Here is a 57,671-nt window from a genome sequence, read left to right as displayed (position 1 = left end):
AGAAAAATGATGACCAACTCCATTTTGTTGCTCTCGCGTGTCTGAATGATCTGCGCCAGTGTGCGCAGGCTATTGTCGCTGTTGGCCAGGGTGTATTCGACCTCCCGAAATCGGGGCCTCAGCTTGAAGGTCAAGGCAAGGCCGTCGTTGATTTTGGCCAAATATTCATTGTCCCAAACCGTGTCGGGCGCATCTAGAAAATAAAGATTGTCGATGATCCGGCTTTGGGTATTGAGCGTGCGACCGATGAATTTCATCAGCGTCTTTTTGGTGATATGCAATTTGCCGCTCAATTCCAGTTCCTTGGTGTATTTGCCCGTTTCCAGCAACAGGTTTTGTGACAACTCGGAAAAATAATCCAATACAGCGGATTGGCTCACGTTGAGCATCACAATCTTGATGACATCGGCATTGATTTCGGGTACCTGAATCGAATTGTAATCGAATTTCAACTTTTCTCCCGGATTGATTTCGATCAGGAAATCTTCTTTGTATTCAATCCCTTTTGGATTCGGGCTTTCGACGAATGGCGCCAACAAATGCATAAATTCCTTGATCGTCACCTCCTCACAATCCGAAAATGCAACTTCGCCGTAATTCTGGACAGAAATAAACGAATTGAGCCCCCGCTGAATCAAAACCTCCGTCGACGAGCTGGAATAAATGACACCATTGTAGCTGGCTGCGAAATTCTTGAGGCGAATATTTTCTCCCAATTTGTAGGCGACGACATTGACTTTTTCCAGAGGCATATTATCAGAACTTAATTGACCGGAAAGGCCTGCGCAATCTTGGCTCCCATTTTATAGTGAATCCCCTTTTGCGCCGAAAAGCATACATTGCTGGCAGATTCAAATAAAACAATAATATCCGATCCGCCAAACTGAAAATAGGACAATTCCTCACCCTTGCGCACGGAAACGCCGACTTCAGCCGTCAAAATGACCGACGAAACTTGACACATGCCAATCGGCAACACCGCAACAAGGCCAATCGCGGTTTCCAATACGATCAATGCACGCGACTGCGCAAATTGATAGCCTGCGGTATCCAGGGAATCATAATTTCTCTTCAGGTGAAGGTCATGTTTTCCATCAACGGCCTCCGCCGGAACAGCCTCCACTTCGAGGTAGACCTGCCCATGAATCACCCTGGCTTCCAACACCCTACCACCGAGAGGCGCATGTTGGCGGTGGTAATCCGTTGGGCTGAGAAAGGAGTGCATGAACAATCCGTTTTCAAACCGATTTTTGTAGGGGCTGCCTTCGAGTAATTCGCTGACTTGCCAATGGAGATTCTTGACGGTCACATGCGAATCCTGCCTGATTTCCCATTGTCCGCCAAATGTGGAGTCGGCAGGCATCACGACAATCGAAGGATCTGCAATGGCAGCCACAGGACGAAAACCGGGCTTGAAATGACGCGCAAAAATCTGATTGAAGGTTTTCCATCCTCCATGCGGCCGCGAATATTCCTGCATATTGTAGGCTGGCGAATCATAAAACGTTTTTTCGGAGGCTGCGGTGAGTGATCCCTCTGTATCGAGAAAGGCCCCCATTGCGTCGGCATAGTCGACCAACCACTGCGAAAACGGGGTCAATGGTCGCGCCTTTTCCGAAGGCAACACTTTGTTTTGCAACGACAACAAGGGTTCCTGATCGGCAATAAAATAAAACGCACTCAAATGGTCATTGACATTTTCGCCACGCGAGGTTTCCATGGGAACCCAATAGAGAAAGGCATTGATCCATTCCAAGTAGGTTTTGAGGGAAGTTACCGATTCGATGAGCGGCACATTTTTGCTTTTCGCCTTGTGGATGGCCTTTTCAAACTTCTCTTCCCAAGCATTCTCGCGGATCAACCGCAGCAAATCCACGACAACGGGATGGTAGTTGGCATCATGAATGGTTTCTTGGACGGTTTCGACATTTGATGAGGGCATAATCATGGGGTGATTTTTAATTTTCTTGATTGCAAAGGTTCTCGAAGCTGCTACCAACTACGTTACAGATGTACTTGCGAAGGTTACACATTTGCTGTGCAACCGCTTCATCAGGGCCAACTTTGGCAAGCCATTTGCCTCCATTCACCGACAAATCGGGTACACTGATCGAAATCACCCCTTTTAGGGCTATTTGTCATGCCTTTCACCTCAACTCTACGAAGGCGACTCCCGTAAAGCCCACCCGAGAGAATACATTAAGTAGGAGAATTATGAAAAGAGGAACCGTGGAATCAGGAAATCGAGGCGTTACTTTTCAAAAACGTGCCTTTACATGGATCGCTGCCGGATTGATTGCGGGAACAGCTGCCTTGACGGGTTGCACTTGGGATCACGTACCCGATCCCAACAACGTGGAACCGGGTCTTTGCTTTGAAACGGATGTCATGCCGGTTTTTGTGGCCTATTGCGGCACGACTGGATTGGGCGGAGACGGCTGCCACAATCCAACAGAACGAGCTGAGGACTATGACTTTACAAACTACAACGGCATTATGCGCGGGGTGACTGCGGGCAGGCCGGGTAGCAGCAAGGTGATTGAAGCCATGCGCGCAGGCGGTGAGGATCAAATGCCGCCTGCCAACCGTCCGCAACCGACTTCCGAGCAGATTGCGACCATCGAGGCTTGGATCGAAGCAGGTGCAGCCAACTCGACGGGTTGTGCCACGGTGTCTTGTGATTCGGGCGTGGCTGTCACTTACAGCGGAGACATCCAACCGATGTTGGACACCTATTGCAACGGCTGCCACGGCAGCGGAAGTCCGAGCGCAGGCATTGACCTCACGAATTTCAATGTCGTCAAGCAGAATGCAATTTCCGGCAGACTCGCAGGTGTGATCACAGGAAACCCGAGTTACGTCGTGATGCCGCCCAACAGTGCCTTGCTCCCGAGTTGCTATGCGACCAAGATCGAGCGCTGGGTTGCAGCCGGAGCTCCCAACAATTGATTTGCGTAGATTTGGATAGATTTGGTCAGACTGCCCTCCAATTAGGTGGGCAGTTTGTTTTTTGCATCCTACTCAGAAGCATTTGACAAACTCCACCAAACCGCCAAACTTCTTGAAGGTCTTCGCGATTGGCTTTTGGAGCGCTTCCGAGACCTCGTAAACGAGTCGGTCCTTGGCGACTCCTAACAGCATGTCTCCCTGAAATTCGGCTTCGATGCATTCCAGAAAAAGCAGGCCCTCTTCGTGTTCCTTTTGGGAAGGCATGGGCTCAAACATTGCCTCCTGAGTCGATTCAAGCCCTTGCAGACAAGGATGCTGGTGGCCGACGCTCACCCAAAAGAGGCTGGGCCCGGGGTTCACCTTTCCGCTCGGAGCAACCCTGAAAACTTGCTTCCTTACTCCGCAAACGCCAGCCATCGCGTTTTCCGAATACATCCACGCCGAATAAAACACGATGCTGGAATCTGTCACCGCGTAGGTTCCCAATTCGACTTCAAGGCTGTTGCAATCTGGCGACTCCGAATGCAGGGTGTGCTTGAGCAGCCATTTGGCGCCATTTTGTCCAAGCCGCACCAAATTGATGACGCGGGTTTCGACGCCTTCGACCTCGTCTTTGGTCTCCGCAAACATGAATTTTACTCCCTGAATCTCCACCGTGTCCCGGATTTGTGAACAGACAATCCGTAGGCCATCCGCATCCCAATGTCATCACCACAAGCAGCTTCCGCAGAAAACAGGACCGAATCAGGATTCCCATGAAAGCAAATCTAGGCAATCCCAGGAAGCAATAAGCCAGTCAAGCAGTGCAAAAAACAATCCCTACGGTGGTTGCGGCATGCACAAACACATTAACTTGACGGGGACAATTGTTTGGATCAATGCTTCGCAGATTTTGAACCTCCATTTCCTCTTCGAAACACTCGGCTACTTCCTGGGATTCAGGCTGTTTGTGTATTTGCGCAAGCGCAAAGCCGATCCGATTCCCGAGGGAAACCGGATTTGGATCCTGATCGGCGCCGCTGCCGGCGGCTTGCTCTTTTCCAGGTTGATCGGCGCCCTGGAGGATCCGTTCGTGTTTTTTGACCGGGCCACGCCGTGGCTCTATTATTATACCAGCAAGACCGTGGTCGGCGGGCTTCTGGGCGGCTTGATCGGCGTCGAATTGATCAAATTGGTCATCGGCGAAAAATCCTCCTCGGGGGATTTGTTTGCCTACCCGCTCATGTTTGCGATGGCCATCGGCCGCATTGGTTGTTTCAGCATGGGTCTCAAGGAGCCGACTTACGGGGAGCCTTCCAATCTCCCTTGGGCGATCGACCTCGGCGACGGCATTCCCCGTCATCCGTTGGCGCTGTATGAAATCGGCGTTTTGATCTTGATGGCAACGCTATTCCTGCTGTTGGAACGCCGATTCGCCTTCAAAAACGGCATCCGGTTCCAGTTTTTTATGATCGGTTACCTGATTTGGCGCTTCTCGGCCGAATTCATCAAGCCGGGCATTGACTATTTTGGCCCATTTGGAACCATCCAAATTGTCTGTATCTTGGGCTTGCTCTACTATGGGCGGACCATTTTCCGGATGCTATTCGCCCCAAAAAAACTCTTGCAGAATGTCGACTGAACGCAATTACATCTACTACGATCACACGATCAGTCTTTGCAACGAATGCCACCGCAAGATCGACGCGAAGGTCATTTTTCAAGATGAGAAGGTCTTTTTAACGAAAACCTGCAAGGAACACGGTTTTCAGAAGGTGTTGATCGCCGACGACATCGCTTGGTACAAGCAGATCCGCAACTACAACAAAGCCAGCGAATATCCCCGGAAACCGCATACCACGACGAGTTTCGGCTGTCCGTATGACTGCGGGATTTGTCCTGACCATGAGCAGCATAGCTGTCTCACGCTCATCGAGGTCACCGACCGCTGCAACCTCACCTGCCCGACCTGCTACGCCCTTTCTTCCCCCACCCATGGCAGCCACCGTTCGTTGGCGGAGATCGAGATGATGCTCGACGTGATCGTGGCAAGCGAAGGCGAACCCGACGTGGTGCAACTCAGCGGCGGCGAACCGACAATTCATCCGCAGATATTCGAGATTTTGGACCTGGCCAAGGCCCGGCCGATCAAGCACTTGATGCTCAACACCAACGGCATCCGCATCGCGAATGACTTTGCATTTGCCGAGCGTTTGGCGACCTATATGCCCGACTTCGAGATTTACCTGCAGTGGGACTCCTTCGAAGAAAAGGCACTCAACAGCCTGCGCGGCAAGGACTTGCGTGCCCAACGGATGAAAGCCATCGAGCACCTGAACCGCCTCAACTTGAGCACGACTCTCGTGGTGACCCTGCAAAAGGGTCTCAATGACCATGAAATCGGAAAAATCATCGAATTCGCTTTGCAACAGCCCTGCGTCCGCGGGGTGACCTTCCAACCGACCCAGATCAGCGGACGTTTGGAGGGATTTGATCCGCAGACCGACCGCCTCACCAACAGCGAGGTGCGCCGCCTGATTTTGGAGCAAAGCCCTGTTTTCCAGCCCAATGACCTCATTCCGGTGCCTTGCAATCCGGACGCGCTCGTGATGGCCTATGCGCTCAAGACCAAGTCGGGCGTGGTGCCGCTCACCCGCTTGATCGACCCCGAGGTCCTGCTCAATACGACCAAAAACACCATCGTCTATGAGCAAGACGAAGGCTTGCATCAGCATGTCTTGCAGATGTTCAGCACGGGCATCTCGGTGGATGCAATGGAGCAGAAGTTCCAACACCTGCTCTGCTGCCTGCCCGAGATTGTCGCGCCGGGCCTGAGCTACGACAACCTGTTCAGGATCATCATCATGCGGTTCATGGATGCTTGGGATTTTGACATTCGGGCGATCAAAAAGAGCTGCGTGCACATCGTGAGTAAGGAGGGCAAGGTGATTCCTTTTGAGACGATGAACCTCTTCTACCGCGACGAAATGAAACCGAAATGGGAGCAACACATAAAAGAAATGGGCCATGCGTGACGTCTGGAAAGTAGTCGGATTCAACCTTTTGGGCTTGTTGGCCTACGGGATCATTGCGCATCTCGTGGTTTTGATTCTCGGTGACCGCATCGAAAACGGGATGATTTATACGGTCATCGGATCGTGGATTCATTTGGGGCTTTGTGTGCCGGCCGCGATTGTGTTTTATATCCTCAAGAAACCTTCGATTGGCTCTGGGTTCCTGTTGGCGTCACTTTTTATCGGGATGATCGGGTTTTCCATGTGTGTGGGTGTGTTTGCGAGCAACTATTGAGTCTTGTCGGCCGAGATTGAAAAACTGCACCATGCGTGAACTGAAACAAGTATTGGGATGGAACATGGTGGTGTTGGTGGTTTACAGCGCTGTCTTCTTCATCGCCCTTCTCTTAAAACTGACCGACGAGCTATCGTTGGGCTTTTTGATGATGGTGTCTGTCGCGCTGCATGCGTCAACATGCTTTTTGGCTTCGTTCGTGTTTTTCTTCATCGGGAAAGCCGAATATGCATCCGCATTTTTGCTGACGACGCTTGTGGCAGGCTTGGTTGGGTTTTCGGTCTGCTTTGGCGGAGCTTATGTGATGGGGTGAATGGGTTGCCGCAAATGGACACTTGAATCGAAATGAAAGAAATCATACGTGTGGTCGGAATCAACCTGCTGATCCTTGGGGTTTACAGCACGATCATCTATGCTACGCTTGACCTTGACCAGAACGGAGCGCTCTTCACTGGATCGCTTAGAATGTTGATGCCCATGTTTGCACATCTGATGATTTGCACCTTCCTTTTGATCAGTGCATTCACCAACGACCGCATTTCAGGAATCAAGGCGTATTTGTTGTCGATTGTAATGATCTTGTTGCTCGGATTCTCCATTTGTGCCGGCGCGGATGAAATCATTTCCGTGCCGCCCCCGACCAACAAAGAAATTCCATGATTCGCTCCGCTCCAAATAGTCAACAATTGCCAAGCTGACTATTTCGCAACCTCCCCGCTCGGCAAATGAATCCGCAAATCCTCGGAGACAGCCCATTCGCCATCTTGTACAAACTCCAGGGATTGATAATACCTACCATTGTTGGATTTGATTTCAGTATAAAACGGCAGGAAACCATGACGCACCCGCACGATGTAATCGGCATATAAAGTGTCGTTTTGTATTCCGGATATTCGATTTTCTCGACCAATTCCGGTGGCCAAAATCCGCCGGCCCCCCCCCCCCCCCCCCCCCCCCCCCCCCCCCCCCCCCCCCCCCCCCCCCCCCCCCCCCCCCCCCCCCCCCCCCCCCCCCCCCCCCCCCCCCCCCCCCCCCCCCCCCCCCCCCCCCCCCCCCCCCCCCCCCCCCCCCCCCCCCCCCCCCCCCCCCCCCCCCCCCCCCCCCCCCCCCCCCCCCCCCCCCCCCCCCCCCCCCCCCCCCCCCCCCCCCCCCCCCCCCCCCCCCCCCCCCCCCCCCCCCCCCCCCCCCCCCCCCCCCCCCCCCCCCCCCCCCCCCCCCCCCCCCCCTGCCCCTCCGCGGACACCCGCGAGCACCGATGCGTAAAGCAGCCCCTAAGCCCCCTAACAATCCGGAAGCGCGATGCGGCAACAGCCCCCGAGCAACCATCGTGTCTTTGGCGGCTACGTGGAGTAATGCCATAAAGCAGCAAAGTCTTGGTCCCTCAAGAGTTGCCTTCCAAGTGATTGGAGTGATAATTCCAGTCCAGCCGAAATTTTTGCATGATCCGCGCCTCTTGTTCAGCGTTGATCGGCCGCATCGCATCCAATTCGGCCTTGAGGCCCATTGCTTTTGCTATCTCTTCCATTTGCCTTGAAATCTACGGTTGAATGTACTTCACTTTGCTAGATTCTTAACCCCCAACGCCACCCAATATCCTACTCCAGCAGCCGGCAAAACCAACAAAATCGCCCAACCCGGCGGTTCCCAGCCTACCATCATCGGTACGCCGCCCAAGGCGATGGCCAATCCGAAGGTCATGCCCACGGCGGTGGCGGGCATACGGGGCATAAGCCGCCACATGCCCAAAACTGCGGCCGGCGTCGCCGATTGCAGCAAAAATATGCCGGAGAGCAGGGCCCATTCCTGTGCACCCCCAAAGGTGAGCAGCGGGGCAGCTACCAACAAGGCCGCCGTTGCGTACCTGCGCCATCCTATATAATGTGCGCCAAATCCGCCGGCGACTTTGCCCGCCATGGCGGCGGCACCCATCCACAACAGCAATTCGTGGTCGCCCGTGTGCACGGCCTCCATCAGGTTCCAGATGGCCGACCGCAAAGCAATCGCCATCAATAGGACAATCATCAGGAAATCATGCCATTCGAAGGCTTCATCTTTTCCGGTGGGTTTTGGCGCTGATGCAAAGGGCATTTTCATGACAAGCAGGAGCGCTGTAAATCCGGCGGCGGTGATGCCCAATCCGACGAGGGCGGGGGTGCCTGCCCAAGCAAGGTAGGCGCCCAAGGTGATGCCCATGACGCCGGGGGCGGCAAACAGTCCGGCCCCGACGGTGCTCCCCGGGAATGCCAAGAGCGCCAACATACCACCGGAGACATGAAAAAATGCCCCTGCAATCCCGGCCAAAGCAATCGAAACGGCTGGCGCAACCGGGAAAATGGCGAGGGCGATTGCAACCACCGCCAGGCTAGTGACCACGACCAACTTCGGATTGCCGATGCGGTCGACGACCATCCCTGCGGGTACCTGTCCGCCAAAAGCCAAGGCATTGTAGAGCAGTACGAGCATGGCGGGTTCAAGCAATTCACCGCCTGTCCAAGCGGGGAGTGTGCCGATCATGAATCCCGCCGCACAGTCGCTCAAGCCATGCGACAAGCCCAACAATGTGATTTTGAGAAATCGATCCATGGTTCAAATATCCAAGAGTTTCACAAAGGCGAAAACAGCGGAAAGCGAGACGATTTTCATCACGAATGCAGCGAACCACGCCCTGCCACGGGTGAGATTCTCCCGGTTTGTGCTCAAAATCAATCCTTGGATCGCAACGACACCAAGGAAAACCGCTCCTTGAAAGAGCCAGCCGCTCAAGCCCAATTCTTCGCAGATGGTACCCAGCACAAACCCTGAACCCAGCGCAGCCATGTTGACGAGAAAACTGCTTGTGAAGGCCTTGCCAACAGGCCGCATCCCAAACAACGCCAAAATGCCTCCTTCAATCAGAATGATCATAATGGCAAATCCAACGAGCCAAATTGTGACAGAATTTGGGGTGCCACCTGCGACATCCAAGGCGATTCTAGCAATCATGGCTCAAATTACTTGATTTTTCGGCGAATCATACAGGGCAAAAACGGCCATTTCAACGGGATTTGAATCATCGCAGAAAAAAATCAATGAAAATCGAAAGCCACTTGTAACCGTCCGCGGTCGGGTGTAGTCAAATGGCTCGATTGTTCACACTAAAACTGAAAAAGAAAGATGAATCCTGAATTTGTAGTCCCTGTCGCCATGTTTGCCTGTGTATTCGGCATTCTTTATGTGTACTTCACCACGCGTAACCGCGAGCGCATGGCCATGATTGAAAAAGGAGCCGATCCTTCGTTGTTTCGCAATCCCAACCGTGGCGGTCGCTCGACATTGAAGTTTGGCTTGCTGTTTGTTGGCGTCTCTCTCGGCATCCTGATGGGAGCGGTACTCACGATGAGCATGCCTGCCCTGCGCGAAGAAACGGCCAACTTCTCTATGATTTTCCTTTTTGGGGGAATTGCTTTGATCATCAGCCATGCCTTGGATTCAAAAGCAAAGCCGGAAGAAACGGATCGCAAAAATCCACTTTCTTGAAGTTTCTGCTTCAAAGGAATATGTTCTTTGGGAAGTCATAAACGGCTTCCCATTGGCTATTAGCGAACTTTCTAAAGTTTTTCAGTTTCCTGAATGCCGATTCACCTTAAAATTCCAAACATCTATTAACTTTGCGAGTCAACTCTTAGATGTGGATTTTCCGCGAATGGGGGTTGTTTGCGGCTTGGCTTCAAGTTGCAAGGTTTGAATCCACCAATTCTTTAGTTAAGGTATGAGATCAAAAAATTACACATCTGCTCGCTTGCTTCAGCGGATGACAATGGCGATTGCGCTTGTGGCCCTCTTGGGAACACGCCTCTCTGCTCAGTCATTCACAGAAAACTTCAACAACGTTGCCAACCTCTTTACCAGTGGTTGGGCCCAACAAAACCTTAGCACGCCAGTCGGCACCGTTCCAGGATGGTTCCAAGGCAACGTGACGGTGTTTACGGCCTACAATGCCCCGGATACTTCCTATATTGGAGCCAATTACAACAACGTATCAGGTGCCAATACGATCAGCAACTGGCTTTTCACCCCAACCCGCACCTTCCAAAACGGTGATGTTATTTCCTTCTGGAGCCGTACGGTGGATGCACCTTCCTTTCCTGACCGTTTGGAAGTGAGATTGAGCACAAACGGCGCGAGCGTCAACGTTGGTACCACCGCTACCTCTGTCGGTGATTACACCACCCTCTTGCTGACGATCAACTCGGGCTTGACCACAACGGGCTACCCTAACGTCTGGACACAGTACACCATTACCATTTCTGGTTTGGGCGCGCCAACTTCTGGCCGTGTTGCCTTCCGTTACTTTGTAACCAACGGTGGTCCTTCAGGTGCAAACTCCGATTTCATCGGCATCGACAACTACGTCTATACACAACCTGTCGCTGCTGACTTGGAAATGCAAATCGCAGATACGCTTGAGTACACGATCACGCCAATCGACCACCAATGGCCTGGCCCATTCACCGGTACGATCCGCAACAATGGTACCACCTCGATCTCCAATGCTGCGATGAAGGTAAACGTCTATGACGGTCTCGGAACACAAGTTTACACCCAAACAAGTGCTCTCTCCACCACGCTTGCGCCTGGTGCAACTGCAGCCAAAACCGTTCCTGGTTTCACCGCAACTTCAGCTGACTTCTACACCTATGAGTACATCTGTACCCATTCTGTGGCTGACGGCAACACCGCCAATGACACCTTGTACAATGGCGTTTTGGTAGACAATACGACTTACGCCCGTGACAATGGCAACGTGATCGGTGCTTTAGGTATCGGTGCTGGCAACGGTGGCTACCTTGGCAACCAATACCACTTGTATCAGGCCGACAACCTCGATAGCATCTTGGTTTTTGTCACCGCAGGTTACACCGGCGAGCCAATGGCAGCTGTGATTTGGGACATGGCCTCTGGTCAACCTAACACCATCATCGGCTCGACCGATACTTTGGCCTACTCAACGGATTCTGCAGCAGTCTACGTGTTGCCGATCCACAATGGTCCTTTGGCCTTGGCTGCTGGCGACTACGCAGTGACTTTTGTCGAATTTGACTCTACTGTTCAGTTGGGCCAAACTGCAGATATCTTCCGCAATGGAACCACTTGGGTCAACTGGCCAACCTCACCAGCTGGTGGCTGGGCAAACAACGAATTCTTCGGTGTTTCTTCCTTCAACCGTCCTTATGTGATCCGTCCAATCTTGTCTGCATGCCCAGTGTACACCGCAAACATGAGCTCGACACAGAGCGCATGCGGTGCTACAACCGGAACTGCAACAATCAACGTAGCAGGTGGTCCTTTCACATACTTGTGGAGCAATGGTAACACCAACGCAACTGCAACCAACTTGGGAGCAGGCAACTACACGGTGACTGCAACGGATGGCAATGGCTGTAGCGTTGTTGGCACAACGACAGTGACCAACCCAAATGCACCTACTGCAACACCAACCACCACACCTGCACTTTGCAATGGTGGTAACGGTTCTGTGGCTGCTGGCGCTACTGGTGGTACTGCCCCTTACACCTATGTCTGGAGCAACGGTGGCAGCACTGCCATCATCAACGCTCCTGCTGGCGCTTACTCTGTGACAGTGACCGACGCAGCTGGCTGCGCCGTGACTGCTGGTCCTGCAACTGTGACCCAGCCTACTGCTGTTACCAGCACTGCTACGAGCACCCCAGAGTCTGCACCTGGGGCAAATGACGGTTCTGCAACGGTCGTCGCAAATGGCGGTACCCCTCCTTACTCCTATACATGGAGCAACGGTGGAACTACAGCAACCATCAGCAACATTGGTTCCGGCGCATTGACCGTTACCGTCACTGACGGCAATGGTTGTACTTCTACCGCTTCTGTCAACGTGGTCGTCGGTATCGACGGTGCCATGAACGCGATGGAGTATGGTGCTTATCCAAACCCGAACGAAGGCACTTTCAAAGTGTTCATCAACACCACTGAGCCTACCGACGTTTCGATGCAAATCGTCGACTTGATGGGCAAAATGGTATTCGAAGCTGGTGCTTTGTCCTCCACTGAATTCATCCGCGACGTGAACTTGAGCAACCAAGCTGCAGGTTTCTACTTCGTCCGCGTGAAGGCTGCTGGCGTTACCCGCACCATCAAAATCGAAGTGAAGCACTAAGCCTCATTTCCATTCTACTGCAAAAGGCCGTTCCATTCGTGGAGCGGCCTTTTGCTTTTTTGTGATTCGGATAATGAAACCATTCAATGGCCAATTCTCAAGCGGCGATGACCATGTAGCCATTCTCCTAAAGGTTCGGAACATATAATCTTCCTCATTTTAGTCGCTTGCAAATGCAAACATCGCCAACCCAAAGGGATGCCTATCCGCAAAATTGGACTCGAATGAATGTGGTCTTTGTCGTGATCGAAGTGCATCAACCATGCTTGGGGAATTACAAGAAAGACCTCTTATTCAGCTTACCGAAGGTCTGTCGATATTCCATTCATGGCGCGATTGCTTCAAGAATCCGGTTAATCCGCAAAAAGGACCTTTGTGTTGGCATTCCCACTCGCGCAGGACAGGCGAATCCAATAAGTTCCAGCCGTCAACTGACCCATTGGAATTGGCCAGATATTCTCGCCAGCTACACCCAGAAAATCGTTGGCTGCGAGGATTCGTCCCTGAAGGTCAAGAAGTTGAAGGACAACCGACTGAGCCGTAGGTAGCCAAATTTTGAGCTGGGTTTGCTTACCCGATTCACTTGGAGAAGGGAAAACAGCCGAGATCAACGGAAATGAAGGCGAAAATTCGAAGGAAACTGTTTCAGAAAACACAGCCTGACCTTCAGCATCCAGGGCTTTGACGCGGTAATACCAAGTTCCGGGTTCATGAAGCGCATTGTCCGGAATGGCATAGCTTCCATTACCGACATTGCTTGTTTGTGCAATTTCTGCAAACCCATCCTCAAAGGAGCGACTGCGTTCGATTTTGTATTGAACGATGCCTTCTTCATCAGTAGCCGACCATTGGATGCTGCTACCGCGATCCGTGGCTGAAACCAAAGGCCCTTGAATCTTTAAGGGCAACACCACTGCGGGTTGAACGACCACGTCATCGATAAAATAATAACACCTGAAAAAAGGAGCCGGCGCATAAAACAACGTCGCAGTTGTGGCAGCATCGTTGTAAAAATTCCCGAAGGTAATGTAACGCCAAGCGGCCGTGGCCGTGATATTAAACGTATAGTTGACCCAGTCATGGCTGAAAAACACACCCGGGATTTCGTATTCTGGAACGAGCGAAACGACATTGGACAAACCACCTCCTTGCGTCAAGGCTGTCGTGCTGAAATCCAAGCCGATGTGATTCGACCCACCGCCGTAGTAAGGTGTAAAACCATTGCAAATCCAGAAACTGACGCTATAATTCTGCCCGATCACCATGGGTGCCGTCAATTGTGTACTGACCAATTCGCGGAAATTGGGACTGAGCGCACCCGACCAAGTCAAAAAGCCCATTACGGCATTGCCGGTATGGGGATTGACCGTGAGGTAGCCATTGTAAGGCAAATGCGAAAATCCTGCACCGCAGGTGTGATAATAATCCGGTGTGCCAAAGCTCCCGCAGCCGGTGAGCATATTCACGTTGTTCCAGCCCGTGGGCCGCTGCCATTCGCAAGGACCCGCCGGACATCCCGAATTCGTCTCAAAGCTGTAGTTCGAAACGAGATTCTGGGAATAGCCGAATGCCGCAGCACCAAGCCAAAATGCGAGAAGGAAGGAAAACCGATTCATAACCCACTGTGATTGACGGGTATGAAGATAGCGAATTTGCTTGAGAATCAACAATGGCCTATTGGCAGCCAAAAGTCAACGGCTTTCCGGCACATTCAGCAAGACTCTGGAAAAAGTGTCGATTCGAATGCCTATTCGCCGACGACTTTTACCCGTTGGATTTCATTTTGCCCGCTCAGCACCGGAAAATACATGTGCTCTATCCGCGCAGTATTCAAGGTATAGCTTCCAGTGTAACGCGGCAGCAATTCGATTTCAAACCTGTAGTTCCCAGCGCGCAGCGACCTGAAATAGAACGCAGTTTTCTGCCGAAAGCTCTCCCTGTAGCTGTTGTAGCGGTAATCGTAGAAGCCGCCCGTTTTGCTCGCATAACTGCAACTTGAGGGAATCGGCACCTCCAACATCAAATACTCGGCATCGCGATTGACTTGGACATTGACATGCATCGTCACTTGCTCGCCCGCGGTAAGGGTCTTAACCGTGGCATTCCCCTTTTGGAAGTAAGTGGTGATCCTAAACAGCGAATCGATTGCTTGAGGTTGCGGATTGAACCAATCTTGGTAGGCGCTGACGAATGCGATTCCGGGGCCCTTTTTGTTGATTTCGATATTGGTGCCGAGTGGAAAAATGAACGTCGAATCGGCTTTCATCGTTTGGGAAACACCATTGATTTTGCATTCAAGGGAGGACTTGCCTTCGATCCCTGCCAAGCCAAGATCGGGAAGTAGCGTGCGCAAGACCTGTGCGGTGAAATAGGTATTCCCCCATCCGCCGGAGCTGCCCTGACCCAAAATCCACCCAAGGACAGGCACCAATTCGCGGACACTTTTCCCGGAGTGGCGCAGAATCCGATAGGCAGCAAGTGTCGATGGCAGATTCCCAAACGTGATTGCGTACGTATGCGCATATCCTGAGGGCCAATACCGCTGTCCATACAAATCAAAACGGCTCAGGCGCATCAGCGAGTCAATATCAATCGACATTCCAGCCTTTTGGCGCAGTTCCATGATGGCAATTTGCGTTGGAATGTCCTTGAATTTTGCAGTGTCAAGGCCTTCGATATGACTGCGAATGTCCAACAAGCTGTCGATTTCTTGGACCAATTGCAGAATGGAGAGATTGCGATAAGGATTGCGTTTGTCCAAGCGTGACAGCATGGGGGGAGACCAGTCAAAATACGGGATGTTGACGCTGTAGCCCCTCTTTTTTGCTACGGAAAGCGCGCGGATGACGGATTCGCTCACCCAGTTTTCGGCGGGCATTCCGGGCCACCATCCCCAGCCGATTTCCTTGGTTTCATGCCGCTTTTCGAGCATCGCAATGACTTTTCGAATTTCGGATTCGCCAGTCCAAGGCTTGCCGAGGCTTTCGAAAATTTGCTGCTCGGCGAGCAGCGCCACAAGCTTGGACGACAATTGCTCGTTGCAAAGGTGCTCGTAGCTCGCCATGCGCGCGGTTTCCGTGAGAAAGAAGTCGTGCAGGCGCACACTCGTGCGCAGGTGAATCGGTCCTTTGTTGGGGTCAAATTGCTGCAATTTCAAGCTCGAATCGCCGATCATGGTCGCAAACATTCCGCTGCTTTCTTCGACACCTTTTCTGAAAACACGCACACCCCATTGTTCGCCATCACCGTAGCCATCGGCTTTGTCTGCCATATAACTCAGCGTAAAGGAATCGGCGCTTGCACTTGGGATCACGGCAAGCGTGTCCAACATGACGGGACCGACTTCGCCATTGGCTACAGACAAAATTTGGCCACTTTGCTTGAATGTGCGTCGCATCTGAACCGTGTCCCCGGTATAATTCAAGACCTTGCCGATCACGTAAGCCGTATCGCCTTCGTAGAGAAATCTCGGCATCGCCAACCGTCCGGCAATCGGTTTCCAAGCCTTGATCGCGCTGCGCGTGAGGCCCGTGCGCCCATGACGGTCGACCGCAATCGCGTAGGCATCCCAGCGCGTGATGTCTTCCGGGAACTTCACCCGAAATGCTGCCACACCTTTTTTGTCGCTCCGAAGCGCGGGTTCCCAAATGGCATTGTCACGGAAGTCTTTGCGGAGGGTCGCCGTACCTGCCAATTTATCCATCAATTCCTGCGGAAACTCGGGAATCGAGACCACTCCGCCGATAACATCGCCATACTCTGCTGGTGTCCCTCCTGTGATGACCGCGAGATCCGACAACCTTCCCCCACGTACCGATATCGCGTCTACCACATCAACAGATCGCTGCAAGTCGATTTTCCGTGGAGATACGACGTCCATGGAAGAGGTCGTCATGCTTTCATTGTAATGCTCATGCCGATTTTGCTGCCCGCGGATCAATACCGATTCGAGCAACACCGACTCTTCATTCAATCCGACATCCAAGCGCGTTTTCCGATTCCACTGAATGAAGGCCTTTTCGTAGCCCATATAACTGATGGCAATCGTGTCCGTATTCTCCGGGACATTCAAGGCAAACGAGCCGTCCTCTGCCGTAATCGCGCCCACATTCGTTTTTGGGCAAATCACCATCGCACCTGCCAAACCTTCGCCAGTCGCAGCATCTGAAATCCTCCCGGTCACGCGCCTTGTCGGACCCGACCAATCACCACGAAAAGATTGATAGGTCTCATGGCTTTGCGTCATCGGTCGGATGTACGTCTCCGGTCGCAATTGCTGAATCATTCGGGGATGTCGCAGGCTGAAGGAATCCTGAACTTGACTCGCCGAGAAGCTGAAGCGATGAAAATTGCGGCCATTCGGAAGGATTTCAATCGTATCCAGCATCACAAAGCGATCGTCATCGTAGAGCAAGGCGGCTTTCCATTTGCCGATCGGTCCATACATTTCCCGATAGGAACTATAGGTAATCACGTGCATGATATTTTTGGAATCATCCAAAAAAGCGAGGTACGATGGAGATCCCTTGATCAAGCCCTTCGAAGCGGAATGCAAGAAAAGGCGACCAGAATGGTTGCGGTAATGATAGTTTTTCCAGTCGTAATTGGTGTTGCGCGGTTGCTGGGACCGCCTCCATTGCGCCACGATGGAATCTTTGATCCAGGGGCGATGCTCTACAAGTGGCAAAATCTGGTAATTGAGCTTTTGAGGATACCGCGCGGCTTCCATCGTGCGCATCTTCACCACACGTGGCCCAAAATCCAATTCGAAGCCCGGTTCAAAGTCAAAATCGTATTCGTAGTAACCCGGAACGTCGATTTTCATGCTGCTATAGTGGTGAACCGGGCCATTCCAATTGCTGCCATGCGGGCCATCCAAACGCAAGAGCCTGCCGCCGGTATGTATGAAGGCGGGCGCTCCCAATCCACGATAGGTAAATGAATGTCGATAGATCACGTCCTTTTCACCGGGAACCGGGTCGGGCGTCATTTCCTTCCCGTAAATACGTTTGGGAAGGTGGTCGACATCCATGCTGATGATGGTTTTATACCCAGCCACCACAGTAAATGTATCCAACAGCACACCAAAATCGGGCAAACGCACTTCTATCCGGTGTTTTCCAGGCGTAATCGCGAAGGAATACGGCATTTGTGGCACCGACCAGGCAAAATAGAAGGGTTGCGCGTCAATGTAGACAATCTGGACGGGCTGAATGGCTCCCTTTCGCACAACAAACGGTGCGATTTCGGCCTTTCCTGCCTCGATTGGGTGCAAATACTTGTAAAAACCACCTTCCGGATAGAGGAAATTGTACCAAGGCAGGGTATCGAGTCCGGAAGTCAGGTGCCAACGTTCATAGTTCAAGGGAATCCGGCCATTGCTCACGCTCGTGAAAGCATTTGAATTCCATTGACCGCGTTTTTGACGTGGTTTTGCAGGCTTGGAAGCACTGGGAATGCGCGGCGGATCGTGCCCCTCAAACCGCGAATTGACGGCATACGCGGTAACGTCGGCCTTGCGAATGGGCTTGCCCCGTTGATTGTGAACCTCGACGCGGAGGTCGGCCGTCATCCCGGGATAAATCGTCGCAGGGCCTTTCCAGTCCACTTTGAGGTCGTTTTTCCGCCAATGGTAGGTGTATTCCCTCGTCGAAGCACTGCCATTGACCACGCGGTGAATGATCAGATGGTAGGCATGGCCCCGGTTGGCGGATTGATGGTAACGCAGTTCCTTCGTGATGCCGGTGGCGATTTCCTTGTCCTTTTCAAAAAGGTGGTAGGTGAAATTGGTTTTGTCCGGACTGCGCGCAGAAATGAACAGGCTGTCGCCAAAATGTTGCCCTACCACCACCACATCGGCCTCCGTGCCTGGCGTCCAACGCAAAAAGGCGTTCTCTGTTTGGATGGTCATCGAACTGCCATTCTCAGGCCAATAGAGCTTGCAGGGCAGGGTTTTGTACCATTTTTGGAAATGCGAATCCCCGAGGAAAGGGTGGAAATGTAATTCGGCCTCGGCGGAAATTTCCTTTCCTGCTCGCATGAGGGCAATGGAAAGTGTATCGCCTTGGCGGTTCACGACAATTTCGTCCTTCTCGTAAAGGTAGGTCATTTTCTGATTTGCCGACTTGAGTTCATTGTCGCTCGTGCGGCACTCAGCGTAGGCGATGTAGGGAAATTCGGCAGCTGGAAAGCGATCGAGTGGCACTTCGAGGCGGGTTTCGCCGGTGACATCCAAATTGCCGGACCAAGACCAGAGGGTGTCGGGCAAAAATTCATGGTCGCCCAGCCATTTCGTCGCATAGTCACTGATGAGGTAAACTTTGCCACGCGCATCGGGAACGGTCAAGCCATTCATGTCCTTCGCCTCCAAGAAAAATACCGCCTTTTTCCCCCGCCAATGGCTCTCAGCTTCCGGTCGAAACGAAAAGGTGATTTGCTTCAATTCGTAGTCTTCCAGAAAAAACTTGGTTCTTGCTTGTGGCGCGTTGGCGCCTCGCCAATTGTAGTCATAATAGCTGCCGACAGCGGCACCCTTCCATTTCTTTTCCGAAGCCAAAATCAAGTCTACTTGCTGGTCCAATCGAAGTTCGAGAGAGTCATGCAAGACAAACTGCGCCGAATAACATCCTGGTCGAATAGGTTTTACATCTGCAAGGCTTCGGGTTTTGCCATTTTTGTCGGCGTAAAGCAGCTGATAGGTTTTCCGCAGGGGCCTTCCACCCCGATCCGTGAGATAAGCTTTGACCTTGACCGTATCTCCTGGACGGTATTTGGGTTGGCTGCAAAGCATAAAATTCACCGGCCGCTGCTTCCAGACCAAATTCCGCAGTTTCCGGTACAGCCATATCGAGCGGTATGTCACCCATCCCGGCCACCCTTGCGGCCTGCGCTTCACGACACTCGCGACCAAATCGTAAGGCAATTTGACCGTCATCCAAATCGGGCTGATGATCCACCGCCGAAAGGGCCACCACAACCAACGCTTGGCCACCGATCCCCGATGTTCGGAATTGTCGATTCCCCGTTCGATCAACTGATAAAATTGGACCATTCCTGCATAGCTCACCTCCAGCAATCCCTGCTCAACCTTCGAACCCGGCTTGTAGGTCTGCGTTTTGACATCGAAAAGCATGGGCACTCCGCCCAATTGTACCAAAGCATCCGAGACCACCCTGCCCGAAAAATCAAACACCTTGACCATCGGATGCACATAGTCGTTTTCGATGATCACAGAAAATCCCGGCACCTGCAAATACGACCATTTGACTTCGTTTTGCATCACCAATCCCGTGAGGTAATGGCCCGGAGCAAGGTCCTTGGAGACAGGTCCATTCGCCGGAAATGTGGCCACGCGATCTTGAAACCAACTTTCGTCAGGGTTGGTCACCTTTCCCGTCGCCACCAAACGTGCATTGTCGAGCGATAGTCGAAAAACCTGCCCTTCCAAGGCATTGCGGGGGGAAGTCAATAGGTTTTGTGCATTCGCCAATGCTGCAAATGCGAGGAAAAGCAAAACAAAACGCAAACGTACAAGCATGGGTTCCAAGTGGGGTCTATGGTAAAGGTAAGTTGAATTGAGAACGGAAAATCGAGATTGGAGAACTGTAATTCGTAGAATCGGCCTGTTTGCGAGAAGTTTGGCGTCTTCCAATCAATGTCATATTCCACTAATATTCAACAAACTACATTCAAATCAATTTCGACTTTCGCGCACAATGTGAGTAATCGAAGGGCGATTTTGGTGCAGAAAACTGACCAGTGATTCCCAGAAACACTTCTCCCTTCAGGCGTTTAAGCAAAAAGCCCTCGTCGAAACGAGGGCCTTTCAGTGTGCATCAGGGCGTCAAAAAAGGTGCGCTAGGCACAATTTCGCGCTTACATCATCTCTTTGCCAGCAAGGGGAAACACATGCGGTACCTCGACCCCACCGATATTCGGGATATCGGCATTGGCGTCAAAGCCCCAGATGCGGTCGGCTTCTTCTTCCTTGAATTTCATCACCAAGGCCAAAGCATCGGGCACGACATCGCTGCAGCAGACGATGAGGCTGCCCTTACGCGCATGGGTGATCGCGTAGGTGATCGCTTCCTTTTCGGATGGAATGACCGTGATCTTCTTGTTCGGATCCTGACGCAGGATGCCAACTTTGAGCATTTCCACGATCTCTTCACTGGTTTTGCCACGTAAATGTTTGTCTTGCCGGATGATGATCTCGTCAAACATTTCGCAGGCGACGCGGCCGATCTCTTCGTTGTCCTGTACGCGGCGGTCGCCGATGCCGGCGATGATGCCAACCTTGGGCGTGCCGTCCATTTTCTCGACCATCTTGTGAAGTGCACGCAATCCCGCTGGATTGTGGGCGTAGTCGAGCATGATCTGGAAATTCTTGAATTCGAAGAGGTTGAGGCGACCCGGTGTTTGGCTCGGACTTGGGATGAACGTTTCGAGTGCGACTTTGATGTCTTCAATCGCCATTCCCCTCAAAAATCCGGTCAATGCCGCTGGCAATACGTTTTGGATCATGAAGCTTGCCTTTCCTCCGAATGTCAGCGGTACGTTTACCGCCTTGGTGATGCGCAGTTTCCAGCCACCTTTGACAATCGTGATAAAACCATTTTCATAGATCGCAGAAATGCCACCTGCCTCGCTATGCGCCTTGATACGGGGGTTGTCTTCGTCCATCGAAAACAGCCCAACATTGCATTTCAAAGGCCCACGCATGCCATAAACAAGGTCATCGTCGGCGTTCAAAATCGCATGCCCGTCAGGCAACACCGTCTCGGGAATCACACCCTTGACCTTCGCCAATTGTTCGATCGTATGGATGCCCTTGAGACCCAAGTGATCCGCAGCAACGTTCGTCACAATACCGATTTCGCAGAAGTGAAAGCCCAAACCGGCGCGCAGCAATCCGCCGCGGGCGCATTCGAGGACTGCACAATCCACCGTCGGATCCTTCAAGACAAATTCCGTACTCGCAGGACCCGTACAGTCGCCGCTCATCAGCAATTTGTTTTGAATATAGACACCGTCTGTCGTGGTATAGCCGACTTTGTGTCCCTTGAGGCGCATCATGTGCGCAATCAAACGCGTGGTGGTCGTCTTTCCATTGGTTCCGGTAACGGCGATGATCGGAATTCTTGCCGAGCTTCCCGGAGGAAACAGCATGTCAATCACCGGTGCACTCACGTTGCGCGCAAGCCCTTCGCTAGGGGCCAAGTGCATCCTGAAACCCGGACCTGCATTCACCTCGAGCACAGCACCACCCGTTTCCGGCAACGGCACGGAGATGTCGCTCGTCATCACATCGATTCCGCAAATGTCCAATCCGACCACGCGGGCGATGCGCTCCGCCATGAACACATTATATGGATGCACGATGTCGGTCACATCCGTGCTCGTTCCACCTGTACTCAGGTTGGCAGTATCCTTCAGTTTCATGGCTTGCCCAGCAGGCAATACGCTGTCGAGTGTAAGCCCGGCGGCGGCGATGATGCCCTTGGTCATGTCATCGAGGCTGATTTGGGTGAGCACCTTTTCGTGTCCATAGCCGCGACGTGGATCTGCATTCACTGCGTCAATCAATTGCTGCAAAGTCGAAACACCGTCACCGATCACCTGTGCAGGCGTGCGCTTGGCGGCAGCGACCAATTTGTAATTGATCACCAACAAGCGGAAGTCTTCTCCCGTGATGTATTTCTCGACGATGACGGATGGGCTCACCTTCTTCGCAGCATCGAGGGCGATGCAGGCTTCTTCCCAGTCGTTGATGTTGGCAGTGATGCCACGGCCATGGTTGCCATTGATCGGCTTGATCACAATCGGATATTTGATCCGATCGATGGCGTCTTGCAATCCAGCTTGGGTGCGCACGATGTCACCCTTCGGAACGGGCACTTCAGCTGCTTCCAAGAGGAATTTGGTATCTTCCTTGTCACAAGCGATTTCGACGCCGATGCTGCTTGTTTGGCTCGTGACCGTGGCCTGAATTCGCTTTTGATTGGCACCATAACCAAGTTGACAGAGCGAATATTTGTTGAGGCGAATCCATGGAATGCCCCGGGCGACGGCCTCGTCAATGATCGATCCCGTGGATGGACCAAGGCGTTCGGCTTCGCGGAGTTCCCGCATTTCCTGAATATCAGGTGCCAGATCGTAGGATTCGCCATCGACGAGTGCCTGGGCAATTTTGGTCGCTGACTTGGCAGCAAAAACGCCGACTTTTTCCTCCATGTACGCAAACACCACGCTGTAGACGCCCGGTTCCCCGTAGCTGCGTGTGCGGCCGAATCCCACTTCCATGCCCGCCAACGACTGGATCTCCAGCGCAATGTGCTCAATGACATGTCCCATCCACGTGCCTTCCTCGACGCGGTGAAAAAATCCACCTTCGCGCTCTTCGGAGCAGCGGTGCGCCATCATTGTAGGAAACATCGCCTTGAGTCTTTCCAAGAATCCTGGAATCGAATTGGTAGGGCGCTCTTCGAGTTCCTCCAAGTCTAGGGTCATGACGATGAGCTTGTGCCGACGAATCGACCAGTAATTCGGGCCTCTCATCGCCCGGATTTCGACTATTTTCATTTATCTTATTTTATGCGTGCTTTCAAGGAAGACCTGAGTTCAATGGCTGAAAATAAGACTTGGTTGAGAAAAACGCTATTTTTTTGGCAAGGAGTGGGTGAAAATTTTGGAGAAGCAAAGGCAACGAAGCGCCAAGATGCGGACTGCATCCGCTTAAGCCCGTCTTCAGGCCCGGCAAAGAGGCGGATTTTATTCAGATGTTGCGCGAGCACCTTAGGAATGAATTTTCAATCACCACGAATCCCAAGCTGATAGATATGTGATGGATATCTTCGACTTAGGATACGTTTTCAAAAGCGGATGGCCGGCTTGGTAGGCCAGTCATGGAGAGGAAAGTGAATCCGTTGTACTTCGAGCGTTGGCCGTATGGCAAAAAGTAGCGGGTGATCATGCTCGAACAGCGCGATATTCCGCCTCTTCCAAGTTGAAGAACCTTTTGGCAAAAAGGCCCTCAGTGAGGCAAATTCGGAGAAATAGTACCCATAAACCCACCAACTACGACGATCGTGAAACCGGTGTGATGTTTCACGTCAGGCAAAAACATCCCATTGATCGAAAATGCCAGCTTGCAGGATAATTTCACGCGTCAACTGGACAATAGCGCGTCACGTTTCATTGACGAACCACCTTACGCGTCGTCGTCGCATTTCCCACCGTCACACGCAACATATAGGTCCCGGCAGGCAGGTCCAATCCATTCAAAGCAATCACATTGCCCGCGGTCGAAGCACCTAGCACCTCACGCACTTTGCGGCCAGAGAGATCATAAAGCACAAGATCGGCCTTCCCATTCCCTGGACTGCTCAATTCTACCGAAAGCGCATCGGCAAATGGATTCGGATACACCTTTGCAATACCCACCATGCCTTGGCCGCGCGAAAGCTCTACGGTATTGGAAAACAGGAAATTCCCATCCAGATCATCCCTGCGCAGGCGGTAGAAGTAATGGTCGGAAACTGCGCCCGCATCCTCCCAGAGGTATTTGAGCGTCTCGTTATTCGTTCCAGCACCATTCAAGTACCCAACCTCGGCAAACTGCTGCCCGTCGTCGGAGCGCTCGACCCCAAAGCCACGCGTATTGATTTGGCTGAATGTGCTCCAACTCAGGTTAGGCTGCGCACCCGTCCAAGCACCGTAAAGCGGCGATCCAGTGAGTGGCAAGCCCGAAGGATTTCCAGGCCCGAGGATTTCAAAATCGTCGATGGCGACACCGGAGGTAATTACACCGGGGTCTGTACCAAATACAAACCTAAAGGCCACCGAGGGATTGCCCGCCAATGCAGACACGTCAAAGGACTTGAGTCCGAAGGCGGCTTGGGAACCCGAGAACCAAGCCTGATTGGCGGGGAAGACGCCCGCACCTGAATTGTTGGCGTTGTTGTACCAACCTGCAGCAACAGCAGTCCCTACAGGAGACCAAGAGACGCCCTTGTTGGTACTGGATTCGACGCGAAAGCCGTCAAAACCCGTCTCAGTCGCAAACTTGGTTTGAAAACGCAGGGTATAGACACCACCAGAACTAAAATTGTAGCTCGGACAGTAAAGTTCTGCCCGCGTATTGTCGACATAATTACCCACCAGACCCGTCACCCAAGAATTGGAGGCCGAAGTAAAGCCACTCTTGCCCGCAACAGCGCTATTTCCACGCTCCCAGTCGGTGCCTGTAACATTGATCGGCCCGAAATGCAATTGGTTGGGTGCCTCAAAATTGCCGCCAGCTGCCGGCGCATACGGCGTACCGAGATCGGGCAGAACCTGGATATACCCGTTTTTGGTGATTGTGGAAGCCCCTGCATTGATCGTGAGCGTCACGTTGTACAAACCTGCATTCGCATAACTGTAGCTCGGATTTTGAGACGTCGAAGTGCCGCCGTCCCCAAAGTTCCAAGCCCATGAGGTGGCGCGGTAACTCTGATCGGTGAATTGCACCGGCCTCCCGATGTATTGCACAGTCGGCGCGCCTGTGAAGAGGGCAGTGGGTGTCGTAAAGATATCGGTCGAGTACAGGCCCCGACCATGGGAAGCCGCGATCACAAACTTGTCGCTTTGGCGCAGCTGCAACATGTCGATGCGGGTATTGGCGAATCCAGTGTTGCTTGGTCCCCAGTTGGTCGTGCCGCCATTGAGCAAGTCGGTCGTCCAGACGCCGAGTTCGGTGGCGACCATGGCTTGGGCGCTGTTGTTGGGGTTGAAGAGCGCCCAACGGATCGGCATGTCGGGCAGGTTGCCCTCGACCGATGTCCAGGACGTGCCGCCATTCACGCTTTCCCATACGCTGTTCAAACCATAATTGCTGTAAACGACGAGGAGGTGGTTGTCATTGCCCGTCTGTACTTCGACGCAACTGGGATTTCCACCTGGCAGACCTGTGGAAATATTGGTCGCAGTCGGGGCACCGGTATGGGCATTGTCCACCCTGAAGACGCGCCCATTGCTGATGCCAAAAAACACACGGTTGGCAGTATTGGGCGAGACGGTCACGCAACTCACATCACTGCCAAAGGCTGCAACAGGCACCTGTACAAAGGTCGCCCCACTCTGTGGATTGTCCCAGCGGCGATAATTGTTGTTGCCATCGCACATATACATCCGATTGTTCACGTCGTCATAGTCGGTCGGGCTGATGAATTGTCCGCCAGAGGTCGTGACATTGGTGAAGGAAGCTCCACCGTTTGTCGAACGGTAGAAGTCATTTTGGACGTAGGCGGTGAACTGAAACTGCGGCTGGTCCTGGTCGATGTGGCAAAATGCGCCGTCACCGCCCGTGACCTCTATGGTGCTGTTGATGCCAGCGGAAGAAAACTGCTGCGAGCCATTGTCTTGCGCTCCAGCGAGGTAGTAGTCGGTGAGGGCGGTCGGGTGAATGGCGCAAGCATAGAACTGCGTGACATTATAATTGTCGCCTTTGAAGGTAATTGCAGGGGAGACGGCGTTAGCGTTCGTTGTGCGGTAGATGCCCCCGTCATTGCCGAAATAGGCAACAGACGAGCTACCCGGCTGAAAAATCACGATATGCTGATCGGCATGGACGTATTGGAAGCCAAAGCCTCCATACCAATGCGCAACTTGCGTCCAGGTGCCAGCGCCATCACCAGAGACAAAAAGATCAACACCACCTGTAAAAAGGCGGTCACGATTGAGCGGATCGACGGCAATACTCAGGTCATACCATGCTTGGCCACGCGACATGTCGGTGGCCCCGACGCCGGGGTCGGCATCGGCAGGCTCGGTACGTGATGTCCAGGTCGTACCTCCATTCGTAGTGCGCAAGAAACCCGCCACGACATTCCCATTCTCACAGACTGCATAGACATAATTCAGGTCATTGGGTGCGCAAGCGAGTTCGACGCGGCCCACCGCGATCGGCAATGTCTGTGCAGGGCCGAAGGTCACACCCGCATTCGTGCTTTTGTGTACGGAGCCATCCAAGGAAGCATAGATGTCGCCGTTGGCAGCCACCTCTACGTCATAGCATCTGTTCGAGACCGCGCCCGTGATGCCGAGTCCCGTGCCCAGCACTTTGGTCCAGGTCGTACCGCCGTCGGCCGAGCGGCGCAGGCCGGAGGATGTCGCAGCCAGGATCACCCCGGTCGCGTTGACGGCGATGCGAAACACAAAGAAAAAGTTGCCATTGTTCGTGGCTGCAAGCTGCGTCCAAGTGTTGCCACCGTTGACGGATTTGAAGATGCCCGCACCAGACATGGCATCGAGGTTGAAGTATCCTTCGCCGGTACCTGCATACATGACAAGCGGATTGGTGGGATCGGATGCGATGCTGGAGACAGCGAGGTTGGTCATCAAGTCATTAATGGCGGTCCAAACGGGGGGATTGGCGGAGATGTCATTGGTCACCCACAAGCCACCTGCGACACCACCGGCAAATACCTTCAGGCCAGAGCCTGTATTGGGATCGACCAAAATCGCACGCGTGCGGCCAGAAACGTTGCTGGGACCACGCTCTTTCCAAACTACGCCAGGGATTGCTGCATTGACCTTGTTGGATGCTCGCAATTCGTCTGCATACGCCTTGGCGAGCAGCAAACGTTCTTTCGGAACACGGCCCAATGCCGGATCGACAGTCTTCTTGAATTCCTGCGCCATCGCAAGGTCCATTCGGTCGCGCAGGGGCATTCCTTCCTCCTCTTCCTCTGCTCGCTCCATCGACTCCTTTTTGCTCTTACCGTAATTGCCTAGTACCTCGGTTGCTCCCGATGTATCCCTTGGCGGCCAACCAACGACCATCAAAAAGACCACAACAAGGAGGGAACCACCCAAATAGTAGATTGACTTACGCATAACATTATCCTCTTGACCTTTACAGATGCTTGACACCCTGACACCACAAACCTGGTAGCGACGAAATTAGCAAATCTTCCGATATTTCCTCAGCCTAGAAGCCATCATTGGACCGCATCACTCCCAAATCCCAAAGGGTCGAGCTACAAGGACATTCATCAATGGAAAATAATCCGTACATGTCTCGCCATTTCAAGACGATAAAGGCCTCAACTCGTTTATTCTCGCCCTTAGGGCCTTTGCATTTGCGGGATTTGAAGGTGTTTCATGATTTTTTTATTAATCTTGCCTTAACAATGTAGCTAAGGCGGCAGCTGAAAATGAGGCAATAGATCATAATTGTTTCTTGGTCAGCACAAAGCTTTAGGGATCATTGACTCGGGGGGGGTATTAGGGACCGAGGTCAGCATACTCGATTGTGCCGTGACATTGAGGAGCGACATCGGCCTTTTCGAATTCAAAATAGACGACTCAATGGTCAAAGGCACATTGATCCCTATCGGGGGCAACGAAGACAAGGGAATGGGAGAAAACGAGATGTACACGCTCGAATTTCTCAAGGAAGGCATCTTGTCGCACGTGGTGCGTGAAAGCGGCGGACAGCAGGCACGCATCGTGGTGATTCCGACAGCAAGTAGCATCCCCCACGAAGTTGGCCAAAACTACCTTCACGCTTTCGACAAGCTCGGTGTCAAACATGTCGATGTGATCCACATCCACGACCGCGGTGAAAGTGAGCGCAAGGACTTCCTCCGATTGGTCGAGCAAGCCAATTGCGTGATGTTTTCCGGCGGCGACCAAAGCAACATCGTGAACCGCATTGGCGGGACGATGATGCACGACATTTTGATCGACCGTTACAAAAACGAGGATTTTGTGATCGCAGGTACAAGCGCGGGCGCCATGTGCATGAGCACGGAGATGATCGCCGGGGGCAATGTCACCGATGCTTTGTTCAAAGGTTCGGTGCGCATGCGCGATGGCATGAGCTTCATCCCCGAGCTGATCATCGACAGCCACTTTATTCAAAGAGGAAGATTTGGAAGATTGGCGGAGGCCGTCGCCAAACATCCGCATTTGATGGGCGTCGGATTGGCAGAAGACACGGGGGTGATCATCAAAAACTGCAACGACTTCAAAGTCATAGGTTCAGGGATGGTGGTTTTGTTTGACCCGAGCAAACTCACCCACAACAACGAGGAAATTCTCGCCCCCGGCACCCCGATGTCCATGAGCAACCTCGTGGTCCACATCCTGAGCAACTCCGACATGTTCACGATCGACGAGCGCCGGATCGGGATTTTGCCGATGGATGCGGCGTTTATTTGAGGGAACAGTTAACAGTGATTAGTGAAAAGTTTTTGGGGTGATGAATGCATTGAGGCGGTGGCTCAATTTAATGCGGCCCCGATCTGGGGACATGCCGATCGACAGCGCGCCTCTGGCGGGAAATCAGTGGAGTCATGGAATCTTTTCTATCTTTGGACTTAGCCGATTAAGGCTGATCGCGTCAAATATCTCAGAAAAGGCATGCTGACAAATTTCAAGGTTGAGAATTTTAAGTCAATCCATTCACTCGAATTGGATTTGGGGCGTGTGAATGTATTTATCGGGGAGAATGGCAGCGGGAAAAGCAATGTGCTGGAGACCGTAGCGATAGCGAGTGCGGCGCTACAGAATCGGTTGGACCATGAATTTCTGGCACCAAGGGGAATTCGGGTAACTGCACCTGAACTGATGCGATCAGGGTTCGACAAAGAAAATCAGAAAAAGCATATTAAAATTCAGCTTTGTTTTGATGACGAAATCAGTTCCCTTGCTTCAAATCAGAATGATCGATTTTCTCCTTGGACAATGGCAGTGAATTCGTTAAGCGAGGAACTTGCAAAATCTGTGGATTTGCGCGATCAAATGCAAATGCCATTCAGCTCAATCATTACTTGCCTGATTTTCTTCCAGCATTGCTCAAAATCAATTGGAAGTTTCATCATCTTTGGTCCTGAAAATACGACGCTTCGAACCCTTGAACGGGAATCCCAAATAGTACCATTGGGCAAAAACGGGGAGGGCCTGTTCGCACTCCTCCAATATTTCGCCACTGAACCCAACCAACCCGCCATACGAGAACTCAACGAACGTCTTCAAATCTTTGGCTGGTTTGATAACTTTGCCTTACCAGAGCGTCTCTGGCCAGGTGAAAGCTTCATGAAAATCAAGGACAAATACCTCGACGCAAACATTGAGTTCATCGACCAACGCAGCGCCAATGAGGGATTCTTGTTCATTCTCTTCTACCTCGCCCTTTTTATCAGCAAGGACACACCAATTTTTTTTGCGATTGACAACATTGAAACCGCTTTGAACCCCATGCCCACGGACACACAGTCACTAAACGGATCCAGAAGCCGGAACCACTTCCAGGACAAACTCCAGCAAAGCTAAGTGAATTGTTCATGCGTGGTCACTTGGGCGGAATTCCCAAAAACTTCTCGCTATGAACCATTTTGGATTGGTGACGGAAGGTGAAAGCGATCAAGTCGTGGTTGAACGCATCCTGATGGGCTATTTTAATGACCCAGACCTAATGGTTACTGCAAATCATCCCTTGAGGGATGAGACTGACAAGGGGAAGGCTACTGGAGGTTGGGGAAATCTGCTTGAATACCTGAAATCCGATGCATTCAAGCAAACATTTCAGACGACAAAATATATCGTCGTGCAAATTGACACGGACAAAAGCGAAGAATTTGGGGTGTCCAAACCATTTGAGGGTAAAGACATAAATATTGATTTGCTTGTCCACGAAACGCAAGCCAAACTGATAGAATCGATCGGTGAGTTCTTCGAATTGGTGAAACAGCGCCTAATCTTTGCCATCTCAGTCCACGAAATCGAATGTTGGTTGCTTCCGATCTACTACACAGACTCCAAGAGCGCAAAAACAACCGGGTGCATCAACACCTTGAATCAAGCTCTGCAAAAGAAAGAAGGCTTCTCAATCCATGCCAAGGAGTACAAATACTATGAAAAAATGGCCAAGAATTTCCTCAAGCGCAAAGATCTAGACCGCTATTCGCCGCACAATCCCAGCTTGAAAATATTCGTCGATAAGCTCCAATACTGCCAAATCGAAGGAATTTAATAGCCGGTATACTTTCGCAGAATCTCACCCCCCATAAATCCCAACCTCATTCCGCCCCGCAGAATCCCGGCAGGCCCGGTACATCCCCTCGGTATTGAACACCAACGCGATGTTTCCCGCAGCATCCAAGGCCACCAATCCGCCGTCGCCGCCAATTTCCATGAGTCGGCGTTGCACCACCTCGTCACAGGCCGCCTGCAACGACAGTCCTTTGTATTCCATCAGGCAGCTCACATCGTAGGCGACCACGCCACGGATGAAAAATTCGCCGCTGCCGGTGCAGCTCACTGCGCAAGTTTTGTTGTGCGCGTAGGTTCCCGCTCCGATGATCGGGCTGTCCCCAATCCTGCCGAATTTTTTATTGGTCATGCCGCCCGTGCTCGTTGCGGCGGCAATGTTGCCCTGTTGATCTAGCGCCACAGCGCCCACAGTCCCGAATTTCTCGTCCTTCTTAGCGCTGTGATCCAGCTGAAACCCATCGCTGCCCCGCATTTCCTGCCATTGATTCCAGCGAAAATCATCGTGGAAATAGCTTTCCGGCTCAAATGGCACTTTCATCGACCGCGCAAAGTCCATCGCACCCTCACCTGCAAGCATCACATGCCCGCTCTCAGCCATGACCAAGCGCGCGAGCGTGATCGGGTTGCGCACACCCGATACCATCGAAACCGCACCCGCATCGCGGGTCAAGCCGTCCATGATCGAGGCATCCATCTCGTGCTTGCCATCTGCCGTGAACACCGAACCGCGGCCGGCATTGAAAAGGGGGCAATCCTCGAGCGATACCACCGTCTGCTCCACCGCTTCCAAGGCGCTGCCGCCATTTTCGAGGATGGCGTAGCCAATGTTCAGGGCTGCTTGCAGCGCTGCAGTATATGCGGCCTCTTTCTCAGGGGTCATGGCACTGCGAAGGATCGTACCGGCGCCGCCGTGGAGGGCAATTGCGAATTTTTTCATGCGTTTTGAGTGCTTTCGGAGGGCGAAGGTAGGGAAATCCAGCGGGGTTTGCTTGAATTTCACGACGATTCGGCCTACTTTCGGATTCCATGAAGGTTATCCGCAGGAATTTCCAACAAGATGGATATGCCGTGATTGCAGCGGTCTATTCGCAATCCGAATTATTGAAAATTGCGGAGGAAATCGACAGATTCAGCGCGACTAACCCTGAATTTCAGCAGGAAAGGGAACTTTTTGCGATTCGAAGGATCATGGAAGAGATTCCCTCCCTCAGGCAACTGATTTTCACCCCAGCTTTGATACGCATCATTGACGAATTTGCCGAAAAAGGCAGTTTTCTCACCAAAAGCATCTACTTTGACAAGCCGCCGGGGTCAAATTGGTTTGTGGCTTGGCACCAAGACATCAGCATTTCGGTGGACGCGCGACGGGATGTACCCGGCTACGCACAATGGACGGCAAAATCGGGCGTCATTGGAGTTGTACCGCCCCTTTCGATCCTTGAAAACACCCTCACAGTTCGCATTCATTTGGACAATACCGATGCATTCAACGGCGCATTGAAGATCCTTCGCGGTTCTCACCACTTGGGCATTGTGCGCAAGGAAACCGTCGATTGGGACCAAATGGAAGAGGTGACCTGTGAGGTCCCCGCAGGCGGGGTCATGTTGATGCGGCCGTTGACCATGCATGCGAGCAGGCGCGCACAATCCGGAACCCAACGACGCGTGATTCATTTGGAGTTTTGCAACCAGGATTTAGACGGAGGAATTCAATGGGCCGAACGCTTTTGAGTCGGGTCAATCGGAGGCAATTCCTTTTCGCATGCCAGCCCCAATTCCCCATCCGTTAGCAATCAAGCTATTTTTGATTAATTTTGCGCCTATGATGAACATCGGGAAATACAACACCCTCGAGGTGGTAAGCGATACAAAGTTTGGACTTTACCTCGCCGATGAAGAAGGCAACGATGTCTTGCTTCCCAACAAGTTTTGCCCCAAGGATGCCAAAATCGGGGACAAACTCGATGTTTTTGTATACCGTGACCACGAACAACGCCCGGTTGCTACGAACCAGCGCCCTTTGATCATTCGGGATTCATTTGCCTATTTGAAGGTGAAACAAGTCGGTACCGTCGGCGCATTTTTGGACTGGGGATTGGAAAAAGACCTGCTCGTGCCTTACAAAGAGCAAGAGCCTCGCATGGATGAGGGCAGGAAATATGTTGTCTTCCTCTACCTCGACACCGCAAGTGGACGCCTTGTCGCCACCAACCGCGTGCGTCGCCACGTGAGCAACGACGATATCGAGGTAGAAGTCGGCGACGAAGTCGCCTTGCTGATCTGGGAAGAAAATGAGGCAGGATTTCGCGCAATCATTAACAACAAACATTTTGGCATCATTTACCGCAGCGACCTGTTTGAACCCCTGCGCATCGGTGACAAAATGAAGGGCTACGTTCGCGCGATCCGCGAGGACAACAAGATTGACTTGAGCCTGCAACCGATCGGCTTTGAAAATGTCGAGGCCACGGCTGAAACGTTGCTTGTTTTGCTGAAGAAGAATGGTGGATCATTGCCCTTTGGAGACAAAAGTGATCCCGAAGCGATTCAGAAGCAACTCAAAATGAGCAAGAAAACATTCAAAAAGGCAGCAGGAACACTTTTCAAGAAGAAACTCGTGCGCATCGAAGACAACGGCATCTTCCTGCTCTGAGAACTGGAATCGTTGTTTTAGGCAGCCCTCCGGCTCAAGAATCGGTCCAAGGCAAACAGGAGAAACAAGGCTCCCAAGACCAACACCAACATCATGGGTGGTTGAAATCCGCCGAATGCATCCACGGTAGCATCGATCGCCTGCTTCGCGGCTTCTTGCCCGGGCATTGCCTTTGAGGGTGTCGTCCAAGGCACGAAATAGGCCACAAGGAAGGTAATCACCAATCCGGCGGCAGCGCCGATCCAACCGCGCAAGGTGATCACCGGTTGCCAACGCGAACGCGCCTTCACCGCTTGTGGCGCGGTGATTTCGCCCATCACACGCTGCGTGAAGCCAGAAGGAGCTTGCTCCAAACCGCCTTCCTGCATCATTTCGTGCAGAAAATCCTCAAATTGATCCTTCTCCTCTTTCATAGAATTTCCTCCAATTCATCTTTCAGTAGCCGCTGCAAGCTGTCTTGAAGCTTTTTGCGTGCCCTATGCAATTTAACTTTTATGTTAGAAATCTCCATGCCGGTGATCTCCTGAATCTCCGCGATGCTCAATTCGTTGTAATAATACAGGCTCACCAGATTGGCATCCTCCGGCGGCAATTCGGCGAGCGCCAACTTCAGATAGTGTTTACGCTGATCGTTGGCCAATGAACGGTAACCGCTTTCAGTATCATCAAAGCTCACATTCTGCACCTTGCGGTCATCGGTGCTTTCATGCACATGCTTCTGCACGCGTTGCTTGGAAATCGCAGTGTTGTAGGCAATCCGAAACAACCATGTCCCGAATTTTGCCTCCTGCCGAAAGCTCTCCAAACTCCGAAATGCCTTCAGAAACGTATCCTGAGCACATTCCTCAGCATCCTCGTCATTTTGGGTGATGCGCTTGCAAATCGTAAACACCAAATCCTTGTAGTACTCGACCAACAAGGCAAACGCCTGCGTATCGCCCTTTAAAACGCGTTCAATATGATATGCCTCATTGGGTACCTGCATCGTGACATTGGACGACGCGTCGCGCGAGTCGGTTACAGCAAGTTCGTCTTTTTTGTCGAATCTCTTCGCGAAGAAGGCAACAACTTAATTTCCAGCCTGATGAATGGGCTTCAATATCTTGTGGTCCACATAAAACGTCCCGAAAGGGATGATGCAGGAGAGCAAAACCTTCCAGGTTGTCTGAAACATTTTCCAACGTTGTTGTTGGCCGACCAGCAATGTCAAGAACACAAACAGTATAAAAAGAATCCCATGGGCCATACCCACCGTTTTCACGATGGTGTCGTCACCAAGAAAGCGCTTAACGGGAACTCCTATGAAAACGAGTACGATGAGGGAAGTCCCTTCGAGCAAACCCAGTACGCGCAGAAAACCAATCGTGGAATTGAAGAATTTTTTCATGTTCAAGCGACGAAGTTAAGATGGGAACTTGATTCAGGCTAAAAAGTTGGGGCTTCCCCTCTCATTCGGGAGGCTTGATCTGCGAATGAATCAATTCCAAGAAGGCGATTTGGATCCGCAGATTCAGGTTTACCTGCGAAAGCAATTCCTCGAGTGCCTCACGCAAAGCATTCATTTCCAGCAATTCGGCGTGGGCCTTGTCCATTTGGGCCTGCCACTTGTCATTCCATGAATTTTGATTTTTCTGTGACATTTTTCCGCCCTCCCCGGGGATGTTGGCCGGCGGATGAGCGGGGCGTGGGAGGCGGTTCGGGTTGGGGGCTTGCAAAAAAATTTTTGGCCATCGGACCGTGGCGCCCTGAAACCTCGGTGCAAGGGCGGCACGTGTCCCCTTGGCCAAAAATTATTTTGTTGGCCCCCGGCCCGAAACGCAACTTTGCCTCGTTCATTCGCTGGCGGGCATCCGCGGGGAGGGTGATGGGCTTCGCAGAAATGGCGGAATTCATGGGGCGGCAATTGGCGAATAGATGTGTCTTGAAGCTGGTTAAGGAATCTTCCGAAGCGTTGTAGAATGTGATGGGGAATGAACCTCATTCGGGAGGTTTGAGCTGCGAATGAATCAATTCCATGAAGGCGATTTGGATCCGCAGATTAAGGTTTACCTGCGAAAGCAAGTCCTCCAGCGATTCACGCAATGCATTCATTTCCAACAATTCGGCGTAGGCCTTGTCCATTTGGGCCTGCCATTTGTCGTTCCATGAATTTTGATTTTTCTGTGACATTTTTCCGCCCTCCCCGGGGATGTTGGCCGGCGGATGAGCGGGGCGTGTGAGGCGGTTCGGGTTGGGGGCTTGCAAAAAAATTTTTGGCCATCGGACCGTGCAGCCCTGAAACTTCGGTGCAAGGGCGGCACGTGTCCCCTTGGCCAAAATTTTTTTTGTTGGCCCCCGGCCCGAATCGCAACTTTGTTTCGTTCATTCGCTGGCGGGCATTCGCGGGGAGGGTGATGGGCTTCATAGAAATGGCGGAATTCATGGGGCGCAATTGGCGAATGGGATAGTAACGCTTGCTGATTGAAGGTTGATCCATTTCGGATGCTTTGCGACAGGCATTGTGCGTCAACGACCTGCACGCACACATTTCCCTAATTTTCCGTAGCTTGCTACTTCAATTTGGGACTTGGTGTGAGAAATTATTTGTTTCCTTTTTTGCTGCTTGCTTCGTTGTTCATGATTCCAAAGGGAGTTTCTGCCCAAGTAGGAAATAACATGACCGTGCTCTCCAATTGGGACAACCCGAACTTGCCGATGTACTACAACTTGGTGTACAACGAGGTATTCGGCTGGCACGACGGCAACGGCCGCGAATACGCAATCCTCGGCTCCATGGCCTGGACACATTTCATCGAAGTCACGAATCCGGCAACACCTATTGTGCGTGACAGCGTTGCAGGCACATTTGGCCAATGCATTCACCGCGATTTTAAGACCTACGGCAACTATTGCTATGGCGTCGCCGATGAAGGCAATTCTACACTGCAAGTCATCGACATGTCTTACCTACCCGATTCGGTTCATGTCGTGTACAACAGCGCACAATTTTTCCAGCGGGCGCACAATTGTTTCGTGGACTCGGCCTCCGGCAGGCTCTATATTGTTGGCTCAAATACCCAAAATCAAGGTGTTTTCGTCTTGGATATTGGGACAAATCCAGAGGTTCCCACCTTGCTGGGAAGTGTAAACCTAGGCAGCTACACCCACGATTTATCGGTGCGCGGCGACACGGCTTACATGAACAATGGCTTTGATGGCTTTCGGATTTATGATTTTGCAAATCCTGCGGCTCCCGTAATGTTGGCATCGCTGCCATCCTATCCGCAACAAGGTTACAATCATAGCTGTTGGCTGACCGAGGATGGAGACTACCTCGTCATGTGTGATGAAACGCGCAACAAAAGCTGCAAAATCGTCGATGTACGCAATTTCGGGAACCTCAACATCACCTCGATGTTCCGGTCGGCATTGTTGTTTCCGGATTCGACCAGCATTCCACACAACCCGTTGGTGATTGGCAATTATGCTGTGATTGCCTACTACCACGATGGTGTCCAAATTTGGGACATCAGCAACAAAAGTGCGCCGGTGCATGTCGCCGGCTACGATACCTACCCCATCAACACGACCTACAACGATTGGTATGGCGCATGGGGCACCTACCCATTCCTTCCATCTGGAACTGTTCTCGGCTCAGACGTGCACAATGGTTTGTTCACGTTCCGCGTGCCATTTCCCTTTCCGTATGCGCTTACGGCAACCGATGCAACGGTTCCTGCCACTTGCAACTATAGCTCCAATGGCCAAGCCACCGTCACTCCTGCTGGTGGCACCGCGCCGTATTCCTATCAATGGTCTTCGGGCCACACCACACCAACGGCAAACGGATTATTACCTGGCACTTATACCGTCACCATCAGCGATCGCTACGGATATGACATCGTCCACTCCGTGACGGTCACAAGTCCGTCCGCCCTCCAAGTGAACGTGCAAGTGGGTGCAGAATCCTGCGAAGGAACTGCTGATGGTGCCATCGACTTGCATACAAGTGGTGGCACGCCCGGCTACAACTTCATCTGGAGCACGGGTGATATGGTCGAAGACCTCAACAGCCTCACCGCGGGGACATATTCTGTAACAGTCACTGATTCTGCGGGATGCATTTATTCTGACACGATCTCCCTAAGTTTTTTGATGCCGCGCCCGACTGCGTATGCGGGACGTGACACTGTGCTTTGCAGCAATAGTTTGTTGATCTCTGCGAATGTCCCGATCCAAGGAACCGGTCATTGGGATTGGATCAGCGGCAACGGCACAATCCAAAATCCAAATATTCCGTCGACCACCGTTACAAATCTTCAACAAGGCCTAAATCTGCTGGCTTGGATCGTATTTGATGGCCAATGCAGCGGCGTCGACACCTTGGAAGTTTTTGTAAGCAGCACGGCCTTCATTGATGCTGGAAATGATACCGTCGTTTGTAACTCCAATCTGCAACTCGCTGGTTCGGCATCTACGAACGGTCAAGGAATGTGGACCGTAATGCCCAATACAGTCGCCTTTAACAATGCTACGCTTCCCCATGCGGTCGCCGGAGGCTTGCAGCCGGGCCAATATCAGTTCTTCTGGTCGGTAAGCGATGCCAATTGCCAAGCCATTGACTCGATGACTGTTTTTGTAAGCCGTCCACCATTTGCAGCTTACACTTTTAACGCCAATCAGTTGTCAGTCAATTTCCAGAATCTAAGCCAATATGCCACAAGCTGGCATTGGAACTTTGGAGACGGAAATACAAGCCTGCTTCAAAATCCATCGCATGCCTATGCGCAGGCGGGCGTGTACACCGTCTGTTTGATCGCGACCGACACCTGTGGCAGCGATACTTCCTGCCAAACGTTGGGATTGACGAGCACGGGAGTTTCAAGCCTCCAAACACCTTTGATCCAAGTTTGGCCCAACCCATTCTCCAATTGGATGGACCTCGTGGTTGCCGGCACGAATTCGGATGTTGTTCAATGTAAGCTGATGGACCTTCAGGGAAGAACGCTGTGGCAATCCAATGCCCAACCCCAAAATGGTGCCATCCAACTTCGTATCGATCTGCCGGATTTGCCTTCGGGAATGTACTTTTTGGATGTCAGGGTTGGCGATTGGGGGACAACTTCTTGGTCCAAGGTTCTGCCGGTGATCCACCAGCATTGAGAATGTTCATGCGTTGAATCATTTGGTTCTTCACCGCACACAACCGAAGGCCCAAAGATCAATATCAAGTGATTGACTCAATCCGGTTCCATCTTGGGTTCTGTGAATTCTTTTTCACTTTTGGAAATCACAATTGTTGCAACCGTGTTGCCGATGATGTTGGTGATCGCCCGTGCTTCACTCATGAATTTGTCGACCCCCAGTAAAAATGCGAGCCCTTCCACTGGGATTTTCCCGATCGCTGTGAGCGTTGATGCCAAAACGATAAATCCGCTGCCGCTCACGCCGGCTGCACCTTTGGAGGTAATCATCAAGATCCCGATGATCGACAGCAATTCTCCTAAGCTCAAATCAACATTGTACAATTGCGCCAGAAAAATCACCGACATGGACAGGTAAATCGAAGTGCCATCCAAATTGAAGGAATAACCTGTCGGGACGACCAAGCCGACGACTGATTTGCTGCAACCCATCCTTTCAAGCTTCTCCATGATCGAAGGAAGGGCGGATTCTGAGGAGGATGTGCCGAGCACAATTAAAAGTTCCTCCTTGATAAACCGCAGCAACTTCCAAATGCGAATGCGGTAAAGCCACAAAATGCCGCCGAGAATCACAAAAATGAACAGGAACATGGTCAGATAGACGGTTCCCATGAGTTTGGCCAATGGCGTGAGCGAATGCAGCCCATACTTGCCGACAACCGATGCCATACCGCCAAATGCGCCCAACGGCGCGAGGTACATGACATATTTCAACCCCATGAAAACGTATTTGGAGAGCCAACTCAGCTTTGTGTAGGCCAATTCGCGGCGACGGTAAAAATGCAATCCGATGCCGACCAAAATCGCAACCACCAAAATCTGAAGCGTCAGGTTGTCCAAAAAGAATTTCAGCCAGCTAAATCCTTCTCCATTTCCCTTGACGACGGGACCCTCCGCCGCCTTCAAACTCTCCCGCGGAATGCTGCCCGGTTTGATCCAATAGGCAACAGCGATGCCGATCACGAGTGCAAAAGTGGTTACCACTTCAAAATAAACCAATGCTTTCACGCCGATCCGGCCGACCTTCTTCAAGTCATGCATCCCACTGATTCCCAATACAATCGTGAGAAAAATAATCGGAGGAATGAACAGCTTGATGATCTTCACAAACGTCGAACCGATCACCTCCATCTGCTTGCCGGTCTCTGGCGCAAAGTGACCGAGCAACACACCCGCGATGATGGCGATCAAAACCCAGAAGGTCAGATTGGTCAGAATGCGCTTGGCAATACTCCGTTTTGGCGCATTGGCATCGTATTTGGGAAATTCATGGGCGGCACTCACATTCTTTTCGGGTCAATTCACCACAAATTAATCAAATTGCCTTCACCGCGAAATTCAGACTTGCTTATTCGCGGTTGCAACCCAATCATCCGATCGATCAGCAAGCTCCAAAACATAGATCACCTGCGTAAAAAACACCAGCGTCCGGAATTCCTCGCGGTACACCAGCTTCAGGTCGAGGTCCTTGAAGAGCGCCTGCCATTCTGCATCGGTTTTATTGGTGTGGGGATGCCCTTCGAATTCCAGATTCACCAAGGAATCCGTGAAGTAGGTCAACTGTTGCTGCAGCTTGTTGCGGTAGATGTCTTCCATGATCACCAAACGTCCCTTGGATACCCTGATGGCCTCGCGGATGATTTTCCCAGGATCAGGCGTATGATGCAGCATCGTGATCATCAAGCTTGTATCGAATGACTTCTCTGGAAAAGGAAAAGTGTTTCCGTCGTAAATCTTGGCTTGCACCTCGGGGAAATAGCTCAGATTGGCGACATCCAGCGGTTGGATTTCCAGTCCCTCCAGCCGCAAGGCGCGGCAAAGCCCCCCGTTTCCGGTGCCGATGTCGAGGATGCGTTCGCCCTTTTGGAGATGCTTCGAAATGCGTGCCTGCTTGATCTTGAGTCGTGCAGGAATACTCTTTTGAGCCTGTCTACGAAGGAAATTGCTGCGCAAAATCCATTCGGTCAGGGTGAGGCGCTGCCGCCTGAAAATCCATTCGTAGGCGACGTATGCAAACAAAACACCGTATTCGACCAGCATCAACAAGCCCGATTCACGCACCTCACCCGGCATAAAATAGGCTACGTAGGTGAGCGGCAGAAAAAATGACCAGACCACCGGATAGCGGTATGGACTCAACGCGGCCATCGCAATCAAAGGCGTTATGTACCAAGGATGAATCACCGGCGAATGCAACTGATACAAGGTCAAGGCCAACATCATCGCCGCCGGCAAGCCGGTCCAAACCCGGTTGCGTTCCCGCCAAGCAGACACAAGGATCAATCCCAGCATCAGCCAAGGCAAAATGCGATTCGCCCAGTAGCCCAAAACGCTGCGCACGGCGTAATAAGGCCCGCCATTGAATTCGAAGGAATGGAAATACAACCGCAGACTCTCCTGGAAATGCGCCAAACGGTCCCCATCCAGCATCCACCAAAACATCGGCAGGCAGCAGGCCAAAGTCACCAATCCAAAGGCAAGGGTTCGCCACCAACCCATTCGCCGAATCAAAAAGGGGAAAATCAGGACGGGCAGCAATTTGGTACCGATCGCCAAGGCGAGCAGTGGCGCAGCAGGCAGGATGCCCCATTTCATCAGCAGCCACATCGCTGCCAACACAAAAAATATCATCAGCGCCTCAAAATGGCAATTGCCGATCAGTTCCAGCACGACCATGGGATTGAGCGCATACACCAACACCGCCTTTCGAGGCAGGTTCAGCCGCTTGGTCAACTTCGTCATGATCCAGATGGAACCGATTTCCGCCAGCAAGATGAAGGACTTCAGCACAACCACCGCCAAGTAAACATCACCTCCGGAAATCCTCGCAGCCATGGCAAACACGCCCTGCAAAACAGGTGGATAGACGGTGTAGTACTGCTTCGAATTCAGGTGATCAAAAAGGAATTGCCAATCGCCCACCTGATCTGGACCGAGTTTGGCCATCCATTCGCTTGGCAACATGTCCATCGGATTCACCCCCTCCACCCAAAGGCGGCCGTCCCAGATGTAGCGGTAATAATCGTCGCTGAGGTTGGGATAACAAAAGACCAATCCGACCCGCAAAATGATGCCAAGCGCGATCGCCATCCGAAAAATACTTCGGTTTTCGGGCGCACGCAGGATCATGGCATATCCAAGGAAGGCGAGCAGGTAGAGGCCCGCGATCCATCCAAATCCTTGCAAATAAGGGGCATTGACAAATTCCATCCGGCCCGTCGCAACAACCAAGGCCAACATTCCTGCAAACCAGACCATGATCCAATGCGGAGAGCTGCTGCCGGCGGATTGCATGGCCACTAGTGTGTGGCCCTCAGGCTGTGCCGCACCGAAAAATAAAAAACAAGCCCATACCCGAAAATCAGGAGGATATGGAAGGGCAACATACCGTAGCTTCCGTACCAGAATTCCATTCCGATGCCAAAACCGATATACAACAGCATCAAGCCTTCCAAAACGGTAATCGGCGAAATGCGGCGGCTGATGTATTTGGTGCGGGTTTTCCAGTCATCTTTCCCGTCAGTCAGGGCGAATTTTGGCGTTCGGATGAAGGGCGTCTTGCGGCCGATATAACCTTCCATGGTCGCGATGGCATTGTGCAAGCTCAAACCCATGGTCACACACCAGAAAACCGGAAATGTCACCACAAAGCGCAGGAAGCCCTTGATTCCCCGGCCTCCGAGCCGATTGCGTCGCGAGACCCAGAAAAACAGGATCAAGGCCAGCAATGACATCGAGAAGATCGAGGCATACTGCATCAAGCCAGCGACGATCGGATTCGTTTCGTTGTAAAACACGAGTGGCACACTGAGCACCGCATTCAAGACGATGCAGATGAACAGCATGCTGTTGAGCAAGTGAAAGGTCGCATGCACCTTGGTGCCGAATGGCAGTTTTGCCATCAAAACCTTACCCAGATTCTTCCTTGCCGTCTCCGCTGCACCTTTGGTCCAGCGAAATTGTTGACTTTTCACAGCGCCCATAGCCGCGGGAAGCTCGGCCGGGGAATCGAGATTCTCCAAAAACTTGAAACGCCAGCCCTTCAACTGCGCACGGTAGCTCAGATCAAGATCCTCGGTCAAGGTATCGCTCTGCCAGCCACCGGCATCGTCAATCGTCGAACGTCGCCAAACGCCGGCCGTCCCGTTGAAATTGATGAAATAGCCCATCGAGTTGCGCCCCTGCTGCTCCACCGAAAAGTGTGCATCCAAAGCGAAGGCCTGCAGTTTCGTGAGGATCGAATAGTTGCGGTTGATATGCTCCCAGCGCGTTTGCACCACCCCGATTTTGGGATCGTGAAAATGCGGAATCGTGGTCTTCAAAAAATTGGGATGGGGAAGAAAATCGGCGTCAAAAATCGCGATGAATTCGCCTTTGGCCTTTTCCATTCCCTCTTTGAGGGCGCCCGCCTTGAAGCCTTGGCGGTTGCTGCGGTGCACATGAACGATGTCGAGCCCCTTGGCTTTCCATTCGGCGACCTTTTTGGCGGTGATTTGAACAGTTTCGTCGGTCGAATCGTCGAGTACCTGCACCTCCAGACGATCCGCAGGATAGTCAAAGGCGGCAATGGAATCGATGAGCCGCTCGACGACATACATTTCGTTAAAAATGGGCAGTTGCACCGTCACCATCGGCCAAGGTTTACCAACCGGCATGGCAGGCAATGCTTCATGGGCCATTTTTTCACGTTTTTGGAAACGCGTATATAAAATGGCCAAATGTACCTGTACGCCACTGTACATCAAGATAAATGTCAGCGCTACAAAGTAAAGTACCAGGATGGCAATACCCATTTTGATCGATTCCGCCTTCTAATTCGCCTACAAATATCTAAAAATGGTGTAAAGAATCTTATACCCTGCCAGGATCGTTCCCTTCACTGTCCCCGAAACCTTGGAAACTCCGATCCTACGACGGTAATTTACAGGCACTTCCGTTGTCTTAAATTTCTTTTTGGCGGCCTTGAGTTGCATTTCCACCGTCCAGCCGTAGGTCTGATCCTTCATCTCCAAAGCCAACAGTTTATCCATCTTGATTACGCGGAATGGCCCAAGGTCAGTGTACCGCGTGCGGTAAAACAGGCGAATCAACGTGGTTGCCAACCAGTTTCCAAAAACTTGCTGAGGCGTCATAGAGCCCCGTTCACGCGCGCCCAAGGCCCGTGAACCGATGACCATGTCATAGCCCTCTTCCAGTATCGGCCGCAATAATTCCGGCAATTGTTCCGGATGGTCGCTGTAGTCCCCGTCAATGAACACGATGATATCCGGACGTTCAGCACCCTGCTTGGCATTCGCATAGGCAATCCCGCAAAGACAAGCAAATCCATAGCCGCGCCGAGTTTCACGCAATACCGTGGCACCAGCGGCTTTGGCATTGGTTTCCGTGGCGTCCGTCGAACTGTTGTTCACGACCACCACTTCCCTCACCAATCCCTTGGGGATGTCTCCCACGACCTTTCCTATCGACTCCGCCTCATTGAATGCGGGAATAATCACCAAGATGTTTGGATTCACAGGTCGAAATTAGGAAAGAATTCGAGACAGGCGCTAATCAGATGCCGATTGGGGAAACTCAATTGACATTCTGAGGACCCCTTAGACCTTCAGCAATCCTTGCTTCTTGATCAACCCTTGATCTGAATTTCGCCTGCGGAGATCGAAATTGGTTCCAAACCGTTGTAGCGGGAATCGGTTGGACCATTCTCCAGATTCAAAACACCACGTGGGCAAACGCTGCTGCACACGCCGCAGCCGACGCAGGAAGCACGCACAATGTTTTCGCCACGTTGTGCATAGGACTTGACGTCGATCCCCATCTCACAATAGGTGCTGCAATTGCCGCAAGAGATGCACTGACCGCCATTGGTGGTGATACGGAAACGGGAAAAGTATTTCTGGATAATCCCCAAAATGGCCGCTTGCGGGCATCCGAAACGGCACCAAACGCGCGAACCCAAGATCGGATAGAACCCGGTCCCAACGACCCCTGCAAAGCAGGATCCGATGAGGAAACCGTATCCGCTTTTAAGGTTTCCCTTCAAGCCTTCACCAAGGAAATGCAATTTCCAGTCGACCAACAGCAGTACCGTCACCAAGGTGATGAGGCCCAAAACCGAATAAATCGACCAGCGCTCGATGCGCCAGGCCTTGAGTGACTTGTCGCTCTGCTGCCGGAAGGGGTCGCCTGCCGTTTCGGCCAAACCGCCACAACCGCAGACGAATGAGCAATACCAACGTTTCCCAAAGAAATAGGTCAGCACAACCACCCCGACAAAGCTCATGAAGATGCCGAAGCCGATCGCAATCCATCCGAATGTGCCAAATCCAGCTTGTGTGGTCAAGTATTTGCCATCGCTGCTCGGCACGTGCACACCATCAAATGGCTCGACGCCTGTGTAGTATTCTATCGTACTCGGCGTCAATCGGTCATATCCCAATGGCCAGAAATAGCTGAAATAATGCGCAGTCACCTGCGGACGTTTGGCGAGCATCGGTCCTTGAGCCTCCAAAGTTTGCTCCTTGGCGGCGTTGTACCGTTGTTCCAAACCTGCCAGCATCGGGCTGTAAAGCGCGGTGTTCACACCTTTGTCGACGCTGTCCTTCACAGCGTAGTACTCGTTCTTGGCTGATTCGTAGCCCTGATAGACAGGCAAATAGGAAGCAACTGCCGGCTCAAATTGAACGCGTTGCTTTTCATTCAACACCTCAAAAACCGTCGGCAACGCAAATGCGATGACCAACTGAAAGAAGGCCACGCAAAGTGTACGCACGATTTGGTATTTGCTGTGCCGATATTTCAGGATAAAACGGAAACCCATCACGACCACGGCAACCGTGTAAATGAAGCCGTAGACAAACCATTGATTGGTCACATGGCCCATGCCCTGTTCGTCAATCCAATAGGTGCTTTTGCCCGTAATCGCATGGTAAAGCGGATCGGCAGCAGCCACAAGGCCAAAAAGCTGATCGGGAAACCAATAGAGAATGATGTAAAATCCTGTGAAGGCAATGGCGAGCATCCAGCTAATCGCTCCGGCTTGCCGGGTTGCTTCGCTGTGAAAAATGCCATTGTTCTTGATCCCGGCAGGACCTTTGCCAAATGCTCCCCAGAAATAGATGGTCGCGCCAATGGCCGTCACGACAAAAACTGCGGCAAACATGGCCCAACCTGTCAAATTGGCTCGCAAAGCCAACAATACCAGGCTGATGACGCCCGTGAACAGGCATATCGCACTCAAGGATCTATATTTCTTGCGGTTGATTGAGCTCAGCACGCCCGCGGATACGATAAATGCGCCTCCGAATCCCATCACAAGCCAGGGACTTAATGGCGTTGCACTCAAAAATCCCACCAACAAGGCCAAAATACCGAGCCCGGTAAGCAAGGCACCCAATCTTTCCACCCCCGACATCTGTGCCGGCGGGGTCAAGGACAAAGAATGATCGACAGTACTCATAATTTCAACGCGCTGGAGTTCAGTGGATATTTGTGGATGAAACGGCTGGCTTGGCCAGCGAATGTTTGCCAAAAATCATGGAGAGGAGGCTTCCCCGACTTTTTTGCCGAACCTGTTTTCCGGTTTTGGCGGTATAAAGTGCGGCGATTTCAACTTCATAGGTTGCAAAAAATTCGGGATCGAAGTTGGCGGCACGAAGGTTTTCAATCACGTAGTCCAAGGTGCGACCTTCGTGGAGCCATTGATCGCAGACCTTGTGTCGGTAGCGCACGCCCATCAAATTGAAGCCGGTGACCACATTGGTGTCCTTCCTGAAATTGATTCGAATGCTTTTGTGACCGTCCTTTGCCTCCCAATAGAGGGTATCTTCAGCTGCCGGCAGGACTGGTGGAACCTCGCCATAGACTTGGTATTCAATGTCAAAGAATTTGGCCGAATTGAACCAAATTCCGGGTGAATAGGCCCTTCTTTTGCCCGTGATGTTCAGCGCAACCGTTTCACCATGCATTTTCCCCGTGTACCAAACCTGCTCGATTGGCTTGCGCAGCGGCAAGGGGTGCCTGAATTCGGCGCAATCGCCAATGGCGTAAACGTTGGGGACATTGGTCTCAAAATACTCATTGATCAACACGCCGCGTCCAAGATGAATGTCGCTTCCTTTGAGGAAATGTACATTGGGACGTACCCCCGCGGTCAAACCCACCCATTCGCATTCAATGATGTCGCCTTTGCTCGTCTTGATGGCTTTGACTTTGCCAGTACCGTCGTTGATGATCTCGGCGAGTTCAGTGCCGAGTCGCAGGTCCACATGATGTTCCCGTATATGCCTGCTCACCATCGCGCTTTCCTCGGCCGGGATCACATTGTTCCAATAGCTGCTTTCTCTGACCAAAAATGTCACGTCAATATGCCTGGAAAGAAGCATTTCGGCCATTTCAATGCCGATCAGACCGCCGCCAACGATCACACCGCGCTTGGCATGCTTGGTCCAATACTCCATATATTCAAGGTCCTGCAGCGAATACAATCCGCCGACGCCCATCAAATCCTGGCCAGGCCAGTTAAATTTATTGAAACTGCTGCCGGTAGCAATTACAAGCGCGTCATAGTGCAAATCCTTGCCCGAACTGAGCTGCAGGCGTTGATGCGCGGTGTCTACATGCTCGACGTAGGCTTGGATCAGGTTAATGCGATTCTTTTCCCAAAACCAATCCTCATAGGGCGTGATTTCTTTCATGCGCATGTGGCCCATGTACACGTACATGAGCGCGGTACGGGAAAAGAAGTGTTTGGATTCTGCCGACACAATCGTGATGGCGTAGTCGCTGCATTTGCGGATGTAGCGTGCAGCGGTCACGCCAGCAACGCCGTTTCCTATGATGACAACATGTTTCATTGCTTCGCGTTGGTGATTTTCCCTCAATTTGGAGACAAAATTCCGATCTTAAAAATCTTTACCACGAATTGGCTGGGAAATGCGATAAATCGGCATCCAACTTCAAATACTTGCGTAAAAAAGAGGGTAAATCTATCGAATGCGTGAATTGAAGGAATTCTATCGTTCGAATCCCAAAAAGTTGTTTAGTTTTATGGCCCCAAACATTTGAGAGAGCTGATGAAAAAGAAGATTGTTTTGGCCTTGATGGCGATTGCGCTGATTGCTGCGACTGGTTGCACCACGAGCAAGCACCACGGTTACGTGAGTAAATACCCCTGCCACAAAATTCACCCTTGCTGCCATTGACATTGGCTTGATCCTTTGTTGATCACCTCCTTCTGATTTTGCAAGGTCAAATCCGATTGCGCAGAATTTCTGTGAATTCCACTATGTTCTCCGCCTTCCCACTGAGGATGTAGATCCTTGTGCCTTACTGTCAACCTCCAGGATTCTGCTTATAAAGAAGCTCTTCGGAAAAATTTCCTAGCCTCCTGCCTGTATTGCAGCAAAGGCATACAACTCCCATGCTTTTCTAGGAAAAGAGGCAGTTAAAATTCTAAACCAAGGTAAACGATTACCTGCGAGAGCCTTGGAACCACCCCGAACCTCCTAAGTCATCAGAAATGTTGCCTTGAATGGCCTTCCTGTCATAGGTTCCCCTGAAACTTGTGTTTTTCGGAGGATTGTTCAGCGTCCAAATGACGGTTTCTTCGACATTGGACCATGTTCCAGTGATTGTCGCTGTATCATCGTGGTGCACCAAAACGCCCCCATCGTTAAATTCAGCGTAGGGGCTGAAGTCGTTCGGGCCCCCAACCCAATAACATTGATACCAATAAACACGGCCTGCTATGGAATCAGGCTTGTTACTGCAACCTGTTATGGTCGTTGCAAGAAACCCAACCAAGACGAGGAAGGTAGCAAGGTGTAACTTTTTGAGTCTTCTAGTCATTTGAACTACAAATTGATCATAGCAATATAGTGCATTTCCTCATTCTTACAGTGAACCCTTCAAAGAATTTGATCCAACGCCCAACCAATCGTCCATCACAATGCCCTGATCGCATGGTTGCCTGTTCGGAATTTTCGTTATCTTGTAGCGCATTCATCGATTTCAAAGCTTATGATCGTACTTTATGTGTTGGCCGGATTGGTTTTGGTATTGATTGTGCTGATGCTGGTTGCACCCAAAGGGGCAAAACTGGAGCGCGCCATCGTTGCCAATGTTTCTCCAGAGCAAGCCTTTCAGTCGCTTCGTTCGCTCAAGAATTTTGATGAATGGTCACCTTGGAACAACCGGGACCCGAATCAAATCAGAGGCTATAAAGGCAAAGAAGGCGAATTAGGCTCCATTGCATGGTGGAAAGGCAACAAAGAAGTCGGCGAAGGAGAGCAAGAAGTCAAACTGCTGGATCCCAACAGCTATATCGAAACCGAATTGCGTTTTCAAAAAACCTTTCAAGGCTGTGAACAGGTCTTATTGGCGGATCACCCAAGAAGGAAATGGAACCAAAGTGACCTGGGGTTTTGAGGCCAAATTCAAAATGCCGATGAACATCATGTTCCTGTTTATCAGCATGGAAGGCGCAATAGGCAAGGATTACGAGGTAGGACTTGAGCGTTGGAAGAGCTATGTCGAAAAACCAGTGACGCTCTAAGGCTCATTTCGGCCAACCACGCTCATCCAGCAAACCACGGTCGGCCATATATGTGCGCATCAACACCAATGAAGGGCCATATTCCCCCGTTACTCCACGATCTGGGGCGTGAATCCACATATAATCGTTGGCCATCGAGGCAAGATAAACTCTGATCAGAACTTCGTCCGAGACATATTCATCAAGGAAACTCAAAAGATCATCTCGGTTTTCGGGATGAAGCAACAGTCGGAGCATTCGCTGAACTGGCTGATAATCAATATTTTTTACCAGAAACCCGATATTGGCATCCAGTTTCCTACTGACGAAAAAGTGATTCATTTGATGCTCAACCCCCGCTTGCTGCTTTGCAAGATCGGGATCGACGCGGAAAAGGAATGCGCTGTGGAAACTCAACGCACCAGCTCCAAGACTTGCCTCCCTTGCTCTATTGGCTGTTTGCCCAGTGACTTCGATGTCATCGATAAAGATGACATGGCTTGGAAACAGCTGATATTCACGTTCTGGAACAAGGGTTTGCGTTGTTTTCTCGCGTGATTGGCGTTCTGTTGCATTGAGTTCGGCGTAGTTGGCACGCCCCGAACTGAGTCTCGGAAGACTGCGAATGATCATGGTTGGGAGCGCATGCGTTGTCAACCAAACGTTCACAAGCATACCGACCTCACGCATCAAGGCATTGCTCGCTGATACCACATTGCGGATACCGGGTGCGGTGAGACTCACAAACTCTCCTTCATGACTTGCCCGCTCAAAGGTATCCCGCAGGCTTCCCCCTGCTTCTAAGGCACTTACGAAGCGATCGGCAAGGATCCGCGACAGCTTTCGGATCGCATCAACGTCACCAAATTTGAATCGGCTGTAAAGTGAAACCTCCGTTGAAAGGTCCCTCATCGATTCCGCACAAAAAAAGCCCGCGCGTTCAGAAGTTGCGACATTCCACACGACAACCTTGCCTTCCAACAGATTACGCGTTTGAAATGACCGTCTTTCAGCAATCGCTCCGGCACCGATCAGCCATTCTTCCAAAACTGAGAATCCCAACTTGAAACGTGGTTTGTCAAAATACCCATCGGCACTTAAAGCTGCCGCATAAAGTTGTGTTGCAGCCGCCACCCCGGCATGGCTCAAAAAGTCGTTGAGTTGCTGCTGATTTTGGAGCAAAATGAATTTAAGCATCCGTGCATTGATGCGTGGATGCGTGGCAGCATCGGCAAACCAAGGCAGCAAGTCGGTTGGCTGCGTGACTTTGGCATGGTTCAAGTCCTCTTCTCCGTTGGATTGCGTATTGCCTTCAAATCCGATACAATAGGCAAAGGCAAGCGCACCAAGCTTGGTTTCATTGGCAAATAGCGCTATAATTTCTCTTTCGTGGGCCCCGGTGCAACGGATATCATCGATGACCAAAACAAATTTTCCGGTCAGTGTTTCGGTGATTTCCTTGCTGAGCCCAAGTCTCCTTGCGCGCATGACCCGCCGGCGTGCCGACGCACCCAAAGTACCGTAGTTGGTGCGTTCAAAACCTCCTTGGCGCTCGATTTTGAACAATTCCACCGACCATCCCGCCTCGGAAAGCTTGGCGGCAAGCGCGCCAGTGAGATTTGCCGCCGCTGTCGGCACAGCTCCGTAGGCCGAAGAGGCCAGATAAATCCGACCAAACCGCTCGCGCAATGCAGTCAATCGCGCATCCGACAAAATCTGCGCAGAAAGCATCTCAACCCACCAAGCTTGGGCTTCGACCGATCCGTATTTCATCTCGCTGTACCGTCCCCTCACCTCAAGCGGAAGCTCTTGTGGTTGCCCAATCCAATAGCCTACCGTCCACAACGGATGGCCAAAATCGGCATTCTCACTTGTATTTTGATGCTCCTTGTGACGCATGAATTTTGAGGTGCTGGCAAAAATATGCGGAATAGTTAGCATTTCAATGGTGCCGCTGGTTTGGGCCAAAACGAATCCGCGTTAGGTTTTTGACGCGCATTTCCTGTAAATTCACCCTGAATCAATTTGGCAAGGATCTTTCAATGGACAGGAAACACTTCTTGAGACTCTTGGCTCTCGGCGGATTGGTACCGATGCTAGGCCCAAGTCTGAGCGGTTGCAAAAAGGATGGCCCGCTCAACGAATACAGCGGAACTGTGACCATCATCGGCGCCGGTGCCGCTGGTTTGTATGCGGGATGGCTGTTGAAACAGGCTGGCGCAACGGTGAAAATTTTAGAGGCGACTGACCGCATCGGTGGACGCATCAAGGAACTGATCGGATTCGCGGATTTCCCCATCGAGTTGGGAGCTGAAGAAATCCATGGCCACCGCAGCGTTTGGTATGACATTGTCAAAGATACCAATGCTGAATTCATCAAAGACAATGACCAAAACGACTATGTGATCATTGACGGCGTTGCAAGGCCTTGGGATGACCTTGTTGGAGACGCTGAATTTGACAAGCTGATACGTCTTGTGGAGGAGATGGGAAATTATACGGGCGGTGATATCCCATTTACTGACTATTTAGCGCAAGAGGGAATTGCCACCAACCTTCTACCCTTGGCAAATGCCCTCCTCGGCAACGAATACGGCACCTCCAACAACCATCTGAGTGCCAAAGAGGTAAAAATAGCAGACAATGCCTGGTCGGCAGGCAACCAAAACGACCTCGTCAAAAACCGTTCCTTCAAGTCCATTCTCGATGAAAAATTCGCCGACATTTTGTCAAACGTCCAACTCAACACCCACATATTTCGCATCGATTCCTCAGGTTCACAGGTGGTTTGCACCGACAGCAACGGGATTGAATACCAAAGCGACAAGGTGATCGTAACGGTACCTCTGGGTGTCTTGAAGGCAGGTCTCATCGAATTTTTGCCGGAGCTCCCATTCAACAAACTTCAAGCCATCGATCGACTTGGAATGGGACCCGGGATGAAGGTGATTCTCAAATTCAATCAAGGATTTTGGCCTGCCGGAACCGGGTCGATCTATGGCGGCGGCTTGGTTCCAGAATTTTGGGCTACCGGTGGTGGCGGACGAAGTGCCAATGACAATTTGCTCACGGCATTCGTCCATGGCGACAATGCGCTCACCCTCAGCGGTATGGGCGCCGGCCTTGTTCCAGCGATTTGCGCCGAACTCGACCAAGTTTACGGAAACGCCGTTGCTAGCAGCACCTTGGTGTCGAGCCATGTCGAGGATTGGTATGCAAACCCCTATTGCCAAGGCACTTATTCCTTTCCGACGGTGGGCAGCGGCAACGCCCGCAAATCTCTGGCTTCATCCGTCGATGGAAAACTGTTCTTTGCTGGCGAAGCCACGCATACCGAGGGGCATTTTGCGACGGTTCACGGCGCAATTGAAACCGGTTACCGTGCAGCAGACGAAGTCGTCAATTCATAAGCATTTTGCCTATTTTTAAGGATTGATTCATTCTACTTTTCAAATTCAACGTTCAAAAACTCCCTATGGCTAGTTCAAAGTTAGGCGCTGACAACACCGGAGATTCCGGACCTGCATTCAAAGTCATCGTACGCTTATGTGGTTTGGCGGCAATTGTCGCAATCTTTTTGCCCTTCATTGGCAAATTCAGCATCATCGATTTGGTGAATTTGGTCAAGGAGCCGGGCAGCGCAGGTGTTGCAGGGAATATCAAGGCACTATTTGTCGGCACCACGGGTATGGCCACCCTCACAAATTGCATTCTACTCTCCGCGTTCCTGTTTTTCCCCGTTTTTGGACTTACGATGGCCATTCGTGGAAAGTATGCCGGAGGTCCATTCACCTACTTGCTCCTTTTCAACATTGCGGCATTCTTTCTCGTCAATTTTTTCGGACCGCAGGCAGGCATCGTCGGTAACTTTTTCATCAACACGGGATTAGGATACTGGATCGGTTGCGGGGCATTGTTCGCGCCGTTTCTTGCAATGTTTTTTCTGGATAAAAGTATTTAAAAATGGCGCAATTCCTGATTTCACTGCTTTGTTGCTTCGCCTTCCTGATTTCACCCCCACTTTCCAAAAAGGAAACGAAGGTGGAACGTACCCCCGAAAGCATCGGCCGTGAAATTTTTGAAGCCATCCAAAACAAAGACTTCGCAAGGATGGAATCGATGATGCCGACCGAGGCGGCGGTGGGAAAAATGCTTGAGGAGAGCAAAAAGGAATCCGAAGGTGCTCCATCCACCGCCACACCTGCCTCGGTTCTGGCAAAGATGAAACAGAAGATGCAGGAGGAGTTGGATGACATTCTCAAAAGTGCCAAAAAGCATCGCGTAAAACTTGCCAAACTTCAATACGGCGGCATTCTCCAAAACGATGAAAATCCAGAATCTCTGCTCACAATGCGTGCTGTCGTGATGGAAATGCGCTGGCAAGACAAGCCGGTCGATATCGCTTACAGTGTTTTGCAGTACGAGGAAGAATGGTACTATACAGGGATTCTGATCAGCAACGACGTCTTTTCACAGTTGGAAGGCTAATGTAGAAGGCTTTACTTCGAATGGTGTCCCTTTCTTTTTATCTTCGTTCAAATTCCCAAGTTGTATGGAGCACCTTCCTCTGATTCTCACGATTCTCTTTTCCGTTGGCGCGGTGGCTTATCTCGCACTCATCCACAAATTGCCGTTTCCGGGAGCATTTGCCATCAAGGCCGTTCCAGCACTGACTTTGGCGGTGGCGGCGCTGTTGTTGATTCCGGGAATCCATGGAAAATTGCTCTGTGCGGGCTTTGTGCTCTCCGCCATGGGTGACATCAGCCTGAGTTTTGAGGGCGAAAAGTTCTTCATCGGCGGATTGGTTTCGTTCTTGCTCGCGCACGTCATCTATGTTTTTACATTTTCCAACGGCTCGGAATGGACCATGGACTATGTTTGGCTGCTCGGCGTGTTGCTGGTATTCGGAATCGGAATGGTGGTGGTGCTCAATCCGCATCTCGGCGAAATGAAGCTGCCGGTCTACGTCTATATTTCCGTGATTTTGACGATGGATACGATGGCGGTCTTAAGAGGAGGATCGAATGCAGGTTTGCTGATCGCGGGTGCATTCACCTTCACACTTTCAGATACCTTGCTCGCTCTGGACAAATTCAGAAAACCCATTCCCGGAGCGAAATACTGGGTCATGACGACCTACTATGCAGGCCAAGCGCTGATTTGCCTTGCCTTCCTCTGCGGCAATCCGCATGCAGGTTGCGCCTTCAATTAATGTTGAATCCCAAGCCAATGCACAAACGCAAATCACTCAGCGACTGCTGATTGCGGAGGCTGTAGTGTTGCGTTCGCACGTAGCGTGCCTGTGCAAAAAGATGGAAAAATGAGCCGTAGTAGGCGACTCCGCCAAACGCTGACGCGGTCGGGGAAATTTGCAATTCCGTTTCAACCCCATCCAAAGGGGTATTGTATTTGGAGGTCGTCGGGGAAAATCCAGGTTGAATCCCCACATACAAATCCAATGGCTGATTCGCGAAAACATGGAAAACGGGGCCGGCAAGAACGGAATGCACCTTGGTATCCTCTGCCCCTTCCGGATTGCCAAATGAATAAAATCGCCTTTCACTTGATCCCAAATTGTACCAAACCGAGCCGTTTACGCCGATATGATTACTGATGAGCACTTCGCCTTCCCCATAAATGTAGTAACGCTGTTCGGGCGTGACTTTATTGATGTCAAATCCCAATGCAACGGTTCCTTGCACGCGCACCAATCCCGCGTGAATGCCCGTTTGCTTCTGCCCGAAGACCACAACGGAACACAACATCGGCAGCAAAATCAGCAGCTTTTTCATCGTTTCCAGAGGTTGAGGAAGTAAAAGGTGACCGAAAATGTGGTGAGCAAATGTCCCTCCGCGCTCGCGCCCTTGTCGATGTCGTAGCTCGCCACGCCCAATTCGTTCCAATTGAGGTGGACGTGCTGCGTCATGTGCATCATGTATTGAAGCTGCAGATTCAGCTCGACGTTGCGGTGAACGAAGCTGCTGACGCCTGCCCCGCCTTGCACGGCTGCCGAAAAGATCAGTGGAGAGGCTGTTTGCCCGACCACGCCAACCTTCGTCAGGTCAAAACATTGGCCTGCCATGAGATAGGGGACGAATTTCCGGCTCCCAAATCCGCCTTTGAACAATCCGAATTGCACCGCCCAGCCGATATGATAATCCTTGCGGAAGCTGCCACGTTCGCCCTTGGAATCAATCAAATCGGCAAAAAAATCAGTGTTGACCCTTGGCGAAAATGCCAGTTTGAGCTGCCCACCTGCGCCGATGCCAAGCATCTTGTTGTCGCCCCATAAATTGGCCGCATTGCGCATCCCGATGCCAAAACGGCCTGCGCGTAACGTTTTGCTCGGAATCCGAAGGGCCGCCTCCACATCCTTCCGTGGTGGGGCACCTTGCGAAATGGCCCAAAAGGGTAGCCCTACAAGTGCAAGGAGGACCATCGACCGAAGGCGCCTTTGGATACTTCTCGATTTCAAGCGTTGCTTCATGACCTAGCTCAATTGGACCTTCCAAGCCTTTCCATCAATTCCACCGCTGCTGCCGCATCCTTCACTGGAAGCTGACAGGTATTTCCTTGACAGACATAAATATACGTTTCGTTTTGCACAAAACGGCCTTCCAGCAATACGGGTTGACCAGCTTCTTCCGATACGGCTGCGACCAAGATTTTGTTGGGATGGTAAACCCGATCGATTTCGGCAGCGGTTTCCAGCGCCGTGGGTCCGGTCACTACGACCTCGCAAAACGGCTCCAGAAATTTCTGCATCAAAATGGCCCAGTTGCTGTAGCCGCTGCCATAACGTGGCATATCCTGCTGAATGTTCTGAAGCATCCTTTCGGCAGATTCCACAAAGTCGGCACGACCAAGTAAGTGTCCCAAATCAAAAAAGGCATTTGCCAGCACCGAATTGCTCGCCGGGATCACATTGTCCATGACCTCCGTCTTGCGCGCGATCAAGGCAGGATCTTCGTCGGAGGTGAAGAAGAAAAACTGCGTCGCCGGATTGTAAAAATGGGCCTTGACATGATCGAGCAGGCCTTCTGCAAGTTTCAGCCAGCTGGGGTCGAAACAAACTTGGTACAGGGCCACCCAAGCATCCGCCAAAAGGGCGTAATCATCCAAAAAGGCTGGAATGCTTGCCTTGCCTGCTTTGAAATTGCGCATCAATTGGGAGCCCTGAAGCATGTTGTCCCGTAAAAAAATCGCATTCCGCAAGGCGGCGTCCAAATACCTGGCATCGCCAAAGGCTTTGTAGGCATCCACACAACCCTTGAGCATCAACGCATTCCAAGACGTCAAGACCTTGTCGTCCAATCCGGGCCGGATGCGTGGTGCGCGGGCATCAAACATCAAGGCATTGGCAGCTTCCAAGCGCTTGAGAAAGGCTTCTTCCGTCATTCCGCGCGTTGCGGCAAAATCAGCCGGACTCTTTTGCATGATCAGAACGCTGTTCCCATGCTCAAAATTGCCCAAGTCGGTGACTTGGTAATATTCACACCACCATCCGCTGTCGTTTCCTAGAAGGGCTTCGACCTCCGCCTTTTTCCAGACATAAAACTTGCCCTCCACCCCTTCGCTGTCTGCATCCAAAGAGGAATACCAGCCACCCTCGGGTGACATCAATTCGCGCTGCATGAAGTCAAACGTCTGCTCTACAACGCGTTTGTACAACGGATCAGGCATCACTCGGTAGGCCTCCGCATACAACGACATCAACTGCCCATTGTCATAGGTCATTTTTTCGAAGTGCGGAACCTTCCAGATGCCATCAACGCTGTAACGCGCAAATCCACCGCCCAATTGGTCGTAGATGCCGCCCCAAGCCATCTTTTCGAGGGTGGTTTTGACGGCAAGGGTCAAGCCCCAGATCATCCAGCCGCTTCCCTTCCCGCAACAAAAACAGCCAATTGTTGGGCATGGGAAACTTGGGCGCACGGTTGTAGCCTCCCCAACGGGCATCAAACAAGGCGCGCCAAGGCTTGAGCACGGACTCCAAAAATGCATTGGTAAACGGCGAAGGCGCGGCAACCGGCACCAAAGCATCCATTTTCCGCACGGCATCGGTCAACCTTTCAGCATAGCCAAAGGCTTCCCCCGGCCGACTTTCCCATAAATCCGCAAGTTGCGTCAAGATGTCGATCCATTGCCCCTTTTTGAAGTAAGTGCCTCCCCAAATCGGCCTACCGTCCGGTAAAGCCACACAGTTCAGCGGCCAACCGCCCTGCCCGGTCATCAATTGCACGGCGTCCATGTAGATTTGATCGATGTCGGGACGCTCCTCGCGGTCGACTTTGATGCTGACAAAATGCGCATTCTGCACCGATGCGACCGTATCGTCCTCGAAGCTCTCATGCTCCATCACATGGCACCAATGACAGGCAGCATAGCCGACCGAGATGATGAGCAGCTTGTTTTCCCGCTGCGCCTTTTCCAAGGCTTCAGGCCCCCAAGGATGCCAATCAACCGGATTGTAGGCATGTTGCAGCAAGTAAGGACTGCTTTCCTGGGCGAGATGATTGGGGATTTTTGACATTCTGTTTCCGTTTTAAGCCACAAAGACATGGAGACATCCAGCGATTCTGAGTGTCTCCATGCCCTTGCTGCAAATCTACATTACATCAACCGTTGGCGCACGACTTCGGCGAGCACAACGCCCACCGAAACGCCGACATTCAGCGACGAAATCTGTCCCAACATCGGGATACTCAATTGTGCATCCGCAGATTTGATGATCCTGGGCGTGATGCCTTTGTCTTCCGAGCCAAAAACCAGACAAAGCGGACCTTTGAGATCTGTTTCCCAAAGTGTGGCCTTGGCTTTTTCGCCGCATGTCACGATGCGAATGCCGCGGTC

General features: G+C 51.7%; 45 protein-coding genes and 2 pseudogenes (2 of these 47 only partly in view). 19 read left to right on the top strand and 28 right to left on the bottom strand.

Features of this window, described 5'->3' with window-relative positions:
* Window positions 1–752, bottom strand: partial view of an RMD1 family protein gene (locus IPN95_08015; protein MBK9449348.1) — the 5' portion only. 49 nt of this gene lie to the left of the window's left edge; the window shows 752 of its 801 coding nt (coding positions 1–752); the start codon lies at window positions 750–752; the stop codon falls past the left edge of the window.
* Between the two features lie 11 nt (window positions 753–763).
* Window positions 764–1,942, bottom strand: coding sequence for a phosphatidylserine decarboxylase (locus IPN95_08010; protein ID MBK9449347.1), 1,179 nt, complete (start codon window positions 1,940–1,942; stop codon window positions 764–766).
* Window positions 1,943–2,214: 272 nt separating this feature from the next.
* Here IPN95_08010 and IPN95_08005 point away from each other — a divergent pair, with 272 nt between their 5' ends.
* A complete protein-coding gene (locus tag IPN95_08005) occupies window positions 2,215–2,949 on the top strand; it encodes a hypothetical protein (GenBank protein MBK9449346.1) in 735 nt (244 codons plus the stop codon).
* 72 nt (window positions 2,950–3,021) lie between these two features.
* On the opposite strand, the gene IPN95_08000 is transcribed toward IPN95_08005, so the two are convergent.
* Window positions 3,022–3,603 carry a hypothetical protein gene (locus IPN95_08000; protein ID MBK9449345.1) on the bottom strand — a complete coding sequence of 194 codons (582 nt, stop codon included), beginning with the start codon at window positions 3,601–3,603 and terminating at the stop codon, window positions 3,022–3,024.
* 181 nt (window positions 3,604–3,784) lie between these two features.
* Here IPN95_08000 and IPN95_07995 point away from each other — a divergent pair, with 181 nt between their 5' ends.
* The 5 genes from IPN95_07995 to IPN95_07975 are packed head-to-tail and all read left to right on the top strand — an operon-like array spanning window position 3,785 to window position 6,897.
* Entirely contained in the window at window positions 3,785–4,570 is a 786-nt protein-coding gene (locus IPN95_07995) for a prolipoprotein diacylglyceryl transferase (protein ID MBK9449344.1), read from the top strand.
* Complete coding sequence (locus IPN95_07990) at window positions 4,560–5,963, top strand: radical SAM protein (protein ID MBK9449343.1); 1,404 nt, start codon at window positions 4,560–4,562, stop codon at window positions 5,961–5,963. Before IPN95_07995 ends, IPN95_07990 begins: the two co-directional genes overlap by 11 nt.
* Window positions 5,956–6,237 (top strand): hypothetical protein, encoded by a 282-nt coding sequence (locus IPN95_07985; protein ID MBK9449342.1) that lies wholly within the window; start codon window positions 5,956–5,958, stop codon window positions 6,235–6,237. The genes IPN95_07990 and IPN95_07985 overlap by 8 nt, the downstream gene beginning before the upstream one ends.
* 31 nt (window positions 6,238–6,268) lie before the next feature.
* Window positions 6,269–6,550 (top strand): hypothetical protein, encoded by a 282-nt coding sequence (locus tag IPN95_07980; protein ID MBK9449341.1) that lies wholly within the window; start codon window positions 6,269–6,271, stop codon window positions 6,548–6,550.
* Window positions 6,551–6,582: 32 nt separating this feature from the next.
* Window positions 6,583–6,897 carry a hypothetical protein gene (locus IPN95_07975; GenBank protein MBK9449340.1) on the top strand — a complete coding sequence of 105 codons (315 nt, stop codon included), beginning with the start codon at window positions 6,583–6,585 and terminating at the stop codon, window positions 6,895–6,897.
* Between the two features lie 721 nt (window positions 6,898–7,618).
* On the opposite strand, the gene IPN95_07970 is transcribed toward IPN95_07975, so the two are convergent.
* Genes IPN95_07970 through IPN95_07960 form a run of 3 tightly spaced genes read right to left on the bottom strand, consistent with a single transcriptional unit; the run spans window position 7,619 to window position 9,219 of the window.
* Window positions 7,619–7,762, bottom strand: a complete 144-nt coding sequence (locus IPN95_07970) for a hypothetical protein (GenBank protein MBK9449339.1) — start codon at window positions 7,760–7,762, stop codon at window positions 7,619–7,621.
* 29 nt (window positions 7,763–7,791) lie between these two features.
* Window positions 7,792–8,820: a hypothetical protein gene (locus IPN95_07965; GenBank protein MBK9449338.1), complete on the bottom strand. Its 1,029-nt coding sequence runs from the start codon at window positions 8,818–8,820 to the stop codon at window positions 7,792–7,794.
* Between the two features lie 3 nt (window positions 8,821–8,823).
* A complete protein-coding gene (locus IPN95_07960; protein ID MBK9449337.1) occupies window positions 8,824–9,219 on the bottom strand; it encodes a hypothetical protein in 396 nt (131 codons plus the stop codon).
* Window positions 9,220–9,390: 171 nt separating this feature from the next.
* On the opposite strand from IPN95_07960, the gene IPN95_07955 reads away from it, so the two are divergent.
* Together IPN95_07955 and IPN95_07950 are read left to right on the top strand one after the other, a co-directional pair.
* The gene (locus tag IPN95_07955) at window positions 9,391–9,753 is read left to right on the top strand and encodes a hypothetical protein (protein MBK9449336.1); all 363 of its coding nucleotides are present in this window, start codon (window positions 9,391–9,393) and stop codon (window positions 9,751–9,753) included.
* A 280-nt stretch (window positions 9,754–10,033) separates the two neighbouring features.
* Window positions 10,034–12,409 carry a choice-of-anchor J domain-containing protein gene (locus IPN95_07950; GenBank protein MBK9449335.1) on the top strand — a complete coding sequence of 792 codons (2,376 nt, stop codon included), beginning with the start codon at window positions 10,034–10,036 and terminating at the stop codon, window positions 12,407–12,409.
* 353 nt (window positions 12,410–12,762) lie between these two features.
* Here the strand turns inward: IPN95_07950 and IPN95_07945 are convergent, their stop codons facing one another.
* From IPN95_07945 to IPN95_07930, 4 genes are all read right to left on the bottom strand, one after another.
* Window positions 12,763–14,025 carry a hypothetical protein gene (locus IPN95_07945; GenBank protein MBK9449334.1) on the bottom strand — a complete coding sequence of 421 codons (1,263 nt, stop codon included), beginning with the start codon at window positions 14,023–14,025 and terminating at the stop codon, window positions 12,763–12,765.
* A gap of 131 nt (window positions 14,026–14,156) precedes the next feature.
* The gene (locus IPN95_07940; GenBank protein MBK9449333.1) at window positions 14,157–19,946 is read right to left on the bottom strand and encodes a carboxypeptidase-like regulatory domain-containing protein; all 5,790 of its coding nucleotides are present in this window, start codon (window positions 19,944–19,946) and stop codon (window positions 14,157–14,159) included.
* Window positions 19,947–20,284: 338 nt separating this feature from the next.
* Entirely contained in the window at window positions 20,285–22,990 is a 2,706-nt protein-coding gene (gene cphA, locus IPN95_07935; GenBank protein MBK9449332.1) for a cyanophycin synthetase, read from the bottom strand.
* 612 nt (window positions 22,991–23,602) lie between these two features.
* Window positions 23,603–27,286 carry a T9SS type A sorting domain-containing protein gene (locus tag IPN95_07930; protein ID MBK9449331.1) on the bottom strand — a complete coding sequence of 1,228 codons (3,684 nt, stop codon included), beginning with the start codon at window positions 27,284–27,286 and terminating at the stop codon, window positions 23,603–23,605.
* A gap of 474 nt (window positions 27,287–27,760) precedes the next feature.
* On the opposite strand from IPN95_07930, the gene IPN95_07925 reads away from it, so the two are divergent.
* The 3 genes and pseudogenes from IPN95_07925 to IPN95_07915 all read left to right on the top strand — a co-directional run bounded on the left by IPN95_07925 (window position 27,761) and on the right by IPN95_07915 (window position 30,428).
* Window positions 27,761–28,615, top strand: coding sequence for a cyanophycinase (locus tag IPN95_07925; protein ID MBK9449330.1), 855 nt, complete (start codon window positions 27,761–27,763; stop codon window positions 28,613–28,615).
* Window positions 28,616–28,816: 201 nt separating this feature from the next.
* Window positions 28,817–29,784: pseudogene (locus IPN95_07920) on the top strand (AAA family ATPase).
* Window positions 29,781–30,428 carry a phage tail protein gene (locus tag IPN95_07915; protein MBK9449329.1) on the top strand — a complete coding sequence of 216 codons (648 nt, stop codon included), beginning with the start codon at window positions 29,781–29,783 and terminating at the stop codon, window positions 30,426–30,428. The pseudogene IPN95_07920 and the gene IPN95_07915 overlap by 4 nt, the downstream one beginning before the upstream one ends.
* 24 nt (window positions 30,429–30,452) lie before the next feature.
* On the opposite strand, the gene IPN95_07910 is transcribed toward IPN95_07915, so the two are convergent.
* The gene (locus IPN95_07910; protein MBK9449328.1) at window positions 30,453–31,385 is read right to left on the bottom strand and encodes an isoaspartyl peptidase/L-asparaginase; all 933 of its coding nucleotides are present in this window, start codon (window positions 31,383–31,385) and stop codon (window positions 30,453–30,455) included.
* An 89-nt stretch (window positions 31,386–31,474) separates the two neighbouring features.
* On the opposite strand from IPN95_07910, the gene IPN95_07905 reads away from it, so the two are divergent.
* Window positions 31,475–32,179: a phytanoyl-CoA dioxygenase family protein gene (locus IPN95_07905; protein MBK9449327.1), complete on the top strand. Its 705-nt coding sequence runs from the start codon at window positions 31,475–31,477 to the stop codon at window positions 32,177–32,179.
* 91 nt (window positions 32,180–32,270) lie between these two features.
* Entirely contained in the window at window positions 32,271–33,101 is an 831-nt protein-coding gene (locus tag IPN95_07900; GenBank protein ID MBK9449326.1) for a GntR family transcriptional regulator, read from the top strand.
* Between the two features lie 17 nt (window positions 33,102–33,118).
* Here the strand turns inward: IPN95_07900 and IPN95_07895 are convergent, their stop codons facing one another.
* From IPN95_07895 to IPN95_07875, 5 genes are all read right to left on the bottom strand, one after another.
* Window positions 33,119–33,514, bottom strand: coding sequence for a hypothetical protein (locus tag IPN95_07895; GenBank protein ID MBK9449325.1), 396 nt, complete (start codon window positions 33,512–33,514; stop codon window positions 33,119–33,121).
* Window positions 33,511–34,086, bottom strand: a complete 576-nt coding sequence (locus IPN95_07890; GenBank protein MBK9449324.1) for a sigma-70 family RNA polymerase sigma factor — start codon at window positions 34,084–34,086, stop codon at window positions 33,511–33,513. The genes IPN95_07895 and IPN95_07890 overlap by 4 nt, the downstream gene beginning before the upstream one ends.
* A gap of 84 nt (window positions 34,087–34,170) precedes the next feature.
* Window positions 34,171–34,488: a DUF3817 domain-containing protein gene (locus tag IPN95_07885; protein ID MBK9449323.1), complete on the bottom strand. Its 318-nt coding sequence runs from the start codon at window positions 34,486–34,488 to the stop codon at window positions 34,171–34,173.
* Window positions 34,489–34,549: 61 nt separating this feature from the next.
* Window positions 34,550–34,741, bottom strand: coding sequence for a hypothetical protein (locus IPN95_07880; GenBank protein MBK9449322.1), 192 nt, complete (start codon window positions 34,739–34,741; stop codon window positions 34,550–34,552).
* 337 nt (window positions 34,742–35,078) lie between these two features.
* A complete protein-coding gene (locus IPN95_07875) occupies window positions 35,079–35,270 on the bottom strand; it encodes a hypothetical protein (protein ID MBK9449321.1) in 192 nt (63 codons plus the stop codon).
* Window positions 35,271–35,717: 447 nt separating this feature from the next.
* Here IPN95_07875 and IPN95_07870 point away from each other — a divergent pair, with 447 nt between their 5' ends.
* Entirely contained in the window at window positions 35,718–38,243 is a 2,526-nt protein-coding gene (locus IPN95_07870) for a choice-of-anchor B family protein (GenBank protein ID MBK9449320.1), read from the top strand.
* Window positions 38,244–38,320: 77 nt separating this feature from the next.
* On the opposite strand, the gene IPN95_07865 is transcribed toward IPN95_07870, so the two are convergent.
* The 7 genes from IPN95_07865 to IPN95_07835 form a co-directional block, all read right to left on the bottom strand.
* Window positions 38,321–39,568, bottom strand: coding sequence for a cation:dicarboxylase symporter family transporter (locus IPN95_07865; GenBank protein ID MBK9449319.1), 1,248 nt, complete (start codon window positions 39,566–39,568; stop codon window positions 38,321–38,323).
* 54 nt (window positions 39,569–39,622) lie between these two features.
* On the bottom strand, window positions 39,623–41,542 hold the full coding sequence (locus IPN95_07860; protein MBK9449318.1) for a methyltransferase domain-containing protein: 1,920 nt from the start codon (window positions 41,540–41,542) through the stop codon (window positions 39,623–39,625).
* Window positions 41,543–41,583: 41 nt separating this feature from the next.
* The gene (locus IPN95_07855; GenBank protein MBK9449317.1) at window positions 41,584–43,077 is read right to left on the bottom strand and encodes a glycosyltransferase; all 1,494 of its coding nucleotides are present in this window, start codon (window positions 43,075–43,077) and stop codon (window positions 41,584–41,586) included.
* Between the two features lie 27 nt (window positions 43,078–43,104).
* Complete coding sequence (locus IPN95_07850) at window positions 43,105–43,800, bottom strand: glycosyltransferase family 2 protein (GenBank protein MBK9449316.1); 696 nt, start codon at window positions 43,798–43,800, stop codon at window positions 43,105–43,107.
* Window positions 43,801–43,910: 110 nt separating this feature from the next.
* Window positions 43,911–45,167, bottom strand: coding sequence for a 4Fe-4S binding protein (locus IPN95_07845; GenBank protein ID MBK9449315.1), 1,257 nt, complete (start codon window positions 45,165–45,167; stop codon window positions 43,911–43,913).
* 595 nt (window positions 45,168–45,762) lie between these two features.
* The gene (locus IPN95_07840; protein ID MBK9449314.1) at window positions 45,763–47,139 is read right to left on the bottom strand and encodes an NAD(P)/FAD-dependent oxidoreductase; all 1,377 of its coding nucleotides are present in this window, start codon (window positions 47,137–47,139) and stop codon (window positions 45,763–45,765) included.
* A gap of 616 nt (window positions 47,140–47,755) precedes the next feature.
* Window positions 47,756–48,133 carry a hypothetical protein gene (locus tag IPN95_07835; GenBank protein ID MBK9449313.1) on the bottom strand — a complete coding sequence of 126 codons (378 nt, stop codon included), beginning with the start codon at window positions 48,131–48,133 and terminating at the stop codon, window positions 47,756–47,758.
* A 171-nt stretch (window positions 48,134–48,304) separates the two neighbouring features.
* Between IPN95_07835 and IPN95_07830 the strand changes: the two genes are divergently transcribed.
* A complete protein-coding gene (locus tag IPN95_07830) occupies window positions 48,305–48,712 on the top strand; it encodes a polyketide cyclase (protein MBK9449312.1) in 408 nt (135 codons plus the stop codon).
* Between the two features lie 130 nt (window positions 48,713–48,842).
* Here the strand turns inward: IPN95_07830 and IPN95_07825 are convergent, their stop codons facing one another.
* Window positions 48,843–50,759, bottom strand: coding sequence for a hypothetical protein (locus IPN95_07825; GenBank protein ID MBK9449311.1), 1,917 nt, complete (start codon window positions 50,757–50,759; stop codon window positions 48,843–48,845).
* A gap of 101 nt (window positions 50,760–50,860) precedes the next feature.
* Between IPN95_07825 and IPN95_07820 the strand changes: the two genes are divergently transcribed.
* The 4 genes from IPN95_07820 (at window position 50,861) to IPN95_07805 (ending at window position 54,030) form a co-directional block, all read left to right on the top strand.
* A complete protein-coding gene (locus IPN95_07820; protein MBK9449310.1) occupies window positions 50,861–52,228 on the top strand; it encodes an FAD-dependent oxidoreductase in 1,368 nt (455 codons plus the stop codon).
* Window positions 52,229–52,293: 65 nt separating this feature from the next.
* Entirely contained in the window at window positions 52,294–52,779 is a 486-nt protein-coding gene (locus IPN95_07815) for a hypothetical protein (protein MBK9449309.1), read from the top strand.
* An 80-nt stretch (window positions 52,780–52,859) separates the two neighbouring features.
* Window positions 52,860–53,306: a hypothetical protein gene (locus tag IPN95_07810; protein MBK9449308.1), complete on the top strand. Its 447-nt coding sequence runs from the start codon at window positions 52,860–52,862 to the stop codon at window positions 53,304–53,306.
* A 64-nt stretch (window positions 53,307–53,370) separates the two neighbouring features.
* On the top strand, window positions 53,371–54,030 hold the full coding sequence (locus IPN95_07805) for a lysoplasmalogenase (protein MBK9449307.1): 660 nt from the start codon (window positions 53,371–53,373) through the stop codon (window positions 54,028–54,030).
* On the opposite strand, the gene IPN95_07800 is transcribed toward IPN95_07805, so the two are convergent.
* From IPN95_07800 to rlmB, 4 genes and pseudogenes are all read right to left on the bottom strand, one after another.
* Window positions 54,023–54,610, bottom strand: coding sequence for a hypothetical protein (locus IPN95_07800; protein ID MBK9449306.1), 588 nt, complete (start codon window positions 54,608–54,610; stop codon window positions 54,023–54,025). The two genes, IPN95_07805 and IPN95_07800, sit on opposite strands and share 8 nt — an antisense overlap.
* Complete coding sequence (locus IPN95_07795; protein MBK9449305.1) at window positions 54,607–55,305, bottom strand: hypothetical protein; 699 nt, start codon at window positions 55,303–55,305, stop codon at window positions 54,607–54,609. The genes IPN95_07800 and IPN95_07795 overlap by 4 nt, the downstream gene beginning before the upstream one ends.
* 8 nt (window positions 55,306–55,313) lie before the next feature.
* Window positions 55,314–57,351: pseudogene (locus IPN95_07790) on the bottom strand (thioredoxin domain-containing protein).
* Between the two features lie 80 nt (window positions 57,352–57,431).
* Window positions 57,432–57,671, bottom strand: partial view of a 23S rRNA (guanosine(2251)-2'-O)-methyltransferase RlmB gene (rlmB, locus tag IPN95_07785; GenBank protein ID MBK9449304.1) — the end only. 648 nt of this gene lie beyond the right edge of the window; 240 of the gene's 888 nt are visible here — the last part of the coding sequence; its start codon lies beyond the right edge, outside the window; it ends in the stop codon at window positions 57,432–57,434.

Source organism: Bacteroidota bacterium (genome assembly GCA_016718825.1).
GTDB lineage: Bacteria > Bacteroidota > Bacteroidia > J057 > JADKCL01 > JADKCL01.
This window is presented reverse-complemented; position numbering and strand designations above follow the sequence as displayed.

Excerpts from the sequence above, each read along its gene's own strand:
- IPN95_07905 (MBK9449327.1), top strand. The coding sequence starts at position 31,475 with ATGAAGGTTATCCGCAGGAATTTCCAACAAGATGGATATGCCGTGATT.
- IPN95_07825 (MBK9449311.1), bottom strand. The coding sequence starts at position 50,759 with ATGCTAACTATTCCGCATATTTTTGCCAGCACCTCAAAATTCATGCGT.
- IPN95_07985 (MBK9449342.1), top strand. The coding sequence starts at position 5,956 with ATGCGTGACGTCTGGAAAGTAGTCGGATTCAACCTTTTGGGCTTGTTG.
- IPN95_07885 (MBK9449323.1), bottom strand. The coding sequence starts at position 34,488 with ATGAAAAAATTCTTCAATTCCACGATTGGTTTTCTGCGCGTACTGGGT.
- IPN95_07980 (MBK9449341.1), top strand. The coding sequence starts at position 6,269 with ATGCGTGAACTGAAACAAGTATTGGGATGGAACATGGTGGTGTTGGTG.
- IPN95_07820 (MBK9449310.1), top strand. The coding sequence starts at position 50,861 with ATGGACAGGAAACACTTCTTGAGACTCTTGGCTCTCGGCGGATTGGTA.
- IPN95_07815 (MBK9449309.1), top strand. The coding sequence starts at position 52,294 with ATGGCTAGTTCAAAGTTAGGCGCTGACAACACCGGAGATTCCGGACCT.
- IPN95_07795 (MBK9449305.1), bottom strand. The coding sequence starts at position 55,305 with ATGAAGCAACGCTTGAAATCGAGAAGTATCCAAAGGCGCCTTCGGTCG.
- IPN95_07955 (MBK9449336.1), top strand. The coding sequence starts at position 9,391 with ATGAATCCTGAATTTGTAGTCCCTGTCGCCATGTTTGCCTGTGTATTC.
- IPN95_07845 (MBK9449315.1), bottom strand. The coding sequence starts at position 45,167 with ATGGGCCATGTGACCAATCAATGGTTTGTCTACGGCTTCATTTACACG.
- IPN95_07910 (MBK9449328.1), bottom strand. The coding sequence starts at position 31,385 with ATGAAAAAATTCGCAATTGCCCTCCACGGCGGCGCCGGTACGATCCTT.
- IPN95_07930 (MBK9449331.1), bottom strand. The coding sequence starts at position 27,286 with ATGCGTAAGTCAATCTACTATTTGGGTGGTTCCCTCCTTGTTGTGGTC.
- IPN95_08010 (MBK9449347.1), bottom strand. The coding sequence starts at position 1,942 with ATGCCCTCATCAAATGTCGAAACCGTCCAAGAAACCATTCATGATGCC.
- IPN95_07970 (MBK9449339.1), bottom strand. The coding sequence starts at position 7,762 with ATGGAAGAGATAGCAAAAGCAATGGGCCTCAAGGCCGAATTGGATGCG.
- IPN95_07830 (MBK9449312.1), top strand. The coding sequence starts at position 48,305 with ATGATCGTACTTTATGTGTTGGCCGGATTGGTTTTGGTATTGATTGTG.
- IPN95_07975 (MBK9449340.1), top strand. The coding sequence starts at position 6,583 with ATGAAAGAAATCATACGTGTGGTCGGAATCAACCTGCTGATCCTTGGG.
- IPN95_07960 (MBK9449337.1), bottom strand. The coding sequence starts at position 9,219 with ATGATTGCTAGAATCGCCTTGGATGTCGCAGGTGGCACCCCAAATTCT.
- IPN95_07835 (MBK9449313.1), bottom strand. The coding sequence starts at position 48,133 with ATGACTAGAAGACTCAAAAAGTTACACCTTGCTACCTTCCTCGTCTTG.
- IPN95_07990 (MBK9449343.1), top strand. The coding sequence starts at position 4,560 with ATGTCGACTGAACGCAATTACATCTACTACGATCACACGATCAGTCTT.
- IPN95_07925 (MBK9449330.1), top strand. The coding sequence starts at position 27,761 with ATGGTCAAAGGCACATTGATCCCTATCGGGGGCAACGAAGACAAGGGA.
- IPN95_07900 (MBK9449326.1), top strand. The coding sequence starts at position 32,271 with ATGATGAACATCGGGAAATACAACACCCTCGAGGTGGTAAGCGATACA.
- IPN95_07840 (MBK9449314.1), bottom strand. The coding sequence starts at position 47,139 with ATGAAACATGTTGTCATCATAGGAAACGGCGTTGCTGGCGTGACCGCT.
- IPN95_07915 (MBK9449329.1), top strand. The coding sequence starts at position 29,781 with ATGAACCATTTTGGATTGGTGACGGAAGGTGAAAGCGATCAAGTCGTG.
- IPN95_07880 (MBK9449322.1), bottom strand. The coding sequence starts at position 34,741 with ATGTCACAGAAAAATCAAAATTCATGGAATGACAAGTGGCAGGCCCAA.
- IPN95_07995 (MBK9449344.1), top strand. The coding sequence starts at position 3,785 with ATGCACAAACACATTAACTTGACGGGGACAATTGTTTGGATCAATGCT.
- IPN95_07870 (MBK9449320.1), top strand. The coding sequence starts at position 35,718 with ATGATTCCAAAGGGAGTTTCTGCCCAAGTAGGAAATAACATGACCGTG.
- IPN95_07945 (MBK9449334.1), bottom strand. The coding sequence starts at position 14,025 with ATGAATCGGTTTTCCTTCCTTCTCGCATTTTGGCTTGGTGCTGCGGCA.
- IPN95_07890 (MBK9449324.1), bottom strand. The coding sequence starts at position 34,086 with ATGCAGGTACCCAATGAGGCATATCATATTGAACGCGTTTTAAAGGGC.
- IPN95_07860 (MBK9449318.1), bottom strand. The coding sequence starts at position 41,542 with ATGGTCTGGTTTGCAGGAATGTTGGCCTTGGTTGTTGCGACGGGCCGG.
- IPN95_07940 (MBK9449333.1), bottom strand. The coding sequence starts at position 19,946 with ATGCTTGTACGTTTGCGTTTTGTTTTGCTTTTCCTCGCATTTGCAGCA.
- IPN95_08005 (MBK9449346.1), top strand. The coding sequence starts at position 2,215 with ATGAAAAGAGGAACCGTGGAATCAGGAAATCGAGGCGTTACTTTTCAA.
- IPN95_07855 (MBK9449317.1), bottom strand. The coding sequence starts at position 43,077 with ATGGGTATTGCCATCCTGGTACTTTACTTTGTAGCGCTGACATTTATC.
- IPN95_07805 (MBK9449307.1), top strand. The coding sequence starts at position 53,371 with ATGGAGCACCTTCCTCTGATTCTCACGATTCTCTTTTCCGTTGGCGCG.
- cphA (MBK9449332.1), bottom strand. The coding sequence starts at position 22,990 with ATGAAAATAGTCGAAATCCGGGCGATGAGAGGCCCGAATTACTGGTCG.
- IPN95_07950 (MBK9449335.1), top strand. The coding sequence starts at position 10,034 with ATGGCGATTGCGCTTGTGGCCCTCTTGGGAACACGCCTCTCTGCTCAG.
- IPN95_07965 (MBK9449338.1), bottom strand. The coding sequence starts at position 8,820 with ATGGATCGATTTCTCAAAATCACATTGTTGGGCTTGTCGCATGGCTTG.
- IPN95_07875 (MBK9449321.1), bottom strand. The coding sequence starts at position 35,270 with ATGTCACAGAAAAATCAAAATTCATGGAACGACAAATGGCAGGCCCAA.
- IPN95_07800 (MBK9449306.1), bottom strand. The coding sequence starts at position 54,610 with ATGAAAAAGCTGCTGATTTTGCTGCCGATGTTGTGTTCCGTTGTGGTC.
- IPN95_07895 (MBK9449325.1), bottom strand. The coding sequence starts at position 33,514 with ATGAAAGAGGAGAAGGATCAATTTGAGGATTTTCTGCACGAAATGATG.